At 60.7% G+C, this 54,494-nt stretch carries 60 protein-coding genes and 1 pseudogene (1 of these 61 running past the window's edge); 44 read left to right on the forward strand and 17 right to left on the reverse strand.

Annotation, left to right across the window (positions count from 1 at the left end; genetic code table 11):
- The coding region (locus tag WFJ47_RS04585; RefSeq protein ID WP_336761187.1) for a Hint domain-containing protein at positions 1-1,452 on the forward strand (1,452 nt) is incomplete at its 5' end.
- Positions 1,453-1,483: 31 nt separating this feature from the next.
- On the opposite strand, the gene WFJ47_RS04590 is transcribed toward WFJ47_RS04585, so the two are convergent.
- The 5 genes and pseudogenes from WFJ47_RS04590 to WFJ47_RS04605 all read right to left on the reverse strand — a co-directional run bounded on the left by WFJ47_RS04590 (position 1,484) and on the right by WFJ47_RS04605 (position 3,740).
- Complete coding sequence (locus tag WFJ47_RS04590; RefSeq protein ID WP_336761189.1) at positions 1,484-2,479, reverse strand: tyrosine-type recombinase/integrase; 996 nt, start codon at positions 2,477-2,479, stop codon at positions 1,484-1,486.
- Between the two features lie 29 nt (positions 2,480-2,508).
- Positions 2,509-2,655, reverse strand: a pseudogene (locus WFJ47_RS16530) (helix-turn-helix domain-containing protein); the annotation flags it as partial.
- Positions 2,652-2,828, reverse strand: coding sequence for a hypothetical protein (locus WFJ47_RS04595; RefSeq protein WP_161630831.1), 177 nt, complete (start codon positions 2,826-2,828; stop codon positions 2,652-2,654). The pseudogene WFJ47_RS16530 and the gene WFJ47_RS04595, both read right to left, overlap by 4 nt.
- Entirely contained in the window at positions 2,825-3,130 is a 306-nt protein-coding gene (locus WFJ47_RS04600) for a hypothetical protein (RefSeq protein WP_023978327.1), read from the reverse strand. Before WFJ47_RS04600 ends, WFJ47_RS04595 begins: the two co-directional genes overlap by 4 nt.
- 85 nt (positions 3,131-3,215) lie before the next feature.
- A complete protein-coding gene (locus WFJ47_RS04605) occupies positions 3,216-3,740 on the reverse strand; it encodes a helix-turn-helix domain-containing protein (RefSeq protein ID WP_084331070.1) in 525 nt (174 codons plus the stop codon).
- 241 nt (positions 3,741-3,981) lie between these two features.
- Here WFJ47_RS04605 and WFJ47_RS04610 point away from each other — a divergent pair, with 241 nt between their 5' ends.
- From WFJ47_RS04610 to WFJ47_RS04645, 8 genes are all read left to right on the forward strand, one after another.
- The gene (locus WFJ47_RS04610; RefSeq protein WP_051395843.1) at positions 3,982-4,452 is read left to right on the forward strand and encodes a hypothetical protein; all 471 of its coding nucleotides are present in this window, start codon (positions 3,982-3,984) and stop codon (positions 4,450-4,452) included.
- Positions 4,449-5,042 carry a hypothetical protein gene (locus WFJ47_RS04615; RefSeq protein ID WP_023978330.1) on the forward strand — a complete coding sequence of 198 codons (594 nt, stop codon included), beginning with the start codon at positions 4,449-4,451 and terminating at the stop codon, positions 5,040-5,042. The genes WFJ47_RS04610 and WFJ47_RS04615 overlap by 4 nt, the downstream gene beginning before the upstream one ends.
- Positions 5,042-5,236: a hypothetical protein gene (locus tag WFJ47_RS04620; protein WP_336761194.1), complete on the forward strand. Its 195-nt coding sequence runs from the start codon at positions 5,042-5,044 to the stop codon at positions 5,234-5,236. Before WFJ47_RS04615 ends, WFJ47_RS04620 begins: the two co-directional genes overlap by 1 nt.
- Positions 5,229-6,761 (forward strand): DnaB-like helicase C-terminal domain-containing protein, encoded by a 1,533-nt coding sequence (locus tag WFJ47_RS04625; protein WP_336761196.1) that lies wholly within the window; start codon positions 5,229-5,231, stop codon positions 6,759-6,761. Before WFJ47_RS04620 ends, WFJ47_RS04625 begins: the two co-directional genes overlap by 8 nt.
- Positions 6,758-7,066: a hypothetical protein gene (locus WFJ47_RS04630; RefSeq protein ID WP_336761198.1), complete on the forward strand. Its 309-nt coding sequence runs from the start codon at positions 6,758-6,760 to the stop codon at positions 7,064-7,066. Before WFJ47_RS04625 ends, WFJ47_RS04630 begins: the two co-directional genes overlap by 4 nt.
- Before the next feature lies 1 nt (position 7,067).
- Entirely contained in the window at positions 7,068-8,048 is a 981-nt protein-coding gene (locus tag WFJ47_RS04635; protein WP_336761200.1) for a hypothetical protein, read from the forward strand.
- Entirely contained in the window at positions 8,045-8,521 is a 477-nt protein-coding gene (locus WFJ47_RS04640) for a DUF6362 family protein (RefSeq protein WP_336761202.1), read from the forward strand. Before WFJ47_RS04635 ends, WFJ47_RS04640 begins: the two co-directional genes overlap by 4 nt.
- Positions 8,522-8,595: 74 nt before the next feature.
- Positions 8,596-8,916, forward strand: a complete 321-nt coding sequence (locus WFJ47_RS04645) for an HNH endonuclease signature motif containing protein (RefSeq protein ID WP_336761204.1) — start codon at positions 8,596-8,598, stop codon at positions 8,914-8,916.
- A gap of 8 nt (positions 8,917-8,924) precedes the next feature.
- Here the strand turns inward: WFJ47_RS04645 and WFJ47_RS04650 are convergent, their stop codons facing one another.
- Positions 8,925-10,154: an AI-2E family transporter gene (locus WFJ47_RS04650; RefSeq protein ID WP_336761205.1), complete on the reverse strand. Its 1,230-nt coding sequence runs from the start codon at positions 10,152-10,154 to the stop codon at positions 8,925-8,927.
- A gap of 314 nt (positions 10,155-10,468) precedes the next feature.
- Here WFJ47_RS04650 and WFJ47_RS04655 point away from each other — a divergent pair, with 314 nt between their 5' ends.
- From WFJ47_RS04655 to WFJ47_RS04715, 13 genes are all read left to right on the forward strand, one after another.
- A complete protein-coding gene (locus tag WFJ47_RS04655; protein WP_127102399.1) occupies positions 10,469-10,819 on the forward strand; it encodes a hypothetical protein in 351 nt (116 codons plus the stop codon).
- 1 nt (position 10,820) lies between these two features.
- Complete coding sequence (locus tag WFJ47_RS04660) at positions 10,821-12,521, forward strand: terminase TerL endonuclease subunit (RefSeq protein WP_336761206.1); 1,701 nt, start codon at positions 10,821-10,823, stop codon at positions 12,519-12,521.
- Positions 12,518-13,840, forward strand: coding sequence for a phage portal protein (locus tag WFJ47_RS04665; protein WP_336761207.1), 1,323 nt, complete (start codon positions 12,518-12,520; stop codon positions 13,838-13,840). The genes WFJ47_RS04660 and WFJ47_RS04665 overlap by 4 nt, the downstream gene beginning before the upstream one ends.
- Positions 13,833-14,462, forward strand: a complete 630-nt coding sequence (locus tag WFJ47_RS04670) for an HK97 family phage prohead protease (RefSeq protein WP_336761208.1) — start codon at positions 13,833-13,835, stop codon at positions 14,460-14,462. The genes WFJ47_RS04665 and WFJ47_RS04670 overlap by 8 nt, the downstream gene beginning before the upstream one ends.
- An 81-nt stretch (positions 14,463-14,543) precedes the next feature.
- Entirely contained in the window at positions 14,544-15,749 is a 1,206-nt protein-coding gene (locus tag WFJ47_RS04675; protein WP_336761210.1) for a phage major capsid protein, read from the forward strand.
- Positions 15,750-15,763: 14 nt separating this feature from the next.
- Entirely contained in the window at positions 15,764-16,423 is a 660-nt protein-coding gene (locus tag WFJ47_RS04680; RefSeq protein WP_336761212.1) for a hypothetical protein, read from the forward strand.
- Positions 16,420-16,743, forward strand: a complete 324-nt coding sequence (locus WFJ47_RS04685) for a hypothetical protein (protein ID WP_336761214.1) — start codon at positions 16,420-16,422, stop codon at positions 16,741-16,743. Before WFJ47_RS04680 ends, WFJ47_RS04685 begins: the two co-directional genes overlap by 4 nt.
- On the forward strand, positions 16,743-17,174 hold the full coding sequence (locus WFJ47_RS04690) for a hypothetical protein (RefSeq protein ID WP_336761215.1): 432 nt from the start codon (positions 16,743-16,745) through the stop codon (positions 17,172-17,174). Before WFJ47_RS04685 ends, WFJ47_RS04690 begins: the two co-directional genes overlap by 1 nt.
- Positions 17,175-17,194: 20 nt before the next feature.
- A complete protein-coding gene (locus WFJ47_RS04695; RefSeq protein ID WP_336761216.1) occupies positions 17,195-17,740 on the forward strand; it encodes a hypothetical protein in 546 nt (181 codons plus the stop codon).
- 1 nt (position 17,741) lies between these two features.
- On the forward strand, positions 17,742-18,947 hold the full coding sequence (locus tag WFJ47_RS04700; RefSeq protein WP_336761217.1) for a phage tail tube protein: 1,206 nt from the start codon (positions 17,742-17,744) through the stop codon (positions 18,945-18,947).
- A gap of 69 nt (positions 18,948-19,016) precedes the next feature.
- Positions 19,017-19,454 (forward strand): hypothetical protein, encoded by a 438-nt coding sequence (locus tag WFJ47_RS04705; RefSeq protein ID WP_336761218.1) that lies wholly within the window; start codon positions 19,017-19,019, stop codon positions 19,452-19,454.
- 74 nt (positions 19,455-19,528) lie between these two features.
- Positions 19,529-19,831: a hypothetical protein gene (locus WFJ47_RS04710; protein ID WP_336761219.1), complete on the forward strand. Its 303-nt coding sequence runs from the start codon at positions 19,529-19,531 to the stop codon at positions 19,829-19,831.
- 3 nt (positions 19,832-19,834) lie between these two features.
- Positions 19,835-20,473, forward strand: a complete 639-nt coding sequence (locus tag WFJ47_RS04715) for a hypothetical protein (RefSeq protein WP_336761220.1) — start codon at positions 19,835-19,837, stop codon at positions 20,471-20,473.
- Between the two features lie 18 nt (positions 20,474-20,491).
- Here the strand turns inward: WFJ47_RS04715 and WFJ47_RS04720 are convergent, their stop codons facing one another.
- Positions 20,492-20,902 carry an MliC family protein gene (locus tag WFJ47_RS04720; protein WP_336761221.1) on the reverse strand — a complete coding sequence of 137 codons (411 nt, stop codon included), beginning with the start codon at positions 20,900-20,902 and terminating at the stop codon, positions 20,492-20,494.
- A gap of 137 nt (positions 20,903-21,039) precedes the next feature.
- On the opposite strand from WFJ47_RS04720, the gene WFJ47_RS04725 reads away from it, so the two are divergent.
- From WFJ47_RS04725 to WFJ47_RS04760, 8 genes are all read left to right on the forward strand, one after another.
- Entirely contained in the window at positions 21,040-25,779 is a 4,740-nt protein-coding gene (locus WFJ47_RS04725; protein ID WP_336761222.1) for a phage tail length tape measure family protein, read from the forward strand.
- Positions 25,776-27,383, forward strand: coding sequence for a hypothetical protein (locus WFJ47_RS04730; protein WP_336761223.1), 1,608 nt, complete (start codon positions 25,776-25,778; stop codon positions 27,381-27,383). Before WFJ47_RS04725 ends, WFJ47_RS04730 begins: the two co-directional genes overlap by 4 nt.
- A gap of 45 nt (positions 27,384-27,428) precedes the next feature.
- Positions 27,429-28,199: a hypothetical protein gene (locus tag WFJ47_RS04735; RefSeq protein ID WP_336761225.1), complete on the forward strand. Its 771-nt coding sequence runs from the start codon at positions 27,429-27,431 to the stop codon at positions 28,197-28,199.
- Positions 28,199-28,924 (forward strand): hypothetical protein, encoded by a 726-nt coding sequence (locus WFJ47_RS04740; RefSeq protein ID WP_336761226.1) that lies wholly within the window; start codon positions 28,199-28,201, stop codon positions 28,922-28,924. The genes WFJ47_RS04735 and WFJ47_RS04740 overlap by 1 nt, the downstream gene beginning before the upstream one ends.
- Positions 28,925-28,948: 24 nt before the next feature.
- Positions 28,949-29,314, forward strand: coding sequence for a hypothetical protein (locus WFJ47_RS04745; RefSeq protein WP_127102920.1), 366 nt, complete (start codon positions 28,949-28,951; stop codon positions 29,312-29,314).
- Positions 29,307-29,573, forward strand: coding sequence for a hypothetical protein (locus WFJ47_RS04750; protein WP_127102089.1), 267 nt, complete (start codon positions 29,307-29,309; stop codon positions 29,571-29,573). The genes WFJ47_RS04745 and WFJ47_RS04750 overlap by 8 nt, the downstream gene beginning before the upstream one ends.
- Positions 29,574-29,676: 103 nt before the next feature.
- A complete protein-coding gene (locus WFJ47_RS04755; RefSeq protein WP_336761228.1) occupies positions 29,677-30,849 on the forward strand; it encodes a hypothetical protein in 1,173 nt (390 codons plus the stop codon).
- Positions 30,850-31,098: 249 nt separating this feature from the next.
- On the forward strand, positions 31,099-31,449 hold the full coding sequence (locus WFJ47_RS04760) for a hypothetical protein (RefSeq protein WP_336761229.1): 351 nt from the start codon (positions 31,099-31,101) through the stop codon (positions 31,447-31,449).
- Between the two features lie 205 nt (positions 31,450-31,654).
- On the opposite strand, the gene WFJ47_RS04765 is transcribed toward WFJ47_RS04760, so the two are convergent.
- Positions 31,655-32,206: a TetR/AcrR family transcriptional regulator gene (locus tag WFJ47_RS04765; protein ID WP_336761231.1), complete on the reverse strand. Its 552-nt coding sequence runs from the start codon at positions 32,204-32,206 to the stop codon at positions 31,655-31,657.
- Positions 32,207-32,264: 58 nt separating this feature from the next.
- Between WFJ47_RS04765 and WFJ47_RS04770 the strand changes: the two genes are divergently transcribed.
- The 4 genes from WFJ47_RS04770 to WFJ47_RS04785 all read left to right on the forward strand — a co-directional run bounded on the left by WFJ47_RS04770 (position 32,265) and on the right by WFJ47_RS04785 (position 35,160).
- The gene (locus WFJ47_RS04770; protein WP_336761233.1) at positions 32,265-32,762 is read left to right on the forward strand and encodes a phenylacetaldoxime dehydratase family protein; all 498 of its coding nucleotides are present in this window, start codon (positions 32,265-32,267) and stop codon (positions 32,760-32,762) included.
- Positions 32,763-32,881: 119 nt separating this feature from the next.
- Positions 32,882-33,376 (forward strand): lysozyme, encoded by a 495-nt coding sequence (locus WFJ47_RS04775; protein ID WP_336761235.1) that lies wholly within the window; start codon positions 32,882-32,884, stop codon positions 33,374-33,376.
- Positions 33,377-33,988: 612 nt separating this feature from the next.
- Positions 33,989-34,417: a hypothetical protein gene (locus tag WFJ47_RS04780; RefSeq protein ID WP_336761236.1), complete on the forward strand. Its 429-nt coding sequence runs from the start codon at positions 33,989-33,991 to the stop codon at positions 34,415-34,417.
- Positions 34,414-35,160, forward strand: coding sequence for a phage antirepressor (locus WFJ47_RS04785; RefSeq protein ID WP_336761237.1), 747 nt, complete (start codon positions 34,414-34,416; stop codon positions 35,158-35,160). Before WFJ47_RS04780 ends, WFJ47_RS04785 begins: the two co-directional genes overlap by 4 nt.
- A gap of 26 nt (positions 35,161-35,186) precedes the next feature.
- On the opposite strand, the gene WFJ47_RS04790 is transcribed toward WFJ47_RS04785, so the two are convergent.
- Entirely contained in the window at positions 35,187-35,633 is a 447-nt protein-coding gene (locus WFJ47_RS04790) for an Rrf2 family transcriptional regulator (protein WP_127102925.1), read from the reverse strand.
- Between the two features lie 82 nt (positions 35,634-35,715).
- Between WFJ47_RS04790 and WFJ47_RS04795 the strand changes: the two genes are divergently transcribed.
- Both WFJ47_RS04795 and WFJ47_RS04800 read left to right on the forward strand, forming a co-directional pair.
- The gene (locus WFJ47_RS04795) at positions 35,716-36,906 is read left to right on the forward strand and encodes a globin domain-containing protein (RefSeq protein WP_127102926.1); all 1,191 of its coding nucleotides are present in this window, start codon (positions 35,716-35,718) and stop codon (positions 36,904-36,906) included.
- Between the two features lie 408 nt (positions 36,907-37,314).
- A complete protein-coding gene (locus WFJ47_RS04800; protein ID WP_408868618.1) occupies positions 37,315-38,610 on the forward strand; it encodes an SH3 domain-containing protein in 1,296 nt (431 codons plus the stop codon).
- Between the two features lie 211 nt (positions 38,611-38,821).
- Here WFJ47_RS04800 and WFJ47_RS04805 read toward each other — a convergent pair whose 3' ends face one another.
- The gene (locus tag WFJ47_RS04805) at positions 38,822-39,586 is read right to left on the reverse strand and encodes an EAL domain-containing protein (protein ID WP_127102928.1); all 765 of its coding nucleotides are present in this window, start codon (positions 39,584-39,586) and stop codon (positions 38,822-38,824) included.
- Between the two features lie 268 nt (positions 39,587-39,854).
- Between WFJ47_RS04805 and WFJ47_RS04810 the strand changes: the two genes are divergently transcribed.
- Positions 39,855-41,264, forward strand: coding sequence for a glycosyltransferase 61 family protein (locus WFJ47_RS04810; RefSeq protein ID WP_158625420.1), 1,410 nt, complete (start codon positions 39,855-39,857; stop codon positions 41,262-41,264).
- Positions 41,265-41,307: 43 nt separating this feature from the next.
- Here the strand turns inward: WFJ47_RS04810 and WFJ47_RS04815 are convergent, their stop codons facing one another.
- Both WFJ47_RS04815 and WFJ47_RS04820 read right to left on the reverse strand, forming a co-directional pair.
- Positions 41,308-42,657 (reverse strand): inorganic phosphate transporter, encoded by a 1,350-nt coding sequence (locus WFJ47_RS04815; protein ID WP_127102930.1) that lies wholly within the window; start codon positions 42,655-42,657, stop codon positions 41,308-41,310.
- Between the two features lie 328 nt (positions 42,658-42,985).
- Positions 42,986-44,104 carry a zinc-binding alcohol dehydrogenase family protein gene (locus tag WFJ47_RS04820; RefSeq protein WP_336761242.1) on the reverse strand — a complete coding sequence of 373 codons (1,119 nt, stop codon included), beginning with the start codon at positions 44,102-44,104 and terminating at the stop codon, positions 42,986-42,988.
- 60 nt (positions 44,105-44,164) lie between these two features.
- On the opposite strand from WFJ47_RS04820, the gene WFJ47_RS04825 reads away from it, so the two are divergent.
- Entirely contained in the window at positions 44,165-45,247 is a 1,083-nt protein-coding gene (locus WFJ47_RS04825) for an AraC family transcriptional regulator (protein ID WP_336761244.1), read from the forward strand.
- Between the two features lie 36 nt (positions 45,248-45,283).
- On the opposite strand, the gene WFJ47_RS04830 is transcribed toward WFJ47_RS04825, so the two are convergent.
- From WFJ47_RS04830 to WFJ47_RS04845, 4 genes are all read right to left on the reverse strand, one after another.
- Positions 45,284-46,699 (reverse strand): sugar porter family MFS transporter, encoded by a 1,416-nt coding sequence (locus WFJ47_RS04830; RefSeq protein ID WP_127102932.1) that lies wholly within the window; start codon positions 46,697-46,699, stop codon positions 45,284-45,286.
- Between the two features lie 9 nt (positions 46,700-46,708).
- Entirely contained in the window at positions 46,709-47,716 is a 1,008-nt protein-coding gene (locus WFJ47_RS04835) for an asparaginase (protein WP_127102933.1), read from the reverse strand.
- A gap of 104 nt (positions 47,717-47,820) precedes the next feature.
- A complete protein-coding gene (locus tag WFJ47_RS04840) occupies positions 47,821-48,357 on the reverse strand; it encodes a hypothetical protein (RefSeq protein ID WP_336761246.1) in 537 nt (178 codons plus the stop codon).
- Between the two features lie 33 nt (positions 48,358-48,390).
- Complete coding sequence (locus WFJ47_RS04845) at positions 48,391-48,891, reverse strand: Fur family transcriptional regulator (RefSeq protein ID WP_127102935.1); 501 nt, start codon at positions 48,889-48,891, stop codon at positions 48,391-48,393.
- Between the two features lie 90 nt (positions 48,892-48,981).
- Here WFJ47_RS04845 and WFJ47_RS04850 point away from each other — a divergent pair, with 90 nt between their 5' ends.
- Genes WFJ47_RS04850 through WFJ47_RS04860 form a run of 3 tightly spaced genes read left to right on the forward strand, consistent with a single transcriptional unit; the run spans position 48,982 to position 51,317 of the window.
- The gene (locus tag WFJ47_RS04850; RefSeq protein ID WP_127102936.1) at positions 48,982-49,845 is read left to right on the forward strand and encodes a metal ABC transporter solute-binding protein, Zn/Mn family; all 864 of its coding nucleotides are present in this window, start codon (positions 48,982-48,984) and stop codon (positions 49,843-49,845) included.
- A gap of 1 nt (position 49,846) precedes the next feature.
- Entirely contained in the window at positions 49,847-50,515 is a 669-nt protein-coding gene (locus tag WFJ47_RS04855) for an ATP-binding cassette domain-containing protein (protein WP_336761692.1), read from the forward strand.
- Positions 50,502-51,317 carry a metal ABC transporter permease gene (locus tag WFJ47_RS04860; RefSeq protein ID WP_127102938.1) on the forward strand — a complete coding sequence of 272 codons (816 nt, stop codon included), beginning with the start codon at positions 50,502-50,504 and terminating at the stop codon, positions 51,315-51,317. Before WFJ47_RS04855 ends, WFJ47_RS04860 begins: the two co-directional genes overlap by 14 nt.
- Positions 51,318-51,358: 41 nt before the next feature.
- Here the strand turns inward: WFJ47_RS04860 and WFJ47_RS04865 are convergent, their stop codons facing one another.
- Positions 51,359-51,484: a hypothetical protein gene (locus tag WFJ47_RS04865; RefSeq protein ID WP_255424183.1), complete on the reverse strand. Its 126-nt coding sequence runs from the start codon at positions 51,482-51,484 to the stop codon at positions 51,359-51,361.
- A gap of 67 nt (positions 51,485-51,551) precedes the next feature.
- Between WFJ47_RS04865 and WFJ47_RS04870 the strand changes: the two genes are divergently transcribed.
- The 3 genes from WFJ47_RS04870 to WFJ47_RS04880 all read left to right on the forward strand — a co-directional run.
- Entirely contained in the window at positions 51,552-53,033 is a 1,482-nt protein-coding gene (locus WFJ47_RS04870) for a sugar porter family MFS transporter (RefSeq protein ID WP_336761250.1), read from the forward strand.
- A gap of 195 nt (positions 53,034-53,228) precedes the next feature.
- Positions 53,229-54,101, forward strand: a complete 873-nt coding sequence (gene accD / locus WFJ47_RS04875) for an acetyl-CoA carboxylase, carboxyltransferase subunit beta (RefSeq protein ID WP_127103622.1) — start codon at positions 53,229-53,231, stop codon at positions 54,099-54,101.
- 58 nt (positions 54,102-54,159) lie between these two features.
- A protein-coding gene (locus WFJ47_RS04880) for a folylpolyglutamate synthase/dihydrofolate synthase family protein (RefSeq protein WP_336761253.1) crosses the window boundary here: on the forward strand, positions 54,160-54,494 show its beginning. The gene runs 979 nt beyond the window's last position; 335 of the gene's 1,314 nt are visible here — the first part of the coding sequence; its start codon is at positions 54,160-54,162; the stop codon falls past the right edge of the window.

Below are 54,494 nucleotides of genomic sequence, written 5' to 3' on the forward strand. Positions count from 1 at the left end.
CTGCCCGACACACTGAACGATGTGTACATTTATGTGCTGAATGCTGACGGGACAGTTTCTGCCAGTAACGATAATGCGGCGATCGGTCCGCTTACGGCGTCGTATGACGGCAAAACGTGGAAATACATTGACGCCAACGGACAAGTGGTTGTGAGTGCGCAGAACACCACGACCGGCGTATACCAGACCGAAAATGGGTTCATTTCATATAGTCCGAGCGGGGGCTATATCCTTGTTAGTAACGACAAGGTCGGAGATCCGTCCCAAGTGCGGTGGTCGAACCAGAATGGCGCAGTTCCTGGAACAATGCCGTTTCCGTCTTTCGGGGGGAGCAGCACATCACTTCGACTGGAGAATCTTGCTGGGAATGAGAGCGCTTCCTACGAGCGTATTGCGGGTGGTGTGACGTCGCCTGGGCCATATGACCCTAACACACATGCTAACATGCCCTGCTTCTTGGCTGGCTCAATGATTCTGACGGAGAAGGGGTATCGTGCGGTAGAGACGCTATGCGTTGAGGACAGGATAGGAGTTTTCAATGGGAGCACGTTAGAGTGGCATCCGATTAAAGCTCTTTCTGTCGGGTTTTGTCGGGTGTCCAGTAATGAATTTCCTGACATGGCAGGATATCCTGTAGTGATCAGAAAGGATGCGTTAGGTGACAACCAGCCTTTTGCGGATCTCTGGGTGACAGGGGATCATGCGATCCAGCTTGACGGCAAAATAGTGATGGCCAGAAGCCTTGTGGATGGCCAGAAGATATCATTTGATATGTCGATAATAAGCTATAAGTACTATCATATAGACCTACACGATCATCACGTGATCGATGCCAATGGACTGCCGGTAGAAAGCTTGGTCAGTAAATCGGCTTGCAGTGTTTTCAGAAATATGATCGTCACGCACAACGAATTATTTCCATATATGGGTCCGGCGCGGCAAATGACTCTCTGTACTGAGCCAAAGGAGATCATGGGGATACGCAATAGATATGGGTTAGACACGTCATCGACGACGCACACCGAGTTTGCTCCCCTCGCGTTCGAGGTTTTCACCTCAGATGGTCAGCAGCTTATGAAACGCAGTACAAATGGCCGCACGACATCTTTCAAGGTCCCATCTAATATTGACACTCTGAAGCTTGTTTCACGCGTGGCACGGCCATACGACATGATTGGTGTTCATATCGAAGATCGGCGTAAACTCGGCTTATTGGTTGGTAATATTACTATGTATGAGGCGTCTTCCTCATCGAGTCAGACAAGCCATCTTGAGAATGAATATGTGCATGGGTGGTCATCGTATGAGACCGATATGTGTCGATGGACGGTGGGTGAAGCTTATCTCAAGCTCCACCGCACCGAGCCAATGAGAGAGGCAGTGATTGCAATCGAGGTGTTGGATGACTGCGAACGCCTCGTGGAACTCAGACGCGAACACTCTCTACATTGAATTGCGCGCGTCTTATCTGACCCAGGCGCGCTCATCTAATCCGACGTGACAACCAGGCGGCGTAGATCTCGGTGGTTTTGACCGAGCTGTGACCGAGTTGCTGGGACACATCATAGATCGAGGCGCCTTGTTGCAGGGCGCGGATGGCGTAGGTGTGTCTCAGGTCGTGGCAGCGGAAGTGGCGGGCTTTGTCCGGTATGGCGCTGGCCAGAAGCACGCGGAAGCGGCCTGGGACGTTGGTGTAGCGCTGCCCTGACGGGTTGCGGAAGACGTAGCCGCTCGCGTTTTCCGGGCGGCTGCGTTGCAGCTCTCTGGCCTGTCTGGTCGAGAGCCTGACCACGCGGGGCGATCTCGTCTTCGTTCGGGCGAAGGTCACGGTGGGGCAGGGGGCTTTGAGGTCCAGCTGCTCCCACGAAAGCGAGGCGGCCTCCTCCTGCCGGCAGCCGGTTCGCGCCAGAAAGCGGATCATGTCGCGCATGCCGGGTGGGGCGCGTCGGGTCAGGCGCGCGAGGTCGCGCAAGGCCACGGGCCGGATGGGTTCGCGGCGCTCCTTGATCTCCTCCATCTCGTCCGGCACCGGGTTGGTGGTAATCCAGCCGGCGCGACGCGCCACACGCATGATGCGGCCCATTACCATCAGGTCGCGGCGTATGGTGGCACCGGAGGTCTTGGTGCGTCGTCTGGCCGCAACGAACTCATGCACGTCGCGGGAGGTAATCAGGCTGATATCCCGCCCCGCGAAATAGGGGTGGAGCTGCCGCAGGCTCGTTCGGTATCGCGTCTGGGTGCTGGGGCGCAGATCGGCAAATTGCAGATCCTCCCACCGCACCACGGCGTCTTCCCAGTTCCTGACCTCAGGAGGCTTTATGCCGGCGCGTTGGTCTTCCGCCTTTTCGAGCAGCTCTTTGAGCCGCTGCCGGGCTGTACGCCGATCAGTCGTGCGTAGCGATCGGCGGATGTCGCGCCCCTTGATCTGGACCCGAGCGTAATAGGTGCCGTTTGCGGCCTGGTAGAGATTGCTGGACACGACCGTCTGCTGGCCTCCTGATCGAGATAGTCGTCAATCGCTGACGTCGTTATGCGCCAGACAGAACCGATCTTGGCGGCGCGCAGGGCGCCCGTGGCGCAAAGCTTCTGGATGAGGCGCGGCGACACGCGCAGTTCGTTCGCTACCTCTGCCGCCGTCTTGCGTATGTGGGTCATGAGTCCTCCTCAAAGTCGGAAGTCTTCAGGGCATCGAGCGTCCGAAGTTGCGTCTCAAGATCGCGGCAGCGCAGCCAGATACGGGCAGAACTCACGGTCTGATGCAGGAGAAACAGGATCAGGCATGCCGCGATCGGATTTCGCGCGATCGCGCTCCAGAGCATTTTGGTCATGACCGTCCCAGACGCCCGTGACGGGCCAGTAGGGCTAGAACAGGATTGGCATTAGGGGCGTCAGGAATGATGCTGCGCCCTTGGGCGGCCTGTTCCATCTGCTCGGCCTCGTGGCGCTTGTCGGCCGCAGCGTTTCGCCACAGGCGTTCGGCTGCGTTGCGCCCGGCAAAGCCTGCCTGCTCGGCCAGGCTATCCATATAGGATGCCATGGCCCGCTTGGCCTTAATGGTATCGCGCCCGGTGAGCGGTGGTGTGGTTGGTCTGTCGGGGAGAAAAACGGTCTGAACCGGCGATGCTGACATCGACTTGCGCTCCATCGTGGACGAACGATGAAACTATTACCGGCGGTAATTATAGCGAGCAAGAATTTTCTTACCGGCGGTAAGATTAATTTTTGAGGGCGGAGATCATCTTAAGGAGGATATCTTGCTGCTCTGGAGGGAGGTCGCGAGCCTGTATAAGAATCTCACGCTCCTTTTTGGTCTGAGCTTTCACTTCTTCTTCGGGCTCGTCTCCGGTCAAAAGCCAGCCAATCGATCTGCCCAAAGCGTCTAAAAGCGCTGGAACGCGCTCCCTCCTAGGCGAAGAACGCCCAGTTTCATATTGGGCGATCGCGTTTTCTGTAACGCCGATCATGCCGCCAAGTTGAGCTTGGGTAAAGCCCAAATGTTCTCGTTGTGTTCTTATCCTGATTCCCATCGCTATAGCGGCTGGTGTCGGGGGATTCTTCCTGGATTTCGCACTGCTCATATCCAATTTGATGGCAGATTCCTGACAAGGTCCCACCTTAATTGTCTTGCTTACCATACTTACCGCCGGTAATGTATCGACATGCGTGATCCTATCCTTTCGGACATTCTCAGTCGCAAAGGCGCCGTTAAGCAAATCGCAGCGGCCTGCAAAATTTCTCATGCGGCAGTTTCGCAATGGGAAAGAGTGCCCAAACGACACCTTCACGCCGTGTCTCGTGAGGCGGGCGTTCCCCCCGAGACACTCCGGCCTGATCTCTTCAATTCTGTCGCACAAAGGAATGCAGCATGAGAATCCATCATGCTCTGCAGGCTATTGGCTGCATGCCGCGCCGTCATCCGAAGGGTGTCCGGGTAAGGTCGCCTTACTCCTCGCCGGGTTCCGTCGGATTGAGGGCCCAGCCATGACCACGCATGCCATCAAGACGGCCACGCAGGCTGTCATTCGCGCTGTGGGCGGTGTCGATGCGGCGGCGAGTTTCGTCCGCGTCGGGCGGTCACAGCTTTCAGACTACCAGAACCGCCATTCGCAATCGGTCGTGCCGGTCGATGTTGCCATCGAGATGGATCGCTGTGCGCAGGAGCCGATCGTTCTGGCCGCCATGGCGCTGGCTGAGGGGTATATCCTCACGCCGCTCAAGGTGGGCGAGGGCGATCTTGCTACCGATATCGAGAAGGTATCGCACAGCTTTAATGAAACGATCGCCACGACGCTTCGCGTGCTGGCGGATGGTGTTGTCGAGACGCATGAAGTCACGGCCATGCGGGCCACGCTTTCAAGCCTGCACCGTGCCGTAGGGCATGCCCTGCATAATCTGCGTGCTTCGGAGAAAGCGATGGAAGAACCCGTTGCAGCACTGCGGGGTGTGTCATGAGCGGCGCTCTTGCTTCCGCCCGTGGCCTTGGCTTGCGCGGCAAATCGGCCAGTTCGGGCGAGCAGGCTCAGGCCAATGCCGAGTTCAACAGGCTGTGTCGAACCCGTATTGCACGGATCGCCCTCGCCGGGCTGATCGGTCGCCAGCCTGGCACGGTGGTCAAATGGCATCATGTGCCGTCGAACCATGTGCGTCCTTTCCTGCGAGCCTATGAAAGCGGCAGGCTAGAGCGGGCAATTCAGGCGATGTCACCTGTCGTGACACCCGCCGAATGCTGCCAGGCGCGCGATATCGTGCGCAAGATACGCGCCCGGCGTGGCGGCAAGAGAGTTCTGGGTGAGGCGCTCAAGGTCGCGCCTGACAGTGTGAAGTCCTGGAATGAAATCCCGCTGCGTCATGTGCGTGCCGTACTCGCTTGTTTCGGGGCCGATCGTGGCTTGGCTGAAAGCGATGTGCCGCCGGTCAAACCCTCGGCCAGCACGGCACAGGTGTCGGGCGTGTGGCATCGCAAGTGCCTCTATTGCGGCGCAGACTTTTCGGTGAACTCGCCATTCATCCGCCGGTGCGAAACGCATAGGGGGCAAGGCTGATGGCTCGTCCTGCGCTTGATCGCACCCGTCTTGCACCTGCCGTGCAAGGCTATCACCGCAGGGGCTTCCCGGCACGGCTCATTGCCACGCGCCTTGGCATTTCCGAGCGCAGCACGCGCGGGATGCTCAAGGATCTGGGACTGACAGCGCCCAAGCCCGCCGTCACACACACTCTGGAGATGCGTCATGGGTGATGTTCAGGCGCTAGGACGCCTAACCACTTTCAACGAGCCGGAAAACCTTGAGGCAGAGGCGGCCCTATTGGGCGCCATCCTGACCAATGGCCGCCGCGCGTTGCCCATGGTCGAGGAGTATCTACGTCCCGAGCATTTCTATGAGCCGCTCAATGGCGTGACTTACGCTGCCGCGCTCCGCATGCACATGGCGGGTGTCGATCCGAACGTGATCCTGATCCGTAACCAGATCGGTGATTCCGAAGTGCTCATGGGCCGCGACGTGGCGGAATATCTCGGTCAGATCATGATGGCCACGGTCGGCATTCTCAATGCCGGTGATTATGGGCGCGCCATCTTCGACGCCTGGACGCGTCGCCAGCTACGCAACCATTGCATCGATGTCTCCCGGCTCTGCCTCACCCCCGGTGGGCAGTCTGGCGAGGATCTGGTCGAGCAGATGGAAGCCGGATTGCTGGATATCGCCCAGAACATGCGCGAGAGCCTGCCGAACGTCACGATCTCCGAAGCGATCCGCGAGGCGATTGCCTGCGGGCGTGAGAACGTCGCGCGCGGCTCGGCTCTGGCCGGGCTGTCTTGGGGCTATCCCGCCATGGACCGGATGACAGGCGGCCTGCTCGATGAGGCGCTTTATGTGATCGGCGCGCGCCCGGCCATGGGTAAGACCGCTTGGGCGCTCGGCGTGGCCATGCGTGTTGCCGCCAACGGGCAGCGCGTTCTGTTCTGGTCGGGTGAGATGGCCGCGCGACAGATTGGCGCGCGCGCCGGGGCTGCCTTTGCCGGGCTCTCGACCCTCTCGGTCTTTGCAGGGCGGCGGTATGACATCCCCGAGGACGTTGCGACCGGTCTGCGCGCCGAACTGGAAGAATGGCAATGGCAGGCGCTGCATCAAGGTGAAATCGCTGCCGAAGAGGTCGCGCTCGAACTGGATGTGCGTCCTGGTCTGACCGTAGCCGGGCTCCGCTCTCGTGCGCGCCGCATGAAGCGCAGCAAGCGCGGGCTGGGCCTGATCGTGCTCGATTATATCGGGCTCATGCATGGCAGCTGCGATGCGCGTCGTCGCGGGCGTTATGAGGAAATGTCGGAAATCAGCGCGGGGCTCAAATCCCTCGCCAAGGAACTCGGCATTCCCATCATCGCGCTCGCCCAGCTCAACCGCGATGTCGAAAAGCGCGAGGACAAGCGCCCGACCGAGGCCGATCTGCGTGACAGTGGCAATCTCGAGCAGGATGCCGATCTCGTCGCGTTCCTGTATCGCGACCACTATTATCTCAAGAAAGAAGCCAGTGGTGACGGGCTGCAGAAGCGCGACAAGGAAACGAACGAGCAGTTCGCCAATCGCTGTTCTGAATTTCAGTTCCGCCTGCGTGAATCGGTCGGCAAGGCGCAAATCCTGATCCGTAAGAACCGCCATGGTGGCACCGGATCGGTACGCATGCGCTTCGATGATGACAGCACCTGGTTTCGCGATGAGTGCGAAGACCCGCGCAGCCCGGCCTGGGTTTGTCGGGACGGTGCAGCATGACGCGCCCCGCTTCGCCTCGCCCTGTCTCGCGCCGCCGCTACGGTATCCACGCCCGCGCCATCATGGCCGATCCGCGTTGGTCTGTGCTCCCGCTCGCCGCACGCGGCATGTGGCTGCATCTGACCGATATCGCCGATGTCGTCACCGAGTTGCGCGCGCCTGTACGCGGCCAGGCGCTGACCGTGCCTGATCTGGCCCGCCTGCTGGCGGCGGACCCGGATGAAGTGATCCGCGCCATTTCGCATCTGGTCAATCGAGACATTATCGAGCCCGTCGCGGACGGGTATCGTCTGAAAGCCTACTGAGATGTCCAAATCTTCGATCGAAAGACGGGCGCTCGCCATGGTCGCCAGTGACCTGCGCCTGTTCACGCTGGCCGCCGAGGCGGTGGTGGTGTGGGTGCGCCTGATTGCGGCCATCCTTGAATATGGCGCTGACGGCATTCTGCATGTCGGCAAGGACGGTACGCCCGACCTCGCGACGCTTGCACGCTTCCGGTTTCATGTGACGGAAACCCAGCTCGAAACCTACATGGAAACCTACGCGAAAACCCGGCTGATAACCTACGACGCGGCAAGCGGGCTGGTCGGACTGCCTGAAACACTGCAGCCGACACGACGTGCCATTGCCTCGCGATTAAATGGCAAAAAGGGCGGAAGACCGCCGAAAAACGTCAATCCATCGCCGCAGAACGACCCGCGCCAGCGCACCGCCATGATGCCGATTTCAGGAGGAAAAACCGTGTCTCGCGAAACCCAGAGCAAAACCCAAGGCTCCTACGCGCGCGATAAGCTTAGCTTAGCTTGTAATATAAGCTCTGAAGATAAAGCTAAGCTTGGGGCGCAGGTGAGTGACGCGCAGATTGACACGGCCTATCAGCGCATCGGCCCCATGGCGTTCGAAGCGGCTGGGTTCGACCCGGCGCGCGACATGGGCAATTACCGCATCGTGCGCCAATGGGTGGCCGATGCCCTGCATGGCGGATTGAGCATCGAGGAAACCGAACGGCTGATCCTGGGCGTGGTGGAAACCGTGGCGGAACGTCAGCGCAGCAAGGGCGCTTCAATCAGCCATCTGGGCTATTTCGGTAAGGCAGTCGGCACGGCTATTGCAAACCGCGACGTGCCCGAAGCGCCTCTGAACGAGGCCGAGATCGAAGCCGATCGCGCCTGGAAACGGGACATGGATGCATGGCGCGAGCGTGTGGCTTCGGGCATTGCGGGTGCAGTCAACGAGCCGATTCCGAACCGAGCCGACTACCTCGACCGCGCAAGGCTAGCCGCATGAGCAAGATGTCCGTTCGTTTCGACCCTGAACGCAGCCTGCCAGAGCAGGTAGGCGAATGGCTGGACGAGGCGGCCCTTACGTTGGCAGCTCTGCCCTCAACCGGGCTTCGCCCTGCCGGTGCCGGTAGCACATGGCCGGACTATCTGCGCGATCTGGAAGATCTCGGCTGGGATCGTGAGAGCGATGAATTCCTTCCCAAGCCGACCGCCGAACAGATCGACCGACTGGATATCGTGCTGACCTGGATACCTCTCATAGAGGATCGGCAGCAAAAGATGGTCGTGCATATGCGCATGATCCGACATCCGATCTCCGGCCAACACAGGTGGGAATGGCGGAAGATCGGGGCGAAACTCGGGACCGATCACAAGACTGCACAGGCCTGGCATCAGCGTGCCTGTGCAGGCATCGCAAAAAAAATCAGATCGGATGCATTTCGTGCTACCCAGATTCCCCAATTTGCAGATATTTGAGACCCATGATCGCGAGACGCTTACCCATTCGGGCAGGCGTCTTTTTTTGTGCCTGATTTCTGGAGTGACGGTCCATGGCAGTCCGCAGATTGCAATGCGTCCTGCCAGCGGTGCGTAGCGTCAAAATCGGCATTGCAAAGGCGCTGCCGAAGCAGACAAACTCCCTCTATCTCTCATCCGAATGGCGCAGCTTGATGTCACGCCTTCTCGCCCAGCGCGGCCGTCGCTGCGAGGCTTGCGGCCGCATCGGCTGTCGTATCTTCGGCGATCATATCCATGAACTGAGAGACGGCGGTGCCCCGCTCGATCCGGGTAATGTCCGGCTGCTCTGCGGCTCCTGCCACAGCACCAAGACCGCCCGCGTTCGGGCGATCCGTTGGCGTGAAACCGTTTAGGAAGCGAGTCAGGCAGTTTGTTTTGAGCTCTCCTGGCCGCGGCGAGAACCATCGAGTTCGCACCACAGCATGTGAGCTGCAGCCACAATGGCCGGCCCGATGAAGAGGCCTACAAGGCCAAGCATGTGCAGGCCCCCCAGGATGGCAATCATCGTGTGCAGGAATGGCAGGCGGGTCTCGTCGGAGATGAACTTCGGACGGGCGAAATGCTCACCGCAGAACAGAACGAAGAGCCCCCAGCCAGCAACGGCGATGCCCATGTTCATCGACCCTGAAGCCGCTACGATGCCGCCGACGAGAATTGCCGCCGGATAGCCGCAAAAGGGGATCGAGGCGGCAATGGCCAGAAGGATCGTCAGAATGACGGCATGGCTGGCATCGGCGATGAAGATCAAAGGCGAGCAGACGAGCGCTTCACCGATACCGACAAGAACCAGTCCGTTGACGGCACCACGTATGCTCCGAACGATGTGCAGAAGAATATCGTCACGCTGGGTGAGCTCAATACTGACCCTGCGAAGAGACGAGGTGACCCGCCCATAGGAAAGGAGGCAGCATGCTGCGGTGAGCATCGCAATGAAAAAGGATTCCAGGAGATGCGGGATGCTTTTGAGGATTTTGAAAGCCGCGAGCCCCGCGATCTTGGAGACCGACTTGGCTTGGGCCTTGGCCATCTTCATGATCTGCTGCGGATCGATCTTGTTCGCAATGCTCGCTGGAAGAACGCTTTTGACCTTGTCGATCCGAGCGGAGACGGCAGGTGGCAGGGCTGGCGTTGCACTGTCACCTGAGCTTGATCTTGCTTCTTCCCCATTATGATCTGTCGGCTCCGGCTTTCCCGCACTCTCGTCGTTCTGCGGCGGTGCGGCATGATCTTGCGTGACTGCGTCAGGACCGTTCGCCGCGGCCGATGTTCGGTGAGGAGCGATGAGATGGTGGGCTTTTTCTGAAAGCGATCCGATTTCGGTCACCGCGCCATAACCCGCTATGCCCGCCATGATCGTGAAGGCCACACAGGTCAGCCCAATAAGGCTGATGGCCGCCATCTTCGCACCGAGAAACTGACCGAGTTTGCGCTGTATCGGTCGTACAGCAATGGCGATGACCGCTCCCCATGCCAAAGCGACAATAAGTGAGAAAGAGATCCAGATTGCCCCGGCATAGATCGCAACGCCCATGCTGATGAGTGCGAGATACTTTACCCAGGGATGACGTTCAGAAATGAGACGAGAGACCATGTGTTCGTTCGTTCCGTTCAGTGTTGGATCGGCTGAAAAAGAGCAAAGCTAATCATAGTGCCAATTGGTTACGGTGCATTGCCAACAGAACGGAAGAGACGCGAAATTGATTGCAAACGATGAAGTGGATTTCGAATAAAGCGTTTGGCTCGAAGACCAGGCTCTTGCCTTGGCACCCGCGAAACCCCGCCCCGCTGACCCCGAGGGGGCGGGTCGAAAGTCTGACCGGAGCCTACCCCCGCAACCGCGCAAGGCTCAGCGGCAGATTTTCCGGTCTATCAAGGAAATCAAGTTATCAAGGAAAGGGAGCATAAATGGCTCACGGTGGCGCGCGTCCTGGCGCCGGACGCAAAAAGGGCAGCCGGAACAAGAAGCAGGTGGACTGGAACGGCCCGCTCGTGGTCGACCCTTCGGCGCTTGCACCCGGCCTCGATGCCCTGAGCGGTATGAGCCCGCAGCAACTCGAGGCCTGCTCACCGCTCACTTTCCTCACGCATATCTACCGCAATCGCGGTCTCGCTGCCGCCATCCGCGCCGATGCCGCCAAGGCCGCGCTCCCTTATGCCCATGCCCGGCTCGCAGCTCCGCGCGACGATCAACCTGCCCTACCCGGCCTCGATAGCGGCTGGGGCGACGATCTGCCCCCGATGAACAGAAGGAACTGACATGCTGGATCTGAGCCGGAAGGACTGGGAGGCGCGTTTGCGTGCTGCCCGGTCCCTCCTGCCGGATCTGGAGCCAGTCAATCCCGTTCTCGCGGCGCGGGCCGTGCGCTGCTTCGACCGGCTGCGCATTCCTGACGTGCCGGGCACGCCCGCCATGGCCGAAGCCTGCGGCGACTGGTTCCGCGAGATCGTCTCGGCCCTGTTCGGCGCGCTCGACCCTGACACGGGTATGCGCGCCATCCAAGAACTGTTCCTCCTGGTGCCGAAAAAGAACAGCAAGACTACAAACGGCGCCGGGCTGATGCTGACGGCCGTAATCGTCAATGAACGCCCGAACGCCGAATTCCTGATCGTCGCGCCGACCAAGGAAATCGCCGATCTCGCCTTCAGCCAGGCGCTCGGCATGGTGCAGAACGACCGCACGCTGATGCGGTGCTTTCAGGTGCAGCAGCATCTCAAACGCCTAAGATTTCATGCGACCGGGGCGACGCTGCAGGTCAAGGCGTTCAGCCCGGACGTCATGACTGGCGTGAAGCCCGCAGGCGTGCTGGTGGATGAGCAGCACGTGATCGCCATGCGCAACGATGCGGGCAGCGTCATGCGCCAGATACGTGGCGGCATGATCTCGCAGCCCGAGGCGTTCCTCGCCATCATCACGACCCAGAGCGACGGGCCGCCTCGGGGCGTGTTCGCGCAGGATCTGATCCGCGCACGCGAGATCCGCGACGGCAAACGCTTCCAGCCGGTTCTGCCGGTGCTGTACGAATTGCCGCCCGATATCCAGCAGCCCTCTAAACTGCCTGGCGAGGCCGCGCCCTGGGAAGATCCCGCCTACTGGCCGATGGTCCTGCCCAATCTGGGGCGGTCGATCACGCTGGACCGCCTCAAGCGCGAGTATGAGGATGCACGCGAGAAAGGCGTGGGCGAGCTGGCCAGCTGGGCCTCGCAGCATCTCAACGTCGAGATTGGTTTGGCCCTGCGCTCCGATCGCTGGGTGGGTGCCGATTACTGGCAGGGCGCAGGCGACGACACGCTGACCCTCGAGGCCCTTATCGAACGCTGCGAGGTGATCGTGGCGGGCATCGACGGCGGCGGGCTCGACGATCTGCTGTCGCTCGCCATCCTCGGGCGTGATCGTATAACCGGCCAATGGCTGCACTGGCAGAAAAGCTGGGTGTTCGAGGGTGTGCTGGCGCTTCGCAAGCGTGAGGCCAGCCAGCTGCGCGACTTCGAGACGCAGGGCGATCTGGTCATCACGGCCGAGCCCGGCACCGATATCGACCAGCTGGTGGCGGTACTCGGCACGATCGACCAGAGCAACAAGCTCGCGATCGTGGGACTCGACCCGATGGGCGTCGGCGCCATTGTCGATGCGCTGGCCGCAATCGGCATCGCGCATGAGCGCGTGGTGGGTATCTCCCAGGGCTGGACGCTTTCGGGTGCCATCAAGACCGCCGAGCGCAAGCTGGCGGATGGCACGCTCTGCCACGGTGCGCGGCCGATCATGGCCTGGGCGGTTTCGAACGCAAAGGTCGAGCCCAGGGGCAATGCCATCATCATCACCAAACAGGCGGCGGGCTATCTCAAGATCGACCCGCTGATGGCGCTGCTCAATGCCGTCACGCTGATGAGCCGCAACCCCGAGCCGCCCGGTGGCGGCCGGATGGATGATTTTCTTTCAACCGGGATCATTGCCGTATGAGCATCGCCACAAGACTGCGCGGCATGGCCTACAAGGCCGCAAGCGCGGCTTTTCACTCCCTCACGGGCGTATCGCTGACCGATCTGCGCCTCGGCGCTTTCATGGCAGGCGGGCCGAGCATTGCGGGCCAGAGCGTCTCGATCGATACCGCGCTCCAACTCGACACGGTCTGGGCGTGTATCCGGCTCCTGTCCGAAACCATCGGCTCGATGCCGCTCAAGCTGCACGAGCAGCAGGGCGACGGGCAATCGTCTCTGGCGCGCGATCACCCGCTTTATCGCGTGCTGGCCCGCGCGCCCAATGCCGATATGACGCCGATCGAGTTCTGGTCGTGCATGGCCGCGTGCTGCCTCGCCTGGGGCAATGGGTTCGCCCAGGTCATGCGGCGCAGTGACGGGCAGATCGTGGCGCTCAACCCGCTGCGCCCCGATCGCATGACGGTGCAGCGTGACAGGGCGACCGGCGCCTTGGTCTATCGCTACAGCTATCAGGGCAAAACGCTCATCCTCGATGAGGGCCAGATCTTCCACATCAAGGGTTTCTGTTTCGACGGCCTCATGGGCATCTCGCCCATCACGGCCGGGCGGCAATCCATCGGCGCCGCACTCGCTGCAGAGGAAACGGCGGGGCGCATGTTCCGCAACGGTTTGCTGACGCAAACCTATATCTCTGCCCCCACCTATCTCAGCACGCCGCAGAAAGAGCAGGCCAAGACCATTCTGGCCGATTACTCGGGTGCGATGAACGCGGGCAAGACGCCCCTGCTCGAGGGCGGATGGAAGGTCGAGAGCATCGGGCTCAAGGCCGAAGATATGCAGCTTCTGCAGACCCGCCAGCTGGGCGTTGCGACGCTCTGCCGGTGGTTCGGGGTGCAGCCGGTCATGATCGGGGCCATGGACAAATCCACGGCCTGGGGCACCGGGCTGGAACAAATGAATCTCTGGTTCCTGCAATACGGCCTCATGCCCTGGCTGCAACGCATCGAGCAAGCCGTTGCGCGCTGCCTGCTCTCGCCCGCCGAGCGTGACCGCTATTTCGCCCGGTTCAATGTGGATGCGCTGTTGCGCGGCGATAGCACGGCGCGCGCGGGCTACATGCAAACCGCGCTGCGCTCGGGCTGGATGACCGTCAACGAGGCCCGCGGCAATGACAACCTTGCCCCGATGCCGGGCGGCGATGTGCTCATGGTGCAGGCCCAGATGATCCCGCTTGCCGATATCGGCAAGCCCCGCACCCTGACGGGCTTAGGAGCGCAAGACCCGCCCGCCAGGAATCCAACGCCCGGCAGATCCGGCATCACGGGAGATGACAATGAGTGAATATCTGGCCGCTGCTTTCGAGTGGAAGTTTGCGCCCGACGCGAAAGAGGGCAGCTTCGAGGGCTATGGCAGTGTGTTCGGCCATCAGGACGCGCATGGCGATATCGTCCTGCCCGGTGCCTTTGCCGAGACGCTGGCCGAGCGCAAGGCGCAAGGCCGCGGCATCCCCATGCACGTCATGCACGGGTTTTTCGGCGGTGACGGCCTGCCCGTGGGCGTGTGGGACGATGCCAGCGAAGACGCGCACGGCCTGCATCTGCGCGGGCGTCTGTCTGGCATGGATACCGATTACGGGCGCAGGCTTTACGGTCTGGTCAAGGACGGCGCGCTCGGCGGCCTCTCCATCGGCTTTTCCGTGCGCAAGAACGGGGCAGCCCAGGGCACCGAGCCGGGCGGACCGCGCCGCCATATCAAGGCGGTGGATCTGCACGAAGTCAGCCTCGTGGATGACCCGTCAAATGCGCTCGCCCGCGTGACCGAAATGCGCAGGCGTTTCTATCCGGTGGGGCCATTGACGCCAGTTCATGTGCCGGAGCTGCGTGCTGCCGATCGGGAACTGGTCGAGGTCCTCCGCTCGGGCTTCAGCCTGCCCGACCCGCGTGGGGCCAGTCGATCGGGCTGATCCCGCCCCCAACGAAGCTTTCCATCCATCCAGAACACAAAACAGGGCGCCTCGAGCGCCCTTTTTCATGAGGAAAACCCCATGTCCGATTACGAACAGGCCATTCGCGACCTCAAGAGCGCGACCGATGAAGTCAAGCGTTTCGCCGAAGCTTCGACCACGGAACTACGCAACCTCGGCAAGGTCACGGAAGAAACCAAGGCCAGCGCAGACAAGGCCTTGGCCGAAATGAATGGGCTTTCAGCCCGTCTGGCCGATATCGAGCAGAAAGCCGCCCGCTGTAGCGGCGACGCCGAGAGCAGGTCTCTGAGCCTTGGCGAAGAGTTCATGGCCAGCGATGCGGCACGCGACCTCAAATCTTCATTCCAGGGGCGGATCAGGACCGAGATGGAGCGAAAGGCGCTGACGACAGGGCCTGCGACCATGGGCGCGACGACGTCTGCCGGAACATCCCTCATTCCTGCGATGCGCCTGCCGGGTATCGATATGATCCGCCTGCCGCAACCCACCTTGCGTAGTCTCATCCCCTCCGGAGCGACTTCGTCACCCATTATCGAATTCGTCCGGCAGAAGAGCTTCGACAATAAGGCCACGCCGGTTGCTGAAGGCGCGGCCAAGCCGTATTCGGATATGAGTTTCGAGCTCAGCCGGGCGAATGTCGCGGTCATTGCCCATTTGTTCAAGGCCTCGAAGCAAGCTCTCGACGATGCTCCTGAACTCGTCTCGATCATCAATGCGCAGGGCGTCGCAGGGCTCGAACAGGTCGAGGAATACCAGTTCATGTACGGCGACGGGACCGGGGCGAATATCCTCGGTCTTATGAAGCAGGCTACAGCTTTTGCGGCGCCAGCCGGTCTTGCGGTCCCGGATGCTGCTCTCGATACGATCCGGATGGCCATGCTGCAGGCTTCGCTGTCGCTCTACCCGGCAACCGGCATCGTCCTGCACGAGATCGACTGGTTTCGTATCACCTCCGTCAAGGACGGCATCGGCCGCTATGTCCTCAGCGACCCGCAATCCGTCGCGACGCGGTCCCTGTGGGGTCTGCCGGTTGTCGTCAGCAACACGATCCGACAGGGCGATTTTCTGGTGGGTGCCTTTGCCACCGGTGCGCAGATTTTCGACCGGCAATCCGTCGCGGTCGAGGTTGCCACGGTGGGTGACGACTTCGAGAAGAATATGGTCACCGTTCGTATCGAAGAACGTACCGGCCTCGTCGTTTATCGTCAGCAATCCTTCATCACCGGTACCCTTCCGCCGGATGCCACGGCGGCAAAGAAAGCCTGATCGGGGGCTTCGCCATGACGCTCACCATCCTCGAAAGTCCCGCCCAGGGGCTCGCTCTGGCTTCGCTCGCCGCATTGCGCGAGCAGCTGTCGGGCGAGCCTGCCGCTCAGATCAGCGACCCGGCGCTGAGCGAGTATCTGGCCCAGGCCACGGCGCTCGTTCAATCCACGCTGGGCCGCCCGGTCCTGGCGGGTCTGTATCGCCAGACCCTGCGCGTCGGGGATGGCGAGCGCCGCCTGTCTCTCGCCCTGGCCGTCACGCCGCTGATCTCGATCGGCGACGTGACGCAGGACGGTTTCGCCCTCGATCCCGGGCGGGATGGCTGGGAATCCGGCGCATTGTCCGGCCTGCTCTGCCCGTCGATCCTGCAGGGTGCCTGGTGGTGGCCGGGGCGCTACCGCGTGACCTATCGAGGCGGCTGGATCGTGCCGGGTATGAAAGACGAACAGGGCAATGCTCTGGCCGCGACCGTGCCCGCCGATATCCGCGCCGCCACGCTCTCAACGGCCCGTTCCCTGTTCTACACGACGCAGCGCGGAGATCCGCTCCTGCGTTCGGAAAGCGAGCAGGGTGTGGGCGCGAGCAGCTGGGCCACGCCCGATGCAAGCCTGGGCGGTCTGCCGCCCGACGCCGCCGCCATCCTCGCCCGGTACGCTCAGGCAGGCCTGTCATGAGCCTGGGCGCAAACCGACGCAGGAGGCAGATCCAGCGCGCCGGGCGGGTCATGGTGTTGAGCCGGGTCGATCTGAGCGCAAGCCTGACGGTCCAGGGTTACGCCCCGCCACCTCAGGCCGCCCAGCTGGCCGAGGGTGTGGGCAAGGCCCCGCTCTTGGTCCAGATCACCGCCGATGAAACAAACCGCTCCGGCTATACGCCCCGCAAGGGCGACCAGCTGCGTGACGGGCCGAAAACCTACACCCTGACCGATGCCAGCCCGGTTTACGACCGGGGCACGCTCTGTGGCTGGTCGCTGATCGCCTCGGGAGGCTCCTAATGCTGTCTGAAACCGTCTGGAATGACGCCTTTGCCCGCGCCCAGCTCGTCGCGGAAGAACAGGAGATTCCGCTGGTCGACGTGCTGGAGCAGACACAGGAAGATCGTCCGCCGCTTCATTGGCGCATGGAAGCCCAGGCCAGCCGATCCGACCGGCTCGGCCTGGGCGAAACCGCCATGGAGGAGGAAGGCGAGATCGCGCTGTATCTGACCATGCGTGTGGGCCGGATCTCGACCCCTGATGCGCTCACCTGCTGCACGGCGATGAGTGTCGCGTTCCGCGCGCAATGGGCGAGCGTGCAGCCCTGGCCCGAGGGCCTCTTTTATGACGGTCAGAGCCTCTACCCGCCCGATTCCGACACGACCGGGAACTGGATCAGCATGAGCCTCATGATCCGCTACCGCTATCAGGACCGCCTGACCGGCGCCTGACTTTCCCTGAAAGGTACGAGATGAAATTCTTTCCTCTTGCGGAGACCGCTCCTGGTAGCGGTCTTTTCGAGCTGTTCGGCGCTGCTCTGGACGCGTCCGGCACCTCGCTGGCTCTGAGCAAGGCCCTCGAAACGGTCCCGGTCGGGCTGCGCGTCGCAGTCGCGCCCTACCGGGCCATGAGCGGTATGCCTGCTCCGCTGCCGCCCACGGCCCTCGAGCAGGGCAAGGCTTACGATCTTCTGATCGAGCAGGAAGAAGATCCGGGCGTTTTTGCGTCCGAGGCCCAGATCCTGACGAGCCAGAGCAGCGATGCGGGAGCTATGGCGCTCGCCCTGCAGGTCTTTTTCGGACGTCGCATTGCGCTCACCCCCCATATCGAGACGGTGCAGGAAGCCCCGCCGACCGAAGAGACGACACCGGTGACATCCGCGGTCGGCAGCGCGGTCCAGAGCGGCGGCTCCGGTACCGCGTCGATCAACGCCGTGACCTCTGGCGGTGCGGTCGCAACCTCGGGGGCCACCCAGAGCGCCCCCTCTGGTAGCACCTCTGGCACGAAGGGATCCTGACATGCCGTTTACCGGAGCAACTGCCGGATATCAGGCCGGTGTTCAGGCCAACGATACACGGCTCGCTTTCGCGCGCGAGATCACGTACGGCGTGGCGCCGAGCGGTTCCTATCAGCGCCTGCGTCTGACGGGCGAAAACTTCCGCCGCCAGAAGGCGCGGCAGCGGCCGGAAGAGATCGACCCGCATTGGGAATCGTCGCAAGCCGTCACGACCCAGCAATCTGTGGGCGGCACGCTTTCGGGCGCTCTGTCATTCGGCAGCTATGACGCGCTGTTTGCCTGTGCCTGTGCCGGAACGACGGCCGATCAGGCGGTGCATGTTCCTGCCGGAGTGCCGCTTGCTTTTGGCGTAGAGGACTGGGAAAAAAGAGGCATTGCAGTTGCAACATCTGGCCATCGCCTCTGGGGCGATCTTTCTTCAGCCGGGTTTATTCGCCTCGCCTCAGCTTCAGGCAAGCTGAACAAGGTCACCCCCTATCTGAAAGGGGTTGCTGCAGACTACATTGCCGCGCCCTTCGATATCTTCCCGACCCTTCCCGCTGCTATCAGCGACGGCGCGACGGCGACGGCTTCGGTCATCATCAATGGCTCGACATTCAACAGCCTGACCCTGATCGAGCAGCTGGGCGATGACGTGCTGGTCAGAACGGGCGGCTTCGTCAAACAGATCCAGCTCTCGATCGCTCAGGGGCAGTTCGCCACCTTCTCGGCCGATATGGATTTCCGCGACGAGCAGCATCTGGCGGTATCGCCCGCAACCAATCTTCTCGCCCCGACCGATAGTTTCGTGCTCGATCCCGTATCGGGCTGGGGAGCGATCTGGGTCGACGGCAAAAAGATCGATGCGCCCATTCGCCAGTTTTCCTGCACGCTCACTCGCGACGGGGCCAGTCAGGATTACGCCATGGGCAGTGACAAGGCGGCCGGGCAGCAGCCCGGCAGTTTCACGGCATCGGGCCAGATGCAGCTCTTCTTCCGCGACTTCACCGAGTATCAGCGTTTCCAGGATGACTGGCAGGGGCCGGTGCAGGTGCTCCTGAAAGACCGCAAGGGCAATATCTACGGCCTGACCTTCTTTTCCGCGACACTGCAGAATCCCCAGGTCAATGCCGGGTCCAAAAACAGCACGATCGTCGCGACCTTCGACATCGAGGGCAACCCCCAACCGGGCGGCGGCACCTTTTCGCTGAGCATTTTCCCGGCCTGATCGACCAAGGCTGCGCCCGATCGATGGGCGCAGCACACCTCCGACATTCGTTGAGTGAAAGACAAAGCAATGGCGAAAATCTCCGCCTTTTCCCGCGATGCTGCCCGTATTCGCGAGGGCGAAACCATCGAGGTCGGCCCGAACGGCAATACGTTCCAGATCACGACGCGCGGTTTCACCCCGCGCTATCGCGATGCGCTGTTCAACCGCAAACATGCGGCCGCTGCGCGTCTCAATCGCGCTCTGCAGCCCGGCGCGATCCGGTACACCCCCGAGACTTTACCTCCCACCGAGGATGATCGGGCACAGGGCGAGACCATTGCCGAGCATTGCGTGATCGATGTGAACGGCCTGCAAAACGTTGATGGCTCCGAAATCGGGGTCGATCAGTTTCGCGCGCTGCTCGCGAGCGGTGAGCATCCCATGCTGATCGCCCTGGCCATTTCGGCGGCTGCGCGTGTGGGCGAAGAGCAGGCCGAAGCCCATCGGGAGGCGGTGGGAAACTAACCGAGGCGCTGGCCTGGGAACTCGAATACGGCCAATTTATCGGGCCTGACGAGCTTCCGGCGCACCGCGAATTCGTGCTGGCCAGCCGACCGGTTCTGCCTTCCTGGCTCGATCGGCCATGGCGAGGCTGGCACGATCTGCATCACGATCGCAGCTGGTCTTTCGATCTGGTCGGGGCCGCCATGGGCAAGATCCGGGGTGTGTCCAGACCGGGCGGTATCGCTTGGCAGGCGCTCGATCGCTGGTGCGAGGTCAACGCCGTCTCCGAAGACGATCGCCCATGGATCGAGGCCCAGATCCGCGCCATGGACACCGTTTTTCTCGCGCATCGAAACCGCAGGATCAGCGAAGAGATCGCGCGATTCCTAAAGGGATGACCCATGGCCAGAGCCGAAACCTTCAGCCGGTCGCTGCGGCTTTTTGTCGATCGTACGCTCTCGCCCGAGGCCTTGCGTGCCGAAATGGCGCGCAGGGCGATCGCTGCGCGAGATGAGCTGATCGCTCGCGGTGAGGCGCCGCCTAGCTGGCGGCGCTATGTGGATGGCAAGGCGGATGCGCCCGAAACCAGTGTGCGTCTGGATGGGGCCATTCTCTATCGCTTCAATCTCACCGGGGAGGCTGCGCAAGCAGGGCTCGACCTGTGCCGGTCGATATCGCCCACCCGGAGCGGAAAGTTCCGTGATTCATGGGTGGTCCTCTGCGATGACAAGCTCTGGAAGCAGCCGCTCAAGGATCTGCCAGCTAGTGCCACGATCCTGATCGTCAACCCGCTCCCCTACGCGCGCAAGATCGAAACCGGCGCGCTCGAGCCGCGCATCCGGCGTAATCAGATCGAGCGTGTGCGTCAGGGCCTGATGCGTCGGTTCCCTACCCTTAATTTCGGCAAGCTCTTCGTCCGGCTGGGCGGCGGCATTGCCCCCCAGGCCCCCTATCTCCTGCGCGGCGCATCAGGTGAGCGCAGGACGCACGCGGGTACCTTCATGACCTATCCGGCGCTGGAGATAACCGGCAGATCATAACAACAGGTTGAGGAATGATCAGCCTTTGATCTCATGACAGTTTACCATCGCGCTGGCATCCATCTCGCTTGAGAACATCGCATCATCGCCCTTGGTCCACCAGACATACTCGGCGGCAGCATATTTTGCCCCACTACCTGCGATGACGTTGGTGAACACCTGTGTTTTGCTGTCGATTGCGAGAACAGCCAAGCTGATGTCACCAGCATTGATATAGCTGACCTTAACGAGCTTTTCCGAGAGCATGCCGCGCAGCTTAGCGGAGCTGGCACCTTTCTTTGCTTTGCAGCTGTAGGTAACAACTTGACGCTGAATGTCTGTTGAGGCCGCAAGCGGTATAGCAAGAGACGAGGCTCTCTCAGCGCGCGCGGACGACAAGGTTGGCAGCGTAGCTAAAGCAATCGTCGCGCATGCCAGTCTTCCGAACATGTCCTCATTCCTTCCCGATAGTCCGACGCCACTCGTCAAGGACTCATTCGAGATTCCTGTCTCAGAACCGAGGCGGAATTTTGACGCGTGATCCAGCGCGAATCCGGATCCATCTTCTTCTTCGTTTGGAGTCCGCCATGGCTACGACCATCTCTGAGCTTTACGTTACTTTTGCGAGCAATCTTGCAAAAGCGCAGGACGATGCGGCGTCTCTGATCAAGCTGGGCGATGCGGCAGAGGCGGCAGACAGCAAGGTTACAAGGCTCGGTCGTAACGGTGCATCGGTAGCCAGGCAGTTCGACGAGACGACGCGCGCAGAGGCCAAGCTGAGCAGCGAGATCCGCCAGCGCACGGCCAATATCGAGGCGCTGCAGAAATCCCTCGCGGCCGGTGAAATCACGCAGGAGCAATATGCCGGATCTCTGGCGGGGATCGCCAGATCGGCCGGAGCGCAGAAAGAGAAATTCGACGCCGCAACAGGAGCCAGCAGGCAGCATAATGCCGCTTTGGCCGAGGGCTCGACGGCCGCACGGCTGTCCAGTTATCAGATCGGTATCCTGGCCGGTGAGGCGCATAAATTCGCCGACCAGGTCATTGCCGGTGGTGGCGCCATGAAAGCTGCGTTCTACCAGGTGCCGAACATGGTCACGGTCATGGGCGGCTTTGGCAATGCCATGCGTATCGTGGGCGGGCTCCTGACCGGTCCGGTCGGGATTGCGGCCCTTGCCGTTGGGGCCGGTGCGGCCATCTACAAAATGGGCAGCATGGCTGAGTCCGAAGAGGCCCATCTGGCGGCGCTTGAGCAGACCCTGCGCGCCACGCGCGGCGATTACGCGGCCATGGCAGGCGCGGCCGAGGATGCCGCGCGGCGTATCTCCCTCAAGAGCGGCGTTTCGCTGACGGATAGCCGTTCCGTGACGTCGATTTTTGCCTCTGTCCCCTCTATCAGCGGCGGCAATCTGGATGCGCTCGCCACCACGGCGCGCAACCTGGCCACGGTCCTTGGCAAGGAAGTGCCGGAAGCCGCCAGGGACATGGCATCCGCATTTGCAGATCCCGCCAAGGCGGCGGAGGATTTCGCCCAGAAAGGTTTGCTGGGCGTCCATGAGGGGCTGGTGCAACAGGTGCGCGATCTGCAGAACAGCGGCGATCGCATGGGCGCCTGGTCCTTGCTCATGGGCCAGGTCGGCAAGGCCACGGCCCATGCCGCCGAACAGGGCGTCACGCCCTTTCACAAGGCGCTGACCGATCTTTCCTCGGCATGGCACGCCCCGATCGAGGGCGCCAAATCCTTCGCCTCCTGGATCGGCGACGGGATCGTCGCAGGCGCGACCAAAGGGATCAACGCGCTTACCCGGATGGGCGAGAACATCCGCAAGGCCAGTTCCGAGCCCGACCCGATGGAAGCCTATTACCCGGAACTGAGGCAGGCGCGCCTGCAGCGTGAGGGGGGCGCCGCTGCGGTATCGAAAAGCATCGACACCATCGGCGCGGGGCTCGGCGCGAGTAACGATGTGCTCGCGCTCGCCCATCGCATTCAGCCGATCGAAAGCGCAGCCGGGCAATACGATGCCCAGGGCCAGGTCGTGCAGTCTTCTGCCGGCGCGCTGGGGGCGATGCAGGTCATGCCCGGGAGTGCCAATGGCAATGATTTGCGCACCACATCGGGCAACGTCACGGCGGGCGTGCAGCTGCTCATGCGGCTTTACAGCAAGTATGACGGCAATCAGGCGCTCGTCGCCATGGCCTATAATTGGGGCGAGGGCAATGTCGATCAGTATCTGTCCGGCAAGGTTGCCAGCCCCCCGAAGAGCGTTGCGGAGTACGCGCAAAAGGCAACAGGGGGCGAGGTCTATGGCACCCAGGCGCTCGCCGCACGCCAGAACCGTGTCGATGATCAGCTGCGCGGCAGTGATGGCAGTATCGCTGCCCAGATCCGCGAGCGTGAGCAGGCAATCACCGCCCTGACCACGGCCCAGAAGGCCCTGAATGACCTGCATAGCGCGGGCAAGGTGTCGGATGCGGATTATGCCACCCAGACCGGCGTGCTGACGGACAAGATCAACGGGCAGCGCGGTGCCATCAACGAATTGCGCGATCCGTTGCAGGCACTTGCCCATCAGCAGGATCTCGCGGCCCAGAGCGCCAAGACATACTCGGCGGCCGAAGCCTCTATGGTCCAGGTACGCCAGCAGGTCGAGGAAGTCGCCCGACGCATGGGGCAGGAACACGCCACGGCCGCCCAGCTGGCCGAGGCCGAAGCCCGTCAACAGGCAATCCTGACAGGCCAGTTCAATCAGTCTGTGGCGGCGATCAACGAGCGCAGCCAGGCCGAGCAGGATCTGCTTGCGGGCTATGACGCGTCCAAGGGCTCACTCGCGCAGTATCAGCAGGCCATGCAGGCCGCCGAGAAAGTGCGCGCGACCTCGACCGAAGGCACGGCCGAGCAGGCGCGCCAATTGGAGATCATGACCAACAGCATGAAGGCCGCCACGGCCTCGCAGGTCGATATGGCCAATGCGGGCAAGCTCTACAGCCAGTCGCTGGATCTGGAGGTGATCAAGGCCCAGACGGCGGCGATCGGCCAGAACAGCGATGCCGTCTCGGTCCAGATTGCCGTCATGAAAGAACGCAACCGCATTCTGGAAGCGGGCGGCGACGTCACCTCGAAAACGAACCAGGCCTATCTCGACAATGTGGCGGCGATCCAGACCGCGACCAATGCCTATCAGCATCAGAAATCGGCGCTCGACGAGCTGACGGGAAGCATGGAGGGTATTTTTGGCACCATGACGAACAGCGTGACGCAGGCTTTCGTGCAGGGGGGCAAGGGCGCGGTGAGCTTCGGCTCGATCCTGTCCGGTCTGCAGACGCAGGTGGTGGGGCTGGTGGGCAAGCTCGGCCTGATGAACCCGGCCATGAATGCCCTGGATGGTGGAAGCCGCAACACGTTCTCGAGCCTCTCCGATGCCCTCGCGTCGGGCGGGTCGGTGGGGGGCGGTGCGGGCAAGGCGGGCAGCGTGTCCATTCCCGGCGCTGGCACCGCCGCAAGCAGCGTCGCCAGTTCGAGCAGCTGGCTTTCCAGCGCGCTCGGAACGAAACTCTTCGGCACGGCGACTGTGGGCAATATGCTCGGCGGGATCGGTGGCGGCATGGGCCTCGGCTCGGCGCTCGGCAATATCGGTGGGGGCACCTATGGTCTGCTCGGCTCGGGCGCCGGGGCGGCGCTCGGCGCCGGTCTGGGCTCGATCATCCCTGGCATCGGCACGCTTCTCGGCGGTCTGATCGGTGGCGGGGCCGGTGGTCTTCTGGGCGGGCTCTTCGGGCACAAAAAGAACCCCTACACCATCGATCAGGTTCTGCTCGAGGGCGATCAGTTCAGCATCGGCAAGACCTGGAACCAGAAGCAGACCGACACCATCACCGCCCAGCTCAAGGCCGATATCGCGAGCCTGAATACGATGATGAGCAGCATGGGGCTCAAGGCCGGGAATGCCTATCTCGGCACGGTGCGCGACGATCCGAATAACAAAGACCCGGATCAGCGTTCGGTGAGCCTCAAGGATCTGCTGGGTGGCGTGCAGCTGCGCAGCGACGACAATGCGACATTCAGCCAGGCACTCGCCCAGGGAATGCCCGCCAGTTTCGACAGCGTGGCCGCGTTCCAGACGGCCGTGACGCAGCTCAAGGGAATGGCCGATACGGTGGATGCGCTGGGCGTTGCCGTCTCGAAATTCAACAGCGACGGCACGGTGACCGTGTCGGGCTTTACCGAGGCCACGGGGGATCTGCGCACCGCGCTCGATACCATGCTCAACGGCAAGACGGTGTCGACCAGCGATCTGCAATCCCAGGTGGCCACCATTACCGAATTCGTCAGCAACACCATGCCCAATCTGATGAAAGCGACGGTCGACGGACAGCAAAGCTGGGTCGAGCAGATGGAGGCGCTCAAAAAGACCTATGCAGACGCGGCAAGTCAGGCCGGTTCCTACGGGCTCGACGGCAAGGCGCTCAACGACAAGTTCAGCGCGCTCTATCGGGAAGGGTACGAGCAGAACATGCGCAGCCTGAGCGAGAGCGGGCAATCGGTGAAAGCCCGGCTTCTGGCAGCCCAGGGCGATCAGCAGGGCGCCGATCTGCTCGATTTCGATCTCTCGGCGTCCCAGCAAAAGCGTCAGCTCGCCGAAAGCTGGAAGGGCTTTCTCGGCGAGGCCTATACGGGGAACCAGACCTATCTCGACCAGGCGACCGCGCTCGAAAAGACCCTCGCGGCCGAGCGTCTCGCCATCCAGAAAAGCTACGCCGACAAGGCCGCCGCCGCTGCCAAGGCAGAGGCCGACGCCAAGACGCAGGCGATCGAGGCCATGCGCCAGGAACATCTGCGCGCGGCGGACGAAGCACGGCAGCAGCGCGACCAGGTAGCCAACACGGTGGCGTCGGTCATCGGCAATCTGGTCGATTTTGCCAACGGGCTCAATCTGTCGAGCTACTCGCCTCTTTCGGCCGAGGCGCAATACCGGGCGGCCAATGACAATTTCCGATCGGTTGCGAGCAAGGCCCAGCAAGGCGATTACGAGGCGGTGCAATCCCTGCGCAGCACGGCAGAGGCGTTTCTCGCCCAGAGCCAGAACTATAACGGCTCGGGGCGGGAATACGCGGTGGACTTCAACGCCGTCCAGCAGCTGTTGCAGACGGTGGGAACGCTGAAGCCGAACGTCCTCACGGACTCAGCGTTCAAGACGACAGTGGATGGCAGCACGCAATCCCTCTCCGGCGCGCTCTACAAGCTGCTGGAGACGGCGAACAAGCAGCTTGACATCGCCAATCGGCAACTCGCCGAGCAGCGGCATCAGGCTCAAGGCAGGGCGGCATGAACGGGCCGCTCTTTCATACGGTCGAGATCGATGCGGAGCGCCCGCTCGCGGTGGCCTTCGACCGGGGCTACGGCACACGCGCCGCTGGAACCCTCACGCTTCTGCCGTTCCGGCGCAGTATCATCGACACGCTGCGCCTGTCCGATGGGGGCTATGTCGATGAACACGGAACGCCCTATCCGCCCTTGCTGACCGATGCTTTCTCGATCGATCGGCGGCTTGATCTCTCGCCAGCCTCGCCCTCGGTGCGCGAGAGCTGGGGGGCGATCACCCTCGCCAATCCCGATGGACGGTACGACGCCCTGATTCGCGATCGCGTCATCGACCGGATGCCCATTCGTATCAAGGCGGGCAGCAAGATGCATGACCAGGCGCGCCAGATCGATCTCGACCCGCCAGGCTCTGCCCTCACCCCCGTATTCAGCGGGCTGGGCAGTCCCTGGCAGCCTGATCGGCTTGGCGTGCAGATCGCGCTGCGCGAGGTGTCGGGCTGGCTCGATGAAATCATGATGCCAGTCGGCAGCTATGCCGGTTCGGGCCGGTTCGGCGGAGATAGCAACGTCAAGGGGCGCTCGATGCCCCGTCTGCGCGGTACCGCGCTCAATCTGACGCCGGTGCTGATCGATACGGTCAATCTCGTTTATCAGATCAGCGACGGGCCGGGTTCGGTCACGACGCTCTATGAAGGTGGTTTTGCCGGGGGCATCGCTTATGCCGGTCCCGTGGCCGATCTCTATGGAGCGCCCCCGGCGCCGGGCACCTGGCAGATGCAAAGCAGTTCGTCCGGTCTGTTCGTGCGTCTCGGCACGAAGCCGGTCTATGCGATCACGGTCGATGCGGTCGGCAATTTCCCCTCCGGGGCTGCACCGCGCACGCTCCTGCCGTTGCGGCGCCAGATGCTGATCGAGGATCTGACCATGCCGGGACACTGGCTGTCCGGCTCATGGGAGGATACGCGCGAGGCGGGCTGGTATTGGGATGGCAGCCAGGCCGTGACAGGGCGGCAGGTTGTCAACGCCTGGCTTTCGGGTCTGGGCATCCGGCTTGTGCCGAGCCATGAGGGCACACTCGCCCCCGTGGCCCTGCAGATGCCGGGCGCAGCGCCCGATCGCCGGTTCACCTCAGACCATGTGACGGCGCTCGCAGGGCTGACGCTCGATGCCGGGCTCGCCCCGCCGCCTTATCGGTGGCGGATCGGCTATGCGCATAACCACACCCTGCAACAGGGCGGCAGTGGCCTGCATCCGCGCATCACGGCCGAGCGTCAGAGCTTCGTACTGCAGGAAGACCGCGTGGCGAGCTGGTATCTGCCCGCCATCAAGCTGCGCTATCGCCAGTCCAGCGATCTGCCAGTCATCCCGACCGCGCTTGTGAACGAGCCGGATGCCCATGGCGTTGCGGATGCGCATGGCGCGCTCTGGGGAACCGAGCGCCATCTCTGGAGCGTCACGCTTCCCCGAAGCCTCGCGGGCGGGATCGATCTGGGGCAGGCCCCGCGCCTGGTGCTGCCCGCCCCCGGCCTGCGCCAGGGGGCGACCGGCCTCGTGGTGGGCGAGCAGATCCGCTCGGCCGAGGCAACCGTGACCCTGACCGTTCTGGTCTAGGGCCACCCCAAAACACCGACACTGCAAACGATTGGAGAATCGGCCATGGCCGAGGCCTGGACCTGCGCGTTCGGCGCGGAAAACGCGCTGATGGGCGCGCGCCTTCAGGGCAACGCACAGCTGCCCGAACTGCCCCTGGAGAACTTGCAAAACGACCAGGGCGCCCCCTCGGCGGCCTGGCGCGTCTCGGGCAAGCAAGCCTATCTCATCGCCTATCTGCCACGGCCCATCCTGTGCCGGGGCTTTTCGTATCATCGCACCAATCTCACGGCAGGCGCCCAATACTCGCTGGTTGCGCGCAACGGTTCCAATCCGGTGTTTCTGAGCGGGATGCAGGCGGCCAACACGGCATCGGGGCAGTTCCTGGTCGTGTTTCCGAGCGAGATGGCCATTACCCAGATCGATATCGCGCTCACCGATCAGGGCAATCCTGACGGCTTTTTGTCCCTCCCGCTCGCCTATCTCGGGCCGCTCTGGCAGCCCGCGCGCAATATGAGCTGGCAGGGCAGCGAAGGCCGCCAGAATACGATCGATGAGGCCACGAGCCTGTCGGGGGTCGAGTACCCCACACTGCGCTATCGCCAGCGCGTGCTGACCATCGATCACCAGTCGCTCGGCGCAGACGAACTGCCGATGATCCGCGCGATCGGCGCCACGGCCGCGACCGGCCGCAATATCCTGTTCGTGCCCGATCTTTCGGCACCCGACCGTAACAGCGCCATGGTTTTCGGTCGGCTGACGCCGGGCGACGTGACCTGTCCTGCAGGCGCTGCCGATCGGCGCGCCACGACCATGACCATCAGGGAGCGCCTGTGATGCCCAAACTCGCCTCTTTCGTGCTCGAGGCCTCGAATAATCCGGGAACCGGCCCCTTTGCCCTGAGCGGTGCGCCAGCCGGTCGGCGCGGGTGGAGCGGCGCGTTTGAGGATGGCGAGGTCTATTACTGCGCCGATGACGGTACGCAGGCCGAATGGGGGATCGGGCGGCTCACGCATGGCACGCCCGCCGTCATCACGCGCGACAAGGTGCTGGGCACGACGCAGGACCGGACGGACAGGCTTAATTTCACGGGGCTGGTCTATGTCTATTCCGACCTGCCCGCCGAGGCCGTACCCCCGCCCGTTACGCAGGGGATCAAGACTCTGCCTGAATCGGTCTGGACCAGTGCCCTGCAGACGCTGGGAAGCCTGGACGTGACGGCGAGCGGCACGACGCTCCGGGCCGAATTCGCGGCCAATCTGCAAGTCGTACCGGATGCCACAGCCTCCGGCTCGTGGCTGGCCGTGCGCACGGTCATCGGAATCTGGACGGTGGATGCGCAGGGCAACAGCCCGGCCCAGCCCATGGCCGCGACAGGGGCGAACACGCGGATCGATCGGTCTTACGCCCAGACCGTCACAGCGCGGTTCATGGCCACGAATCTGACACCCGGCACGAAGCTGCGGATCGGAGCGAGCGTGCAGGTGATCACGGGGAGCCAGGGCAGCACGCCTCTGACTCTCAAGATGACCGATGCGGCCTTCACCTGGATCTCGGTCTGACTGGCAGGAATGAGGACACCCATCATGAGAGTGCAGGAAACCTGCCTCGGCGCAGCGCTGGCCCTATGGGCCTGCCTGCTTTTGGCGTTGCCTCCGGCGGATCTGACATGGCCCGGCCTTGGGGCGTTGCTCGCCATTCTGCCCCGCGCCGATGATCCGGCGCTGGTCTATGCGTTGCTGGCCTGGCTGACGGGCGGGGCGCAGATCGTGGGGGCAGTGTGCAATTACCGCCCGCTGCGCAGGGCCGCCGCCATTGCGGCCTTTACGGCCTGGGCGTTTATCGCCTGCGGGCTGATCGCCCCGGCTGCCTTGGTGCCCGCGATCGCGGCCTATGGCGCGCTTGCGCTGCTCAATGTGCGGGCAGCGCTGGGGAGAATGGGCAATGCCTGAGAACCTCACCCCGCAGCCCTGGTGGGTCGCGGTGATCGGCGGGCTGCTCTTTACCATCCGCTGGCTGATCGGTTTCGGTGCATCGAGCGCGAAAGCCACCATCGCGTCGCAGCAGGAGGAGATCGACCGGCTGAATGCCCGCGTGGATAATCTAGAGGCAAGGGAGAAGGTCAATCTCGAGCTGATCGAGGAATTGCGAGAGCAGAATGGATTGCTGCGAGAGGCCCTTCGTCGAGCCGATTCGGTGGCGGCCCGATAGGCCGAAATTAGGGGAAATAGGCCTGTCTGGTCTTGACCGGCTATCGTCGGATAGCGGAAGTTACTTTCGATCTGCGGAAGCAGCATAGTTGCGAGGGTACCGTATGTGCGAGCAAGAGAAAAGGATCGGCGAGCGGGCTCGTGAGTCGGTTCCGGGATGGATAACAGCGAATACCCTTGGCAATCTGACAGAGGTTGCAGCCTATCGTTACGCGGCGAATACATGCAGGAATTCTACTCGCTCACTCGCATTCGACAGTAATGAGAAATTGTGGAGTGCGATTTTCGAAGAGTCTATCGCTACAGAAAATTGCAAGGTCGAATTGCAGGGATTCTGTCTAACAGAATGGTTACCACTGCGGCCGGGGCGGTTCCACACTGATCAGGCACGTTCTGCTCGGGATTGGGCGATACGAAATTCCTATATCCGCGAAGATGACGAAAATGCGCCCCGCGCGTTACGTCGCGCGGTTGGTGATGTCAGTAGTGGCAAAGGCATGCGCATCTTTGACCCAAACGGCAAGATGACCATGGTAGATGGTGGTATAGGGTGTGTACGCCTGAAATCCCTGCCAAACCGCGACACATATCGTTGGCCATTTGGAGCAAGTAGTTCGATGGTCGCGCATGAAGGAGTTTTGGTTGCGCTAAGTGATTTCGATCACGACAGACTGATCGGAGATGTACGCCATTTCGGGGGACTCCGCGGCACCTTACAGGGTACATTGCGAATCGTCCCTCGTCACGACGTCACCGAAACAATGTTTGGCCAAGGAATTCCACAAGTATACATTGATGTTGAGAAATTCGAGCCCGAGCCTTCGCGGGAAATAAATCCCATTGAAGTAACTGCGGCGGTGACATTCACATCACCAGGAACACGAAGTTCGAAGCTGAACGTCAGTTATGTTACATTCAATGTTGCGAAAAGTGGTGAGCTCAAACGAGCTGTTGACTGGCTCGAGCAAATCTATGTCCGCGACGCATATGGCGGTATCATTGTGACAGATTTCGATGAACAGACCGCCCGTTTCGATAGGGTAAGGTTCAGTCTCAGCAAGTTACTTAATGGTTTGGTTTCTCGCGCCGATATCCAGTCCGTAGAGAATCACCTTGGCATGCACGGCGAGTTAGCGGAGACACTCTCTCGGAGAAACATCGTTGTGTATGGCGATGTCTACGGTGATATTTACTCTGCGGAGCAGGCTGGTGCGATGGGACCTAATGCGTCAGTTTCCGATACTAGTATCACAATTAATCGGAAATTGGACCAGTGAGGTAATTAATGATGCCGCATCTTGAGCTGTCGGATACAGTAGCGTCGGCGAGCCCTAAGCGCAAAATATATCGTCATGATGGTACGAAAAGTAATTTAACAGTTCCCAAATGCATTGGGGGCGTAGCGAGTTCCAGAGAGGCCAACTGAGTGTTGAGGGCTATCTGGACCATAGAGTTTATTATAATTGGCATGTAATCAATCTACGACAAAACATGTCATTATATTTTTTCTAATCAGGAGACTTATGGTGAGCAATAACATCTTTAACACTGGCGTTGCTGGTGCCGTTGGGCCTAGCGCACAAGCATCTAACGTGACGATCAACCAAAATTATGGAACGATGTTTTCTGGAATAGATATGCTAACGCTCGCCCCACAACTAGATAAACTGAAGGAAAATCTAATAACTGAGGCGAAAAGTACGGAGCAATTACTTGCTGTTGCCGCAATTTCAGGTGCCTGTGATGCCGCCAAAAGCAACCAACCGTCAGTTGTTGGCGAGAAATTGAAGGGGCTAGGTAATTGGGTTTTGGATGCTGCAACAAAGATCGGCTGTACGGTCGCCGCCGAAGCTATTAAGAAAGCCAGTGGGTTTTAGGTTTATCAGTCTAATCTTCCTTTTGACGCACTTGTTTCGAACAGATCTGATGAGCAGTCCTATCCTAGGCTCCCGTTTTCAGTGAGATGAAATTAAAATAATGTTTTCGTGCGGATATATATGTCCGCTTTGAAGAAAATTAATCACCTACCTAAGCGACTGGTATGAGGCGGGAACGGTCGGTCGTTACGCTTCCCGTTCCTCCTCACCCGGAAGCGCCATCCCTACACAACCCTCTGATCACCAGCATAATGGCCGCACGTTCGCAGGATGATCCAGCAGGCGATAGTCCACCATCGAGAGCCAACGTGGCGAGGCCGTGAACAGCGGCCCAGCAGGCGAGTGTCGCGGCCTCCAGGTTATCGGGTGCGACCTGCTGGACCCGTCGGACCATAACGCCATATGCATTGTCTTCGACAGGTGGGGGCCCGCCATCATGTCCGGCGAACATCAGGCGGAAAAGCTGAGGCTGTTTCCGGGCGAAAGCGACATAGGCCTCGCCCTGTGCGAGCAGGGCCTTTTGGGCATCCGGCTGTTGATCTGCGGCCAGCAATACTACGCGAAGCGTCTCGAAGCCATGCAGGGCTACAGCGGCCAGAAGAGCCTCCTTGTCTCGAAAATGTCGGTAGGGCGCCATAGCTGACACGCCAGCTTTGCGAGCTACGGCGCGCAGCCCCACTGCCTCTCCTCGCTCGAGAGACGCCAAAGCTGCGGCGACAAGGCGTGTCCGCAGATCGCTGGAAACGGAATCATTCATGTTTACAATGTACACCAAACTCAATACGCTTACATTGTAAACGCCATGGAGCTGCATCATGCAAGCCGCAATCAACCGCCAATCCGTTGACCTTTCTGCGTATCCCGATCTCGTGATGATCATGCTCGGTTTTCGGATGCGAGGCTGGCGCAGCCTGCTTGCGATGCGACGGATCGGGCAGGGATTGGCGCAAATTGCTCGTGATCGCCCAGATGGTCTGCTCGCTGACGAGGGCCTGAGGTTCAGTTTGACGCATATCGGCTTTCGTCAATACTGGCGCGATATGGACGCGCTCGAGCGTTTTACGCGCAGCGAACCGCATGCCGACTGGTGGCGCCGTATACGAGAGATGACGGCGGGTGCGGGTTTTTGGCATGAAACCTATCACGCCCGTGGCGGTATCGAGGCCGTATACGTCGGGATGGATCAACCTGTTGGCTTGCAGCATTTCGCCCCTGAGAGAAGCCCAACGGGGCCTTTCGCTTCGGCTCGGTCAAGAATTCAAGGGGGCGCTGCAAACGCACCAGCGCAGCGCTCGCTTGAACCAGTGGAGTGAATGCGCTCTGGTATCCCTAATATCGACCTGAATCTGTTCGGCTGACCGCAACAGCCGACGATGATCTTGACCCAAGCCGCCCAACCCGGGCGGCTTTTTTCGTTTTGGAGACATGATTGATGACACCTTCATTGGAAATCGCTCTGGCGCTTCTGCGTCGGGACGATATCGAGGGGCTGCGTCTTGCGCCCTATCTCTGCCCGGCCGGGTATTGGACCATCGGAATCGGAAATCGCTTCCTCGGTGATGGCTCGCCCGTCACGGCTGTCACGAAACCCGTTACAGAAACCGAGGCGCTCGATCTTACAGGCAAAACGCTGGCCGGGCTGCGCAAGACATTGCTCGAAGCGGTGCATGTCCCGCTGGCTCCGTGGCAGGAGGGGGCGCTCCTGTCGTGGCAGTTCAATGTGGGCAGTGCCGCCATGCGTAGCTCTACGCTTGTCTCGCTTCTGAACAGGGGGCTCTACGCGGCGGCGGGACAACAGCTTTTACGCTGGGACAAAGCCACGGTGAATGGCCGCCTTATCGTGCTGCCTGGCCTTCAGCGCCGCCGCCGTATCGAGCTTTCTGTTTATCAGGGCCGCCCTGCTGCGGGTGTGCCGTTTACGGTCTGACTAACCGTCTCTCTTCTTTCCTACAATCGAATATGAGGACACACTGCCATGACATTGGACTGGCAAAGCCTTTACGCGTCCGTACTCCCGTTTATTCCGGCTGAGATCTCGGCCGATATGACATTGGTTGGGACTTTTCTCGTCTCGCTTTGCGCGGTAATCGCCCGATTCTGGCCACGCCCTGCTACAGGATCGAGATGGTTGATCGTCTATCGCCTGGTGAACTGCATCGGGATGAACGGAAGACACGCCGCGAATGCAGATGACAGCCGGAGAGGTTCTTAGGCGTCACTGTCTTCAGTTCGCGGGAGGGGACGCAGGATTTGTTCCAAGCCCCAATATGGTCAGCCGACGTATGGCTTCCGATCTTGACGGAAGATCAGGCTGCAGACGCCGCCATTCGTCCACCGAAGATATAAAACTCTTCGAGGCGACAAGCTGGATGCGCTGATCTTGCTTCTCATCATTCATATTCGAGCGATAGCGTAAAACTTCATATGCGCAAAGTGTGTAAGATATGTTGTGCAGATGAGTAAGATGTGTAAGTTGAGTGTTCGGACCTGAGGATTGCAGCCTCAGGCCCGAACTAACCTCCAGCAGGGATCACCCCCCATGCCACAGGCTGATGCCTCTCCTAGCACGTCTCGACGTGCTGTTCTCTCTCAACTTGCTGCTGTGCCACTTGTCGGCCCAATCGCCGCATTCATTCCAGCCGCGCAGGCACTAGGCGAGGCCGATGCCACGCTATTGGGGCATATCGCTCGCGCTATCGAAACGCATCGGGTCATGAATGACCGAACGCACAAATCTACTGATGAGGAATACCTCGCTCTCTTGGACGAGTTCGACAGTCAGCTGGATGACCTGGCCGAGATCCGGGCCGTCACGCCCACGGGGCTTGGGGCCAAAGCATGCCTCATCCAGCTGTATCTCCCCTCCTATTTCCACGCGTTTGAGGTGGACGAGCGCAGCCCGGAAATCCGTCTCCTCTTCAGTTTCATCCAAGACGCCACCTTCTTCGCACAAAGGAATGCCGTATGAATGAGATGCTTATCCCCCTCAGCTTCGAGGGCAGGGAAATCCGTGTGGTTACGATCGGTGGCGAGCCGTTCTTTGTCGGCAGGGATGTGGCCGAGCGGCTGGGCTATGCCAATGCGACAGATGCGCTGGCCAAGCATTGCCGTGGGGTCGCGAAACGCTACCCCATCGTCGACGCGCTCGGACGGACACAGGATGTCCGTGTTCTGTCAGAGCCCGATGTGTTGCGGCTGATCGTGCGTAGCAAGCGCCCCGAGGCCGAACGCTTCGAGCGCTGGGTGTTCGAGGAAGTCCTGCCCGCCATACGCAAGACCGGCGGCTACATGACGGCTGCACCGGAGGAAACGCCCGAGGCCCTTGCCGCCCGCGCTCTGGCCGTGTTGCAGGCCACGGTGACAAGGCAGAAAGCCGCCCTGGCGGAAACCCTGCCCAAAGCGGAGGTGTACGATCGGCTGGTGAATGCCGAGGGCAGTCTGTGCATCACCGCTGCCGCCAAGAACCTCCATATGCGCCCCAAGGCCCTGTTCGACTGGCTGGCGCATAATGGCTGGATCTACCGCCGCCCCGGCGCCGATCACTGGCTGGGCTATCAGGCCCACACGTCCAATGGCGATCTGGACCACAAGATCACCACCGTTACCCGTCCCGACGGCTCGGAAAAGGTGACAGAGCAGGTGCGTATTACTGCCAAGGGCCTCGCCAGACTCGAAAAGCTGATGCCTGAGCGGCTGCATAGCGTGGCGTGAAAGGGAAGGGGTTGCCTGTGATCTTCTCAGCTTACGGGATCTACCCCTAGTCGCGCTGTCAGGGCGGACCATTCAGGCGGTTTGAGCAAATCCGCCAGAGTCTGTGCGTCCAGAACAGCCATGAACGCGCCGAGCGCGTCGCCTAGCAAGGTCTGAAGGCGACACGCCCCCGTCAGCAAGCAGCTTTGACCCGTCTGGAAACAGGCCACCAGCGCCATGTCCTCTTCGGTAAAGCGCACAAGATCGCCCAAGCCTATTTCGGCAGGCGGGCGGGCAAGCACGAGCCCTCCGCCCCGTCCGCGCATAGTGGTGACAAAACCACCCTGGCCAAGGCGATGCACGATCTTGACCAGATGATTTTCCGAGATGCCGTAGCGTTCAGCAATCTCGTGGATCGACACGCGTCGGTCCTGATTGAGGCCAAGGTAGAGCAGCACGCGCAAGGCGTAATCTGTATGAAGGGTCAAACGCATACGAAAAGATGTAGCAGATTTGCATCTTTCGTGCATCAAGCCTAAAAGATGTGAAAGATATACATCTTATAGGAGTCGCAAGATGACCCAACCACTCGAATCCGGCACCGTCGAAATCGTCAAAGCGACGATCCCCGCGCTCGAGGCGCATGGCCTGGCGATCACCACAACGATGTACGCTTCTCTCATGCGCGATCCTGCCATAGCGGCCATGTTCAATCAGACCGATCAGGCCAATGGGCGCCAGCCCCATGCCCTTGCTGCCGCGGTTCTGGCCTATGCACGTCATATCGATCATCCCGAGAAGCTTGAGTCAGCCCTCAATCTCATCGTTGAGCGGCATGTCGCGGTTATCGTCAAACCCGAGCAATACCCGGTTGTTGGTAAGGCCCTTCTCGGGGCGATCAAGACCGTTCTGGGAAACGCAGCGACACCTGAAATCATGCATGCGTGGGGCGATGCCTATCGCTTTCTTGCTGATGTGCTCATCGCCCGTGAAGCCAGCGTCTATGAGGAACGGTCAGCTGTCCCGGGTGGCTGGCGCGAGTGGCGGGAATTCCGTGTTGAGAAGCGCATTCGGGAAAGCGAAACCGTCACCTCCTTCTGGCTTGTTCCAATCGATAAGAAGCCGGTTCTGCGCCACGAGCCGGGTCAGTTTCTGACCTTTCGCCTCGATCGGGACGGTCTCAACACGCGACGTAGCTACAGCATTTCCAGCGCGCCTAACGAGATGGGCTACCGGATCTCGGTCAAGCGCGATCCGAAGGGGCTCGTGTCGCGGTGGTTTCATGACCAGCTGAATGTTGGAGACATCCTGAACGTTACCCCGCCTTCCGGCGATTTCACTCTGGTCGAGCTCGGTGCGTCTCCTGCCGTTCTGGTTAGCGCAGGCATAGGCATTACGCCCTTCATGAGCATGCTGCTCGCGGCTCGCGCCAACCGGCAAGACCGCCCATTGCGTCTCGTCCACGGCGATCATGATGTGAGCAAAATGCCCTTTCAGGCGGAGTTGTCGGAACTGGCAACCATGCCTACGGCCCCGGCGATCGATCTTTTCGGCAGCTTAGGTTCGAACGGAACCCTCTCCATGACGTGTCATGCGGGCCGGATATCTCCGAAATGGGTATTTGATCATGTTGAACATAATGCCCACGTCTTCGTTTGCGGACCACGCAGTTTCCAGCGCGATCTCATCATCGGGCTGACCCAGTTAGGCATAGAGCGCGCGCGTGTTCATCACGAGTTTTTCGGCTCTGACGAGCCGGTGGCTTAAAAAAGGAGGTCGGGTGGAGCGAGAGGGTCATCTGGTGCGATGGCATCCGCCTGACAGCATGAACTCATCTTTTCGCTAGATTTCCGGGAGGAGTTTTGGATAAAAATCCCGCGTCCTGCCGGAGTAAGGAATAGATCTTCGGTCAAATCGAATAACGTATTCTGAATTCGAGTGGGTTTTATGGAATTGCGTAATCATTTGATCCGTTTATATATTCAGACTGTATTATAGATGATAGTTTCATGGGATTATATCGTGACGAGAATATTAACGTTTAAATTGTTGAGATTCTTTTGTTTGATTGCTCCACTCTATCTTTCATCCTGTCAGAATGGTCCGAGCCGGATGGCTCGAGAGGCTTCACAACCAGACCCCTATTATATTGATCCCACGAAATCGACTTTCCCGATGGAGAACTATCCCCAATCGGTGGACAAGTGGGTTCTGACGGATGTCGATAAGGACGCGCCTATCGTCGATATGGCAACGCAGGAGCGGTATTTTGCGGCGCTAAAGGCTCATTATTATGGGATGGATCTCGAAGGCTCATCGCCCTGGAACCCATTTTATATCAGAAAAATCCTCTCCTCGAGTGTCGAAAACACGCGGGACTGGGGCATCGACGCTTATCTTGGCACCACGAAGAACACGTGGGGTCAGAATTTCCGCACTCACGACGAAGCGTGGAAGAGCGCATTGCGCGACAACGCGGAAGTGAGAATCGGCAGCACGTACGACGCTGCTAACCGCGGCATCGTCACGCGGGAAAGCCTAGTCAGAGTTCTTCCCACTGACGATCCTGCCTACAACGATCCTCGTAAGGCTGGCGAAGGATATCCGTTCGATAACTTCCAGATGTCCTCGATTCGACCTGGGACGCCGATCTACACGCTGGCCGTGAGCCAGGATCATCGATGGAGATATGTCATCTCGCCGGAGGTAACCGGTTGGGTGCACTACGAGGATATTGCCGACGCTTCCGCCGCCTTCGTCAACACCTGGCTCAAGATGGCAGACGCGCATCTAGGCGCGTTCACGTCTCAGCCAGTATCGATCTATAAGAAGCACGCATTCCGTTTTACCGCGCGCATCGGAACGGTGCTGCCATTCATGAACGCCAATTCGTCGGGAATCTTGGTGGCAATACCCGTGAGCAACATGAGCGGCGAAGCACAGATGGAGTGGTATGAGGATACCGATCAGACGTTCTCCTCCATGCCTATCCCGATGAATCGGCGTAACTTGGCCAAGCTGATGCAGTCTCTGGTCAACCGCCCATATGGTTGGGGGAACTATAACTTCTATAACGATTGCTCTGCAGAGCTTCGTAGTCTGCTTCTCCCCTTCGGCATATTCATGCCCCGGAATTCATTGGCACAGATCGATGCAACGTCCCGGAAGATCGACCTGGCGAAGTCGGATGTCGACGCGCGGATCGATTATCTCGTGAAAAACGGCAAGCCGTTCACGACTCTCATCCATATTCCCGGTCACATCATGATGTATATCGGCAACAAGGTCTTTAACGGAAAGCTGGTTCCGATGACGTATCAGGATGTCTGGGGGCTACGTCCCAAGGACGCTGACGGTAGGAGCATCATAGGAGGCTCTGTTTTCTTGCCGCTCCTGAAATCTTATCCCGAGGATGCCAACCTGCAGTCGCTCGCTGGGAAGTCAAAATTTGAGGTAGGGTTCATCGAGTAATTGGCTCGAAGGAGACGCTCTGTGCGAGTGTCTCCCTCAAGTGCGGGCCCATATCTTCCTGTTTGTAACGTGATACCCGGATAGAAAGCCGGATATGGACTTCGGTTAAAGCCAGTAAAACCAACGTTAATCAAATAGTTAGAGGAGAATCCCACTGGTTTTGTAAACCGAAGGTCGGGGGTTCAAATCCCTCACCCGGCACCATTTTATCTCAATGAATCATGGGCAGTTCGGCCAGGGCCGGCTTGGCATAGACGTAGCCCTGCTGCAGCGAGATGCCCAGATCTGACAGGATACCGGCCTCACCAGCGGTCTCGACCCCCTCGCAGATGGGCTTTACCCCCAGACCCTCAAGCATGGCCACAGTATGGCGCATCATCACTTGCTTCACCGGTGTGGTATCGATCGCCCGTGAGAGTTCCATGTCCAGCTTCACGTAATCGGGCTGAAAGCGTGACAGGACATTGAGCCCGGCATAGCCTGCGCCGAAATCATCAATCGCGGTCTTGAAGCCCAGGCTATCATACGTCTTCAGGATATGGAGCAGATGTTCGGTATCCAGAGCCTCGTTCTCGCAGAATTCGAAGAGGATGTTCTCCGTCGGAAAATTGACGCGCCCGGCGGCTTCTAGCGTCGTTCCGATGCAGGCGCTGGGCTCGTAAACGGCATTGGGCAGGAAGTTGATCGAGAGCAGGGCACCCTGTTCGGCAATACCAAGCTCTGCGGCAAGGGTGATGGCTGTGACGCGGCACTTCTGATCGAAAGCGTAGCGATTCTCCGGGTTCACACGGGAAAGCACCTGCTGCGCTCCCGCCCCGTCCACGCCGCGTACGAGAGCCTCATAGGCAAAAATGCGTCGCGTTGACAGATCGACGATCGGCTGGAACGCCATGGTGATGGGAATGTCGAACCCGTCGCCATTGCGGCAGCCCGAGCAGAGCTTGCGTTTCCCGCGGGACCAGAACGGAGCAATCATCGAGCCATCCCCCCTTTGAATCGAATTTGCGCCTTGCCGAACGCCTCCAAAGCTCACGAGTTGGTGAAAATTTTTCTACAAAGGCGAAAAATTTTTTTCCTGGGTCAGGAAACAGGCGCATGATCGTCCGGTCGGGACACATACGTTTGGACGTGCCAAAAGAACTGAGATCCTTTTGTCTGATGTTAACCCTCTCCTATCTGATCCCTTTCATCTATAAATTCGCTTATTGCGTCAGAAATCTATATTCGCATGTATGATAGGGCCCATGTTCGAAGAATCGATATGTTGCGACGAGGGACTGAAGACATTCCTCGCCGATCCTGCCATTCGAATTCTGGAAGATGGACTCTACGTTCCGCGAATACCCGGACATTACGATCGGAATTTTGGCCTCTATGATATCTATGGCCGCTTGGTGCAGGAGGCAGGGCCGCGTCGTGGGTGGCCGACGCAGCCTCTGGGCCAGTCAGCGAGTTGCTGTGTAAGCCCATCATCCTCCCACCCGCGTGCACCGGAGGGCTGCTATTTCTACGGCGGCAATATCAACGATCATTTCGGGCATTTTCTCACGGAGACGCTGCCGCGTTACTGGTGTTATCGGGAACGCTATGCGGGTATGAAGATCCTCGTTCATGCGGAAAAGACGCTCGATACGCTTTTCAGTCAGGCATGGATCGCCGGATTTTTCGCCCTTCTCGGGCTCGGGCAGAGCGATTTCGTCGTGTTCGAACGTCCGACACGGCTGCGTATGTTGGTCGTTGCCGGTACCTCCTTGGAGGAAAACCATTTCGCCCATCAGGCCTTTGCTCGTTTCTGCAACGACCTGGGAGAGGAAAACGGTATCGGGATTGCGGAAAGCAGGCCGCTCTATCTATCGCGTGCGGCGTTCAACAGCCAGATGCGTATGATACGCGGCGAGGAGGCGATGCTCCCCCTGCTTCGGCAGGAAGGAATCGCGATCATCGAACCTGAGAAGCTCAGTATCAGACAGCAGATTGGATTGTTCTCAGCGCATCGCCCGACGATCGGGTTTGTCGGATCTGCCTTTCATACAAGCATCTTCTGCGCGCGGCCGGTTGGCGTCGCCCTGACCTGTGATGGGCTCATCTCTTCAAATCATGCTCTCATGGACAGGGTCAATCGCGCGCGCATCCGTTATCTGACGACACCAGGCATCCTGGTCGATCGGTTCATTCCCGGACAGCCCGCCCTCTACAGGCTGGAGGAGCCGCGCCGCGTCGTTCGGCATTTGCTCGATGCCATCGAGGGACGTATCTGGGCCAGGCAACCCGTCTCAGCCCCTCCGGAGAAAATAGAGGGCGCGTGCTTTCTGCTGCAGACCTATCATCAGACTTGGCTGATGATCGACCGGCAGACGGGTATCGTCCAGCATGGCTCCGGAGACGGTGAGCGGGCGCTCAGATTGGTCGTGCGCCTCGATGGGCGGGGGTGGGCCGCCATATCAGCCCCGACCGGAGATTGTCTGACCATGGAGCGGGACAATACTCAGGGTACTACCCTGTTTTATCGCTATCGCACTCATGGCCAGGGAAAGATTTTCCTGTTCAGCCACGAGAACGGATTTTTTGTGTGCCCCACGCCCGATGGCCGAGTGCTGTGCGATCGACCCGCCCCTGCGGAGTGGGAGGAACTGACTCTCATATCACCGCATTGACCCTGTGGCCGTTATTCCGGTTTCAGGGGAGCCTCTGCCCTGATCAGTTCAAAACATAGAAGGCGCAGGCCGCAACCGTGATCGTCACGGGCAGGGTCAGGAGCCAGGCAAGGGCAATTTTGGTCAGCATGCGCATATTGATGCCTGACCCCGCCGCCACCATTGTGCCTGCTACGCCCGAGGTGATGATATGCGTGGTCGAGACAGGCAGGCCGGTATAGCCAGCGGAAGCGATCAGCCCGGCGCCGACAAGTTCTGACGCCGCACCTTGCGCCGGGGTCAGATGCTGTTTGCCAATGCCCTCTCCCAGCGTTTTCACGATGCGCCGATACCCGACCATGGTCCCGATACCAAGACACAGCGCACTCAGCACGCGCACCCAGTAGGGGGCATATTCCACGGTTGGACGCAGCGCCTTCGCCAAAGTGCCGCTCGTTTTCTTGTCCTGCGCCGATGAAGCCGGATTGGCCCCGACATCGCGCAGCCCGGACAGGATCTCGTACACATCACCGCGTATCTGCGCCGGGGTTGCCGGGCTGGCGGGCGTGGCGAGCCGATCGATTGAGGCCAGGGCATCGGGTTTGAAGCTGTAGCGGTCATATTGCGCAATCAGCGGCCGCGCTTGCTGCGCAATCTGCGCCAGGGCTGTGCGATTTGTCGGATGATCCGGGTTCATCGCGTAGCTTGCGGGCATCAGCCCGATGATTGTGAGCATGATCAGTCCGATGCTCTTTTGCCCGTCATTGCTGCCATGAGAAAAACTGACCGATGTGCAGGTCAGGATCAGCAACGCCCTCACGATCGGATTCGGTGCCTCATCGGGCTTGGGGGGGGTGAACAAGGCGGGCATCCGCACGGCGAAGCGGATGATCAGATAGAGCAGACCCGCCAGAAAGAACCCGAGCAGAGGGGAGAAGGCGAGGGCCCGCAGCACCTTCCAGATCTGTCCCCAATCCACACTATGGCCCAGATCGCGCGCATGAAGGAATGAATCGCCAATCGCGATGCCGATAAGCGCCCCGATCGTGCAATGCGACGACGAGTTCGGAATGCCGAACCACCAGGTGCAGAGATTCCAGGCCAGGGCCGTTCCGAAAAGCGCCACCAGCATCGGCACCGCCGGATTGCCATTGGGCGGTGTCAGCACATCCGGCGGCAGCAGCTCCACCAGCGCATACGCTACGGCAATGCCGCCCAGTAGCACGCCCAGCAGGTTCATGAGCCCGGACCAGATGACAGCCACACGCGGCTTGAGCGCGTTGGTGTAGATTACCGTTGCTACCGCGTTGGCCGTGTCATGAAAGCCATTGGCAAATTCGAACACACAGACGAGCAGGAAGCAGATCGCGAGCATGATCAGCGATCCCGTTGAAGAGGGAGCGAAGTGAAGCATCGATCAGGAAGCCTTTGCAGCAGGACTTTCCCAATCTCGGTCAGCGTTGTGGTTTCGGAAAGACTTTGACGCAGGGTTTCTCTGAATCTTCATGATTGCAGGGGAGGGAAGAGATAATCCTGGCCGGGCCTTGCCCCGCCCCCCTCCCGGAGGGCGGCAATCCGACCAGAACCATCGATTTCAGCATTGGCCATCCCGGGTCATATCTTTCCGACCAGTCGGGCGTGTCATCAGCCGGTTGCCCTCATCCTACGCGCTGCTCGATCCGGGTTTCCTCTCTTCATGCTGATGAACCGCCTCTTCGTTTGAGCGATATCTGGAAGCTTTTTCACAAGGTCACCACGAGCTTGCGCGCAGAGACACCGCGGCGCTGTTGCTCCAAGGCCTCAGGGATATGGGTCAGACCGTGGCCTGCACTCTGCGCAGGTGGCATTGCCTTGTAGGCTCCACGTGCAAGTGCCTCCGGCAGGAAGGTCTCATAGATCATCGGTCCAACGTCATTGCTGATGAGGGAACCGGCCCAGATCATCTTGGTGGCTGTCCCCTGGTGGTAGGAGCGTAAAAACAGGGCCAGGTTGCCCATGAGCATCCTGGCGACGGCCAGTACCAGTTTGCGCCATCGGCCCTTGCCTGCGGGTACGTTGTCAAACGAGGTTGGTGGCGTGGCCTGAGCCACGAAGCGGCGACCAGTACCCTGGGCGAGGATATCCATGCAGGCCGACGCCGATCCTTTGCCGATCGCGATGGCACCGGCCATCTTCCGTCCGCGCATCACCTCGATGATCGCCCGCTTCACATTGGGGCTGCTATAGTCGAATGCCGCGTTCGCGCCCAACGCACGGACATAGTCGAAATTATGTGGGCTGCATGTGGTGATAACCTCGTAGCCTGAGGCGCGGGCAAGCTGGATCGCGTTGCTGCCTACGCTGGTCGAACCACCCCAGACAAGCACGGTTTCTCCGGTCGGGATCGGATTGATCTGCGGTGCAGCGAGAGCGAGAAAATCCTTCTGGAATAGGCCGCAGGCCGCGGTAGACAGGCCCAGAGGGAGGACGGCCGCCTCTTCATAAGTAAGAAAGTCCGGTATGTGTGCGCTCATATGCGCAAGCAGCACGACCCGTTCCTGAAAGGCCCCTTCGGCAGCCTTGTTGCGGCTTTTTTCCAGTCCCGCCGCCTGGCCGACTACGCGATCCCCCGGGGCGAAACGGGTCACACCCGCGCCGACGGCGATAACCTCGCCGGCAACATCTGTGCCGAGTACCGCAGGGTAAGTCAGATAGGCGGTTATCACATCGCCCATTGTCTGGATGTAGCGATCGAACGGATTGACTGCGACTGCGCGCGCACGGATGACGATCTCGCCTGGCCCCGGCGCAACGGACGGTGCAGGTCCGACAACCAGTCGGCTACGTTTTGTGGGTAGCCACAAGGCTGCATGTTCGACCATGGCGTGAGTCCTTTGCGATAGCTCTGAATGTTATCTAGGCGTAATCATCAGGGACCCTCCATGCTCGATGGTCGGAATTTTCATCGCGAACGTCTCATTCTCATGGATCCTCTCTCCGATATTCTCACGCTGATGCGCCCGGGCGGCTACGGCTTTCGTGGTCTTGCTGCCGGGGGGGCGTGGGCACTGTCCTTTCCGGCCGCGGAGGGGTTACGCTGTTTTGCGATCGAGACAGGAAGCTGCTGGTTCCGCTTTGCGGAAGAAGCGACGCCTTTACATCTGCAAGCCGGTGATCTCGTGCTGATGGCCGCAAGGCGGGAAGTCTTTCTGTTTTCTTCAGCATCGGTTGATCCTGTCGATGCAATACCCCTCCTCACCAGCGTACCTCCGGGCGCGCTGGCAACACTCAACGGCGGCGATGAGTGCCGGGGTATTGGAGGGTTCTTCGGGTTTGAGGGGGCGGCGCTCGATAGCCTGCTCGCCGCTGTTCCGCCCCTCTTGCATATCCGTACTGATGCCACCAAGGCCACGCTCCGCGACGGTATTCGGCGGCTGATGCGCGAACTCGGTGCCCCGCGCCCAGGAGGCGCACTTCTTGCCGGGCATCTGGCCCAGGCGCTGCTGGTGGAAGCCCTGCGGGCCCATCTGGAGGAAGGCGTTGCACAGCAAGGGTGGCTGGCTGCGTTGTCGGTCCCGGCGATGAGCCGTGCGCTTGGTGCCATGCACGCAGATGTTGCGCGACGCTGGACCTTGCGCGATCTCGCTGGCGTGGCGGGCATGTCCCGGCCGAGCTTTGCCGCGCATTTCAGGCGTATCACGGGCGATACGCCCATTGCCTATCTGACCCGCTGGCGCATGCTGCTTGCGGCGGACCGCCTCAGGAATTCATCCCTAACCCTTGGCGAGGTCGCTCTGATGGTTGGCTATGACTCGGAGAGCGCTTTTGGTGCGGCGTTCAAGCGGGCAACAGGACATTCGCCACGCGCCTATGGGAGGCGCGCCGGGCATGGCGGCTCGAGAATGCCGCGTGGGGGGCGGCATCACCCTGACCGTGGGGCGTCCGGGACGGGGAGCTTTATAGAGCGGCTGGATGCGGTACCCCGGCACAGCGGCTCGGTGTGGGATGGCGAGGCATCAGAATGACCGGGGAGCACTGTCAGTGCCCCCCGGGCTCAAGATTCAGCGTCCGAGCTTACGCAGCTTCTCGCCGCTCATCAGGCGCTTTTCGATCACTTCCAGCGACATACCCTTCGTTTCGGGCACGAAGGCGAAGGTGAGGACGATGAAGAAGGCGTTCAGTCCGGCAAAGAGCCAGAAGGTGCCGGAAGTGCCAAACGTGTTCATGAGCGTGAGGAAGCTCGCACCTACGACCATGTTGGTGATCCAGTTGGTAAGGGTGGAGAGCGAAATACCGAGATTGCGGCCCTGCATCGGCTGGATCTCGGAGCAAAGCACCCACATGAGCGGACCGGCAGACATGGCAAAGCCCGTGCAGAACAGCAGCAACAGGAAGATGGCAATGAATTTCGACGTCTCGTCTGACATGTCGGTGTTGAGCAGGATGGCGAGCGCACCCATGCCGAGTGCCATGACCGAGAAGCCGATATACAGGATGGGCTTGCGGCCCCATTTATCGACGAGCCCGACCGCGATGAAGGTGGCGAGCATGTTCACGAGGCCGATAATGGCGGTGCACCACATCTGGGAGGTAGAGTCGAACCCGGCGCGCGACAGGATTTTCGGCGCGTAATACATGATGATATTGATGCCCGCGAGCTGCTGCATGGCCTGAAGCATAATGCCAAGCGCAATGGAGCGGCGGAAATTCGAGTTCGTCCTGAGCAGTTCGAAACCGTGCTGCTTGATCTCGAGCTGCTCACGAATGGCCTTGATTTCCTTCGCGGCTTCGAGCGGGTCTTCGCGCAGCGAAAGCAGCACTTCGCGGGCTTCCTTGTGGCGACCCTGCATGATTAGCCAGCGCGGGCTGTAGGGCAGGAAGAGCACGCCGATCAGAAAGAGACCGGCGGGAATGGCGGCCACGCCGAACATCCAGCGCCAGTTGCCGCTATAGGAGAAATAGGTGTTGGACAAAAAGGCGAGGAAGATGCCGACCGTCACCATGAGCTGATAGGTCGAAACCATGGCGCCGCGTGTGGCTTCACTGGCGATTTCGGACAGATAGAGCGGGGCGGTAAAGGCCGAGATGCCCACGGCCAGTCCCATGACCACGCGAAATCCGATCATGGAGGGAATGGACCAGCTCAGCGCACAGCCGATAGAGCCGATGACGAAGATCGACGCACCTGCAATGAGCGAGCGCTTGCGGCCGAGCGCATGAGACATCCAGCCCGCAGCAAGGGCGCCGACAGCCGCCCCTGCCATCATGGAACTGACTACCCATTCCTGGGCAAAGGTCGAGGCATTGAATTGCTTGGCGAAGAAATCGAGCGCCCCTGCGACAACGCCAATATCCAGACCGGACATCAGCCCCGCGAGGGCGGCCAGAACGCCGATGACCAGAATCTTGAATTTTGTCGCATCGAAAACGGATGCCAGGCCGCTTTCTGAATTTCCGGCATCTGTGTCTATCGCCATGGGTTCTTGTTATCCTTTTCCGGCGGCACGAAGCGTGCCGACTTCACGTCCATTCCAGTTTTTCATCACCTGATGCGACAATCCGGCCAGAACCTCTCGGTCCGTGTCATTCCAGAGCGACGCACCCAGATCGAGCAGAAGCGCGGCCAGGGCCACTTCTGCTGCACGGTTTGCGCCGTCATCGGTCTTGATCGCCACGCCAAGCCCGAGTTCGGGCAAGGACGCGACCATCACGCCTTCTGCACCCATCTTGCAGAAGATCCGGTTACCGAAATGCGCCATCAATGTCGTATCGAAACGTCCGCTCCCTGCCACCATGAAGGGGTCGGACGCGACTGCTGAACGCAGCCGGGCGGCTGCCGACGCATGGCCGGGAGAAAAATTTCTGCCGGTCCCGAAACGGGCAAATCCTGTTGCCAGAGCCGCAAGCGGGATGGCGTAGGTGGGCATCGAACAACCATCGAGGCCACGATTAGTCTCATTATGTGGGACTGACGTTGCCATGACAAGCGCTTCGGTCACCTGACGCTGCGCCTCGTGGGCGGGGTCGATATAGCCTGCGGGGTCGAGAGACTGGTCGATGGAGAGGCAGATCAAACCGGCATGCTTGCCCGAGCAGTTATTATGCAGGGCGGTGGGCTGCGCGCCAGCCGCGGCCAGGGCATGAGCCGCCGCGTCATAGGTCGGCCAGTGTGCGCCGCATTCCAGACAGGTCAGTCCCTGCCCCGCCTTGACCAGCATGGAGGCAGCCGTCTCGGCATGGCGTATCTCCCCACCATGCGACGCACAGGCGAGGGCAAGCTCGGCATCGGTGAGGCCAAGGCGATCGGCGGCGCCCGTCTCCACCAGGGGCAGAGCCAGAAGCGCCTTGACCGTGGAGCGGGGGAAAATGGGCTTGTCTATCGCGCCGAGCGCGCGCACCACGCGCCCCGTATCGTCCATGACGGCAATACGTCCATGATGCAGGGACTCGACACGTCCGCCGCGTGTGACTTCGGCGAGGGCGACATCATCCATGACTGGGTCCTTCATTGGTGAGAGGTATTGTTGAATGCGCAGGGAGAGGCGCACTCGTGAAAAAAGCGGAGTCCGACGGGAACATGGGCTCGAAATGCCCTGTCTCAACCGGATGGCGTCTGACGGGAAAGGAGATAGCAGGCCACGCCGAGCCGCGCACTCATATCGGGGTCGGCCTCGATCCAGGGGGTGAGATCGGATTTGCGGGCTCTGAGCAACAGACCGGGCGTTTCGTGCGCATCATCCGCCATGTCCTCCGCCTGTGCGGCGAGAAGGGCGAAAACGCCCGATCGCTCGGTCATGAGGAGCGGCGCACGGGCGTCCAGTCTCAATCCCTCCCGCATGAGCTCCTCCCCTTCATCACGGTTCACCAGCAGATAGAGCCACGCATCGGGCGTGTCGGCTTCCGTGAAGGCGCGGTTTGACACGACCAGAAGCGGCGCCTCTTCAGGGTTCAGATGGGTGCGGCGCTCGGGAGGAACATAGGTGAAGAGATCGGCCTCCGGGCGATCGGGGTCAGAAGACTCGGAGTGGGAAACGGACCGAGGGCTTTTCGACGTCCCTTGTCGTGCGCGCGACTGGCGTAGTGGCCGGTCAGGTCGGGTGTGTGCCGCACCACCTTCAAGGGGGAGTTTATCCATCGGGGCCTTGGCGCGAGACACAGATCGCCCGGCTCAGCCCTGCTGACAGGCGGCGCAGAGCCCTTCGATCTCGACCGTGGATTGATGCGGCTTGAAGCCGATCTTGCGGGCGGCATGAGCGATGGCATGGGTGATCTCGCTGTCCTCCACCTCGCTTACCGTCCCGCAGCCGCTGCAGATCAGGAATTGCGCGCGATGGCCGCAGCCATGGCCATGATGGCAGTCCAGACGATGCGCGCAGCCGATGAAGGCGCTCATGCGCTCGATGCGATGGATGAGCCCCTGTGAAAGCAGGAAATCGATGGCCCGATACACAGTCGGCGGGGCCGCATTACGCTGATACTGACGCAGATGGTCGAGAATGTCGTAGGCGCCGACCGGCTTGTTGCTCTGTAGGATCAGGCCGAGAACCAGACGGCGCGTTTCAGTCAGACGGCTCGTACGTGCTGCACAGAAAGCGGCAGCACGATCCAGAAGCGCCAGCGTATCGGGTGAGAACGGGTCCTGAACTGCCGTCGCCGTCGAAGTGAGCATGGAGAAATTCCTTTTCCGGCTTGTCCTGACCAGAGTTCCGCCTCTATATCGCGTATCTCAGTCGTTATAATATAACTAAAGGCGACTTTTTTGCGCCAGTTCCTGCCGATCCTGATCTGCTTTCTGACCCTGCTTGGCTCCGCGAAGGCCGCGCCGGTAAGGGTTTTCTGCGCCGAGGCGCTCTGGTGCGATCTGGCCTCGGGGCTGGGTGGTCCGTCGGTTCATACCGCAAGTGTGCTGACCTCGCCGCGTATCGACCCGCACGACTTTCAGGTCTCTCCCGATATGGCGCGTGAACTCGCGGAGTCCAGTATCGTCGTGCTGACAGGCGGGCATTATGATGACTGGATCAACCCGCTGCTTTCGGCGCAGCCGAGCCCATCCCGCCGCGTGATCTCTGCCGCCGCGCTGTCCGGGCTGCCACAGGGCGCAAACCCTCATCTCTTCGATGACCCGGCCGCCATAGCGCGCGTGATCCAAGCTCTCGGGGCTGAACTTGCGCTCTCCCTGCCGAGTGAGGCATCGGCCATTGCCGCGCGTCAGGCTCGGTATGCCGCGATGACAGCCCGGTTCTCGGCCCGGATGGCGGCGCTGCGTCCCGTCACGAAAGGCCTGCGGATCGCCGTGCTCGAGCCGGTAGGCGGCCCGGTTTTCGACGCACTCGGGCTCGATGTCGTGGATCCTGATTTTGCACTCGCCATGATGAATCATGTCGATCCCGCACCCCGGGACGTTGCCCGTCTGGAAGAGGCGCTTCAGCGCAGGACGATCAAGGCCCTCGTGATCAACCCGGCCATGGGCGGCCCCACGCTCGATCGGCTCCAGACCCTGGCCAGACATGCGGGCATTGCGGTGGTGGCTTTTGACGAATTTCCTGCGCCGTCCGTGCTCTGGCAGGACTGGATGACGTCAAGGCTCGACCGGCTCGTTGCAGCTCTGGGTGTCCGTGGCTGACATGATACCGGCTCTGGCTCTGAAAACCCTCACGCTGACGCATGGGCGTCGTGTTCTGATCGACCAGGCAGATCTGACGCTCGGGCAAGGCACCTTGACCCTGCTCGCAGGGGCCAATGGTCAGGGCAAGACGACACTCCTGCGCGCCTTGATGGGGCTGCATCCCTTGCAGGGGGGAGCGATCGAGATATTCGGCCAGACGCCCCGCCGGGCGCGGCGCCGGACAGGCTATATGCCCCAGGATCGTCGTCTTCCGGCCCCGCAAATGACAGGGCGCGCCTTTCTGGCGGCGTCATGGCAAGGCACGCGTTTCGGGCTTCCCGGCTGGGGGCAGAATCTGAGGTCGGCCCTGCAGGCGTGCCTCGCCATGACCGGAAGTGAGAAACTGGTCGATCAGCCCCTGAGCCAGCTCTCTGGCGGTGAAAGACAACGTGTGTTTCTGGCGGGTGCCCTTCTGGATGCGCCTTCCCTTCTTGTGCTGGATGAGCCGTTGAGCGGCATGGATACGCAGTGGCAGGCTGCAATACTGGCGATGCTGCGCGCGCGCTGCCGTGAGACGGGCATGGCCGTGCTCATGTCGTGTCACGGTATCGAGGCCGCTCTGTCCTATGCCGACCACGTGCTCCTGATCGATAGCCAGAAGCTGGAGCTGCGCGATGCTGCATTATGAGTTCATGCAGAACGCCTTCTTGGCGACAGGCGTAGTCTCGGTTCTGAGCGGTCTTGTCGGCTGGTTCCTGGTACTCCGCGGTCAGAGTTTTGCCGGTCATGCACTCTCTCATATCGGCTATGCGGGTGCGACCGGGGCCGTGCTGATCGGACTCACGCCGTTCTGGGGGATGGTTCTCTCGGCTCTCGCCGCTGCGCTGGTACTGGGGTGGGAGCCACAGGGTGATCAGCGCAGCACTGCGGTCGCAGCCAGCCAGCGCGATAGCGTGATCGGTGTGGTGCTTGCCGCCAGCCTTGGGCTCGGGCTGCTCTTCCTCAAGATCCAGAATGTCCCGGTCAGCAGCACCACCGCCCTGCTTTTCGGCAATGTTCTGGGTGTAGACCGGGCGACCCTTGATCTGCTGTTTCTGTTGGGGGGCGTGTGTCTGATCGGGCTATGGGTACTGGGCAGGCCCCTTCTTTTCGCCAGTCTCGACCCGGATCTGGCTGCGGCGAAAGGGGTTCGGCTGAAGCTGGTCGCCTGTGGTTTCATGGCGCTCGTTGCTCTCGCCACGGCCATCTGCTCGCAGACGATCGGGATCCTGCTGGTGTTCAGTCTGCTGGTCGGGCCAGCTGCCTGCGCCCTGAGGCTCGGTCTTTCTCCCTGGCCTGGGCTGTTCTGCTCGGCAGCCCTCGCGCTTATCCTGTCATGGGGCGGGCTGATTATCGCCTGGTATACGGGGGCGCCAGCGTCTTTCTGCATCAGCGCCGGGGCTGCCGTGAGCTACATTCTGGTCCGTCTGCTCGCGCCGAAGAACCGCTGAGCCGCGGCTGAGAAACGCCGAGCGCTTCGTCTGGCGCGCGATCAGGCGATGCGCCAGTCTATCAGCATGATGACCACCACGAAAACGGCCAGCACGATATGCATGATGATCAGTTCACGCAGGTTGATCGTGGGTACGTCCTGCCTGGGCTTCGTCGGTTTGGCCATAAGGCGCTCCTTTTTGCTTTTTGCCCTGCGAGCTTAAACCAATTCGTGGGTCTTCAGTTATATCGTCATGATAAATAATGCAGAGCCACAGGGCCATGGTGCGACCCCTCATGAGGATCATCCCATCGAGGTGTCCCCCTATGCGAAATATATCCTGATACTCGCCGCCGTCGTGGCCGCCATATGCGGCGGTCTTTACGGCTATGATACGGGCATCATTTCCGGCGCGCTGCTATTGATCTCGGATGACTTTCATCTGAGCAGCACCATGCAGGAAATGGTGGCCTCTGCCATCCTGGCTGGCGCAATCCTGGGCGCTTTGGCGGCCGGGTCTTTTTCAGAAAAATACGGAAGGCGCGCCTGCGTGACCCTGGTAAGCGGGGTGTTCGTTCTGGGGGCGCTCGCCTGTGCCTTTTCTCCGGATGTCTGGCTGCTGATCATCTCGCGCGTGTTTCTCGGCTTTGCGGTCGGTGGGTCCACGCAGGTCGTGCCGATGTACATCTCCGAGCTCGCTCCGGCGGAAAAGCGTGGTACGCTGGTCACCATGTTCAATGTGGCGATCGGGCTGGGTATCCTGCTCGCCAACATCATCGGTTTTACAGAGCGTGAGGCCTGGGGCTGGCGACCGATGGTGGGTCTCGCCGCCATTCCTGCCGCCATCGTATTCGTCTCCATGTTCTTCATGCCCAAAAGCCCGCGCTGGACGGCAGAGAATGAAGGCATGAAACGGGCCATCATCGAGCTTGGGCGTATCCGGACCTCAAAGAAGGTGATCCGCAAGGAAGTGCGCGAAATGCGCGAGAATGCGGAATCGGCTGATCCGCGCAATCGTGGCTGGAAGGGGCTGTTCCGTCCCTGGGTGCGCCCGGCTCTGGTCGCAGCCCTTGGTGTGGCCTTCTTCACCCAGTGCGGCGGGCTGGAGATGATGATCTATTACGCCCCGACCTTCCTGCGCGATGCCGGGTTCGGTGCATCCTCTGCCCTCATGGCCTCTCTGGGTGTCGCCATCACCTACTGCATCATGACGTTCATCGGCTGCCTGATCGTTGATCGGGTCGGGCGTCGCCGTCTGATGCTGATCATGGGGCCGGGCTCCATCGTGAGCCTGATCGGTCTGGGTATCGTATTTGCCATGCATCCTGCGGCAGGCAGCGCGGGCTCCTATCTGGTCATCGTGTTTCTGCTGCTCTTCATGGCCTTCAACTCGGGCGGTATCCAGGTGTGTGGATGGCTGCTTGGCGCCGAGATGTTCCCGCTTTCGATGCGTGGTCAGGCTACCAGCCTTCATGCCGCAACGCTCTGGGGCTCCGATCTCCTGGTCACGGGTACGGCGCTGACACTGGTGCAGCTCATTACCCTGGGTGGAACCATGTGGTTCTACGCAGCCGTCAATCTTGCTTCCGTCGCGTTCATCTTTTTCTTCGTGCCCGAGACCGCCGGTGCCACACTGGAGGATATCGAGCTGGCGCTTCATGAGAAGCGCTTCCGCCCGAGCAAGGGGCAGACGCGCATCGTCTCGGAGGACGCACAGGAAGAGGCGGCAGCCTGAACCCTGCCTGTGCTCACACGGGTCCGTATCGATCGATAAGGGGCGGCCTTCCGGGGGAGGGCCGTCCCTTTTTGTGAAACTGGCGTTACGCGCGAGAAATCGCTAAAAGCGGCCTCGGAATGACTGTTGCCCATCCGACCGCAGCGCCTTCGTGCCAGGGGAAACCATGCGGAACAGGCGAGAAGTAGGATCAATATGAGCTGGCTGACCGAATACGTTCGACCGAAAATCCGTGGCCTTCTGCAGCGCGAAGTGCCGGAAAATCTCTGGACCAGCTGTGAGTCGTGCTCGCAGATGATCCTGATCAAGGATCTCGAGAAGGCCCAGCGCGTCTGCCCCCATTGCGGTCACCACGGCAAGGCGAAGGCAACCGAACGCCTCGAATGGACCTTTGACGGCGGCAAATATACCAAGATCGAACTGCCCAAGGTTCCCAGCGATCCGCTCGGATTCCGCGACCAGAAGAAATATGCCGACCGTCTGAAGGACGCGAAGACCAAGACCCATCTCGATGAGTCCCTGGCCGTCGCCCATGGCAAGATCGGCGGTCACGACGCCGTCGTTGCGGTCATGGCTTATGAGTTCATGGCGGGCACCATGGGCACCGCTCTGGGTGAGGCATTCATTGCCGCATGTCGTCTGGCCGTGCTGCAGAAGGCCGCGCTGGTGATCTACACCGCCTCGGGCGGCGCGCGCATGCAGGAAGGCGTTCTTTCGCTCATGCAGATGCCGCGCACCACGATCGGCGTCGAGATGCTCAAGGATGCGGGCCTGCCCTACATCGTTGTGCTGACCAACCCGACCACGGGCGGTGTCTCTGCCTCCTTCGCGATGCTGGGCGATGTGCAGATTGCCGAGCCCGAGGCGTTGATCGCCTTCACCGGCCCGCGCGTGATTCAGGACACGGTGCGCGAGAAGCTGCCCGAGGGCTTCCAGCGCTCCGAATATCTGCGCGACCACGGGATGGTGGACATGGTGGTGGCGCGCCCTGAACTGCAGACCATGCTGGGCCGTCTCATCGGCATGATGATGAACAAGCCGGTTGCGGTCGAAACCGAAGCCGCCTGAAATCAGGTCTGCCCGGAAGGACCGGGCAGGCTCCTTATCCCGCACTCCCGGACAGATCATGACGACGCAGGCAGCCCCGGCCAAACTCAGCGATGAATATGAGGGCCGGACCGGCGCCATTCTGGCCCGGGTGCAGGCCCTCTATCCCAAGCTGATCGATCTTTCGCTCGCGCGCCTCGAGGCTCTTCTGGGCAAGCTCGGTCATCCCGAGCGCCAACTGCCTCCCGTGATTCATGTGGCCGGAACGAACGGCAAGGGCAGCACCTGCGCCACACTGCGCGCGATTGCCGAAGAGGCCGGACTGGCAGTTCATGTCATGACCAGCCCTCATCTGGTCGATGTGACCGAGCGATTCCGTCTGGCTGGCAAACTGGTCAGTGAGGAAACTCTGGT

Source organism: Asaia sp. VD9, from assembly GCF_037150015.1.
Taxonomy (GTDB): domain Bacteria; phylum Pseudomonadota; class Alphaproteobacteria; order Acetobacterales; family Acetobacteraceae; genus Asaia.

Excerpts from the sequence above, each read along its gene's own strand:
- WFJ47_RS04595 (WP_161630831.1), bottom strand. The coding sequence starts at position 2,828 with ATGACCAAAATGCTCTGGAGCGCGATCGCGCGAAATCCGATCGCGGCA.
- WFJ47_RS04600 (WP_023978327.1), bottom strand. The coding sequence starts at position 3,130 with ATGTCAGCATCGCCGGTTCAGACCGTTTTTCTCCCCGACAGACCAACC.
- WFJ47_RS04605 (WP_084331070.1), bottom strand. The coding sequence starts at position 3,740 with ATGAGAAATTTTGCAGGCCGCTGCGATTTGCTTAACGGCGCCTTTGCG.
- WFJ47_RS04610 (WP_051395843.1), top strand. The coding sequence starts at position 3,982 with ATGACCACGCATGCCATCAAGACGGCCACGCAGGCTGTCATTCGCGCT.
- WFJ47_RS04615 (WP_023978330.1), top strand. The coding sequence starts at position 4,449 with ATGAGCGGCGCTCTTGCTTCCGCCCGTGGCCTTGGCTTGCGCGGCAAA.
- WFJ47_RS04620 (WP_336761194.1), top strand. The coding sequence starts at position 5,042 with ATGGCTCGTCCTGCGCTTGATCGCACCCGTCTTGCACCTGCCGTGCAA.
- WFJ47_RS04625 (WP_336761196.1), top strand. The coding sequence starts at position 5,229 with ATGGGTGATGTTCAGGCGCTAGGACGCCTAACCACTTTCAACGAGCCG.
- WFJ47_RS04630 (WP_336761198.1), top strand. The coding sequence starts at position 6,758 with ATGACGCGCCCCGCTTCGCCTCGCCCTGTCTCGCGCCGCCGCTACGGT.
- WFJ47_RS04635 (WP_336761200.1), top strand. The coding sequence starts at position 7,068 with ATGTCCAAATCTTCGATCGAAAGACGGGCGCTCGCCATGGTCGCCAGT.
- WFJ47_RS04640 (WP_336761202.1), top strand. The coding sequence starts at position 8,045 with ATGAGCAAGATGTCCGTTCGTTTCGACCCTGAACGCAGCCTGCCAGAG.
- WFJ47_RS04645 (WP_336761204.1), top strand. The coding sequence starts at position 8,596 with ATGGCAGTCCGCAGATTGCAATGCGTCCTGCCAGCGGTGCGTAGCGTC.
- WFJ47_RS04650 (WP_336761205.1), bottom strand. The coding sequence starts at position 10,154 with ATGGTCTCTCGTCTCATTTCTGAACGTCATCCCTGGGTAAAGTATCTC.
- WFJ47_RS04655 (WP_127102399.1), top strand. The coding sequence starts at position 10,469 with ATGGCTCACGGTGGCGCGCGTCCTGGCGCCGGACGCAAAAAGGGCAGC.
- WFJ47_RS04660 (WP_336761206.1), top strand. The coding sequence starts at position 10,821 with ATGCTGGATCTGAGCCGGAAGGACTGGGAGGCGCGTTTGCGTGCTGCC.
- WFJ47_RS04665 (WP_336761207.1), top strand. The coding sequence starts at position 12,518 with ATGAGCATCGCCACAAGACTGCGCGGCATGGCCTACAAGGCCGCAAGC.
- WFJ47_RS04670 (WP_336761208.1), top strand. The coding sequence starts at position 13,833 with ATGAGTGAATATCTGGCCGCTGCTTTCGAGTGGAAGTTTGCGCCCGAC.
- WFJ47_RS04675 (WP_336761210.1), top strand. The coding sequence starts at position 14,544 with ATGTCCGATTACGAACAGGCCATTCGCGACCTCAAGAGCGCGACCGAT.
- WFJ47_RS04680 (WP_336761212.1), top strand. The coding sequence starts at position 15,764 with ATGACGCTCACCATCCTCGAAAGTCCCGCCCAGGGGCTCGCTCTGGCT.
- WFJ47_RS04685 (WP_336761214.1), top strand. The coding sequence starts at position 16,420 with ATGAGCCTGGGCGCAAACCGACGCAGGAGGCAGATCCAGCGCGCCGGG.
- WFJ47_RS04690 (WP_336761215.1), top strand. The coding sequence starts at position 16,743 with ATGCTGTCTGAAACCGTCTGGAATGACGCCTTTGCCCGCGCCCAGCTC.
- WFJ47_RS04695 (WP_336761216.1), top strand. The coding sequence starts at position 17,195 with ATGAAATTCTTTCCTCTTGCGGAGACCGCTCCTGGTAGCGGTCTTTTC.
- WFJ47_RS04700 (WP_336761217.1), top strand. The coding sequence starts at position 17,742 with ATGCCGTTTACCGGAGCAACTGCCGGATATCAGGCCGGTGTTCAGGCC.
- WFJ47_RS04705 (WP_336761218.1), top strand. The coding sequence starts at position 19,017 with ATGGCGAAAATCTCCGCCTTTTCCCGCGATGCTGCCCGTATTCGCGAG.
- WFJ47_RS04715 (WP_336761220.1), top strand. The coding sequence starts at position 19,835 with ATGGCCAGAGCCGAAACCTTCAGCCGGTCGCTGCGGCTTTTTGTCGAT.
- WFJ47_RS04720 (WP_336761221.1), bottom strand. The coding sequence starts at position 20,902 with ATGTTCGGAAGACTGGCATGCGCGACGATTGCTTTAGCTACGCTGCCA.
- WFJ47_RS04725 (WP_336761222.1), top strand. The coding sequence starts at position 21,040 with ATGGCTACGACCATCTCTGAGCTTTACGTTACTTTTGCGAGCAATCTT.
- WFJ47_RS04730 (WP_336761223.1), top strand. The coding sequence starts at position 25,776 with ATGAACGGGCCGCTCTTTCATACGGTCGAGATCGATGCGGAGCGCCCG.
- WFJ47_RS04735 (WP_336761225.1), top strand. The coding sequence starts at position 27,429 with ATGGCCGAGGCCTGGACCTGCGCGTTCGGCGCGGAAAACGCGCTGATG.
- WFJ47_RS04740 (WP_336761226.1), top strand. The coding sequence starts at position 28,199 with ATGCCCAAACTCGCCTCTTTCGTGCTCGAGGCCTCGAATAATCCGGGA.
- WFJ47_RS04745 (WP_127102920.1), top strand. The coding sequence starts at position 28,949 with ATGAGAGTGCAGGAAACCTGCCTCGGCGCAGCGCTGGCCCTATGGGCC.
- WFJ47_RS04750 (WP_127102089.1), top strand. The coding sequence starts at position 29,307 with ATGCCTGAGAACCTCACCCCGCAGCCCTGGTGGGTCGCGGTGATCGGC.
- WFJ47_RS04755 (WP_336761228.1), top strand. The coding sequence starts at position 29,677 with ATGTGCGAGCAAGAGAAAAGGATCGGCGAGCGGGCTCGTGAGTCGGTT.
- WFJ47_RS04765 (WP_336761231.1), bottom strand. The coding sequence starts at position 32,206 with ATGAATGATTCCGTTTCCAGCGATCTGCGGACACGCCTTGTCGCCGCA.
- WFJ47_RS04770 (WP_336761233.1), top strand. The coding sequence starts at position 32,265 with ATGCAAGCCGCAATCAACCGCCAATCCGTTGACCTTTCTGCGTATCCC.
- WFJ47_RS04775 (WP_336761235.1), top strand. The coding sequence starts at position 32,882 with ATGACACCTTCATTGGAAATCGCTCTGGCGCTTCTGCGTCGGGACGAT.
- WFJ47_RS04780 (WP_336761236.1), top strand. The coding sequence starts at position 33,989 with ATGCCACAGGCTGATGCCTCTCCTAGCACGTCTCGACGTGCTGTTCTC.
- WFJ47_RS04785 (WP_336761237.1), top strand. The coding sequence starts at position 34,414 with ATGAATGAGATGCTTATCCCCCTCAGCTTCGAGGGCAGGGAAATCCGT.
- WFJ47_RS04790 (WP_127102925.1), bottom strand. The coding sequence starts at position 35,633 with ATGCGTTTGACCCTTCATACAGATTACGCCTTGCGCGTGCTGCTCTAC.
- WFJ47_RS04795 (WP_127102926.1), top strand. The coding sequence starts at position 35,716 with ATGACCCAACCACTCGAATCCGGCACCGTCGAAATCGTCAAAGCGACG.
- WFJ47_RS04800 (WP_408868618.1), top strand. The coding sequence starts at position 37,315 with ATGGAGAACTATCCCCAATCGGTGGACAAGTGGGTTCTGACGGATGTC.
- WFJ47_RS04805 (WP_127102928.1), bottom strand. The coding sequence starts at position 39,586 with ATGATTGCTCCGTTCTGGTCCCGCGGGAAACGCAAGCTCTGCTCGGGC.
- WFJ47_RS04810 (WP_158625420.1), top strand. The coding sequence starts at position 39,855 with ATGTTCGAAGAATCGATATGTTGCGACGAGGGACTGAAGACATTCCTC.
- WFJ47_RS04815 (WP_127102930.1), bottom strand. The coding sequence starts at position 42,657 with ATGCTTCACTTCGCTCCCTCTTCAACGGGATCGCTGATCATGCTCGCG.
- WFJ47_RS04820 (WP_336761242.1), bottom strand. The coding sequence starts at position 44,104 with ATGGTCGAACATGCAGCCTTGTGGCTACCCACAAAACGTAGCCGACTG.
- WFJ47_RS04825 (WP_336761244.1), top strand. The coding sequence starts at position 44,165 with ATGCTCGATGGTCGGAATTTTCATCGCGAACGTCTCATTCTCATGGAT.
- WFJ47_RS04830 (WP_127102932.1), bottom strand. The coding sequence starts at position 46,699 with ATGGCGATAGACACAGATGCCGGAAATTCAGAAAGCGGCCTGGCATCC.
- WFJ47_RS04835 (WP_127102933.1), bottom strand. The coding sequence starts at position 47,716 with ATGGATGATGTCGCCCTCGCCGAAGTCACACGCGGCGGACGTGTCGAG.
- WFJ47_RS04840 (WP_336761246.1), bottom strand. The coding sequence starts at position 48,357 with ATGGATAAACTCCCCCTTGAAGGTGGTGCGGCACACACCCGACCTGAC.
- WFJ47_RS04845 (WP_127102935.1), bottom strand. The coding sequence starts at position 48,891 with ATGCTCACTTCGACGGCGACGGCAGTTCAGGACCCGTTCTCACCCGAT.
- WFJ47_RS04855 (WP_336761692.1), top strand. The coding sequence starts at position 49,847 with ATGATACCGGCTCTGGCTCTGAAAACCCTCACGCTGACGCATGGGCGT.
- WFJ47_RS04860 (WP_127102938.1), top strand. The coding sequence starts at position 50,502 with ATGCTGCATTATGAGTTCATGCAGAACGCCTTCTTGGCGACAGGCGTA.
- WFJ47_RS04865 (WP_255424183.1), bottom strand. The coding sequence starts at position 51,484 with ATGGCCAAACCGACGAAGCCCAGGCAGGACGTACCCACGATCAACCTG.
- WFJ47_RS04870 (WP_336761250.1), top strand. The coding sequence starts at position 51,552 with ATGATAAATAATGCAGAGCCACAGGGCCATGGTGCGACCCCTCATGAG.
- accD (WP_127103622.1), top strand. The coding sequence starts at position 53,229 with ATGAGCTGGCTGACCGAATACGTTCGACCGAAAATCCGTGGCCTTCTG.